The sequence below is a fragment of the Bradyrhizobium sp. CCH5-F6 genome (assembly GCF_001556045.1).
GTDB lineage: Bacteria > Pseudomonadota > Alphaproteobacteria > Rhizobiales > Xanthobacteraceae > Bradyrhizobium.
In genome coordinates this window covers 171,362-228,424 of sequence record NZ_LSIC01000121.1, presented here as the reverse complement: position 1 = coordinate 228,424, position 57,063 = coordinate 171,362, and the positions used below count along the sequence as shown (strand labels likewise).

At 64.3% G+C, this 57,063-nt stretch carries 49 protein-coding genes and 1 pseudogene (2 of these 50 only partly in view); 18 read left to right on the top strand and 32 right to left on the bottom strand.

Features of this window, described 5'->3' with window-relative positions; genetic code table 11:
• Both AX729_RS22035 and AX729_RS22030 read right to left on the bottom strand, forming a co-directional pair.
• Positions 1 to 44: the beginning of an ArsR/SmtB family transcription factor gene (locus tag AX729_RS22035; protein ID WP_061026464.1), read on the bottom strand. It extends 319 nt beyond the left edge of the window; 44 of the gene's 363 nt are visible here — the first part of the coding sequence; its start codon is at positions 42 to 44; its stop codon lies off the left edge, out of view.
• Entirely contained in the window at positions 44 to 706 is a 663-nt protein-coding gene (locus AX729_RS22030) for an SRPBCC family protein (protein WP_061026463.1), read from the bottom strand. The genes AX729_RS22035 and AX729_RS22030 overlap by 1 nt, the downstream gene beginning before the upstream one ends.
• Before the next feature lie 398 nt (positions 707 to 1,104).
• Between AX729_RS22030 and AX729_RS22025 the strand changes: the two genes are divergently transcribed.
• A complete protein-coding gene (locus tag AX729_RS22025) occupies positions 1,105 to 1,506 on the top strand; it encodes a hypothetical protein (protein WP_061026462.1) in 402 nt (133 codons plus the stop codon).
• 146 nt (positions 1,507 to 1,652) lie between these two features.
• Here AX729_RS22025 and AX729_RS22020 read toward each other — a convergent pair whose 3' ends face one another.
• Positions 1,653 to 2,912, bottom strand: a complete 1,260-nt coding sequence (locus AX729_RS22020; protein ID WP_061026461.1) for a serine hydrolase domain-containing protein — start codon at positions 2,910 to 2,912, stop codon at positions 1,653 to 1,655.
• A 451-nt stretch (positions 2,913 to 3,363) separates the two neighbouring features.
• Between AX729_RS22020 and AX729_RS22015 the strand changes: the two genes are divergently transcribed.
• A complete protein-coding gene (locus tag AX729_RS22015; RefSeq protein WP_061026460.1) occupies positions 3,364 to 5,586 on the top strand; it encodes a DUF1565 domain-containing protein in 2,223 nt (740 codons plus the stop codon).
• A gap of 27 nt (positions 5,587 to 5,613) precedes the next feature.
• Here the strand turns inward: AX729_RS22015 and AX729_RS22010 are convergent, their stop codons facing one another.
• From AX729_RS22010 to guaA, 9 genes are all read right to left on the bottom strand, one after another.
• A complete protein-coding gene (locus AX729_RS22010; RefSeq protein ID WP_082770501.1) occupies positions 5,614 to 6,657 on the bottom strand; it encodes a linear amide C-N hydrolase in 1,044 nt (347 codons plus the stop codon).
• Between the two features lie 267 nt (positions 6,658 to 6,924).
• Positions 6,925 to 7,044, bottom strand: coding sequence for a DUF2474 family protein (locus AX729_RS39835; RefSeq protein ID WP_156457141.1), 120 nt, complete (start codon positions 7,042 to 7,044; stop codon positions 6,925 to 6,927).
• Positions 7,044 to 8,054, bottom strand: a complete 1,011-nt coding sequence (cydB, locus tag AX729_RS22005; protein ID WP_061026459.1) for a cytochrome d ubiquinol oxidase subunit II — start codon at positions 8,052 to 8,054, stop codon at positions 7,044 to 7,046. The genes AX729_RS39835 and cydB overlap by 1 nt, the downstream gene beginning before the upstream one ends.
• Positions 8,051 to 9,493 (bottom strand): cytochrome ubiquinol oxidase subunit I, encoded by a 1,443-nt coding sequence (locus tag AX729_RS22000; protein ID WP_061026458.1) that lies wholly within the window; start codon positions 9,491 to 9,493, stop codon positions 8,051 to 8,053. Before AX729_RS22000 ends, cydB begins: the two co-directional genes overlap by 4 nt.
• A 396-nt stretch (positions 9,494 to 9,889) precedes the next feature.
• Positions 9,890 to 11,197 carry a cation:proton antiporter gene (locus AX729_RS21995; RefSeq protein WP_061026457.1) on the bottom strand — a complete coding sequence of 436 codons (1,308 nt, stop codon included), beginning with the start codon at positions 11,195 to 11,197 and terminating at the stop codon, positions 9,890 to 9,892.
• 418 nt (positions 11,198 to 11,615) lie between these two features.
• Positions 11,616 to 12,596 (bottom strand): AraC family transcriptional regulator, encoded by a 981-nt coding sequence (locus tag AX729_RS21990; RefSeq protein WP_349643763.1) that lies wholly within the window; start codon positions 12,594 to 12,596, stop codon positions 11,616 to 11,618.
• Between the two features lie 47 nt (positions 12,597 to 12,643).
• Positions 12,644 to 13,483, bottom strand: coding sequence for an oxidoreductase (locus AX729_RS21985; RefSeq protein WP_061026455.1), 840 nt, complete (start codon positions 13,481 to 13,483; stop codon positions 12,644 to 12,646).
• A 386-nt stretch (positions 13,484 to 13,869) separates the two neighbouring features.
• Entirely contained in the window at positions 13,870 to 14,727 is an 858-nt protein-coding gene (locus tag AX729_RS21980; protein ID WP_156457140.1) for a hypothetical protein, read from the bottom strand.
• Positions 14,728 to 14,731: 4 nt separating this feature from the next.
• Positions 14,732 to 16,330: a glutamine-hydrolyzing GMP synthase gene (gene guaA, locus AX729_RS21975; RefSeq protein ID WP_061026453.1), complete on the bottom strand. Its 1,599-nt coding sequence runs from the start codon at positions 16,328 to 16,330 to the stop codon at positions 14,732 to 14,734.
• A gap of 147 nt (positions 16,331 to 16,477) precedes the next feature.
• Between guaA and AX729_RS21970 the strand changes: the two genes are divergently transcribed.
• From AX729_RS21970 to AX729_RS21960, 3 genes are all read left to right on the top strand, one after another.
• A complete protein-coding gene (locus AX729_RS21970) occupies positions 16,478 to 16,849 on the top strand; it encodes a nuclear transport factor 2 family protein (RefSeq protein ID WP_061026452.1) in 372 nt (123 codons plus the stop codon).
• A 169-nt stretch (positions 16,850 to 17,018) separates the two neighbouring features.
• Positions 17,019 to 17,351: a DHCW motif cupin fold protein gene (locus tag AX729_RS21965; RefSeq protein ID WP_061026451.1), complete on the top strand. Its 333-nt coding sequence runs from the start codon at positions 17,019 to 17,021 to the stop codon at positions 17,349 to 17,351.
• Positions 17,352 to 17,609: 258 nt separating this feature from the next.
• On the top strand, positions 17,610 to 17,819 hold the full coding sequence (locus AX729_RS21960; protein WP_015686739.1) for a cold-shock protein: 210 nt from the start codon (positions 17,610 to 17,612) through the stop codon (positions 17,817 to 17,819).
• Between the two features lie 210 nt (positions 17,820 to 18,029).
• Here the strand turns inward: AX729_RS21960 and AX729_RS21955 are convergent, their stop codons facing one another.
• Together AX729_RS21955 and AX729_RS21950 are read right to left on the bottom strand one after the other, a co-directional pair.
• The gene (locus AX729_RS21955) at positions 18,030 to 19,331 is read right to left on the bottom strand and encodes an RsmB/NOP family class I SAM-dependent RNA methyltransferase (RefSeq protein WP_061026450.1); all 1,302 of its coding nucleotides are present in this window, start codon (positions 19,329 to 19,331) and stop codon (positions 18,030 to 18,032) included.
• Between the two features lie 69 nt (positions 19,332 to 19,400).
• Positions 19,401 to 19,823: an MAPEG family protein gene (locus AX729_RS21950; protein ID WP_061026449.1), complete on the bottom strand. Its 423-nt coding sequence runs from the start codon at positions 19,821 to 19,823 to the stop codon at positions 19,401 to 19,403.
• A gap of 153 nt (positions 19,824 to 19,976) precedes the next feature.
• On the opposite strand from AX729_RS21950, the gene AX729_RS21945 reads away from it, so the two are divergent.
• Together AX729_RS21945 and AX729_RS21940 are read left to right on the top strand one after the other, a co-directional pair.
• Positions 19,977 to 20,591 carry a hypothetical protein gene (locus tag AX729_RS21945; RefSeq protein ID WP_061026448.1) on the top strand — a complete coding sequence of 205 codons (615 nt, stop codon included), beginning with the start codon at positions 19,977 to 19,979 and terminating at the stop codon, positions 20,589 to 20,591.
• Between the two features lie 69 nt (positions 20,592 to 20,660).
• Entirely contained in the window at positions 20,661 to 21,500 is an 840-nt protein-coding gene (locus AX729_RS21940) for a metallophosphoesterase family protein (RefSeq protein WP_061026508.1), read from the top strand.
• A 1-nt stretch (position 21,501) separates the two neighbouring features.
• On the opposite strand, the gene AX729_RS21935 is transcribed toward AX729_RS21940, so the two are convergent.
• The 3 genes from AX729_RS21935 to guaB all read right to left on the bottom strand — a co-directional run bounded on the left by AX729_RS21935 (position 21,502) and on the right by guaB (position 24,739).
• Complete coding sequence (locus AX729_RS21935) at positions 21,502 to 21,801, bottom strand: hypothetical protein (protein ID WP_061026447.1); 300 nt, start codon at positions 21,799 to 21,801, stop codon at positions 21,502 to 21,504.
• Between the two features lie 148 nt (positions 21,802 to 21,949).
• Positions 21,950 to 22,972 (bottom strand): NADPH-dependent curcumin/dihydrocurcumin reductase, encoded by a 1,023-nt coding sequence (gene curA, locus AX729_RS21930; protein ID WP_061026446.1) that lies wholly within the window; start codon positions 22,970 to 22,972, stop codon positions 21,950 to 21,952.
• Positions 22,973 to 23,245: 273 nt separating this feature from the next.
• The gene (gene guaB / locus AX729_RS21925) at positions 23,246 to 24,739 is read right to left on the bottom strand and encodes an IMP dehydrogenase (RefSeq protein ID WP_061026445.1); all 1,494 of its coding nucleotides are present in this window, start codon (positions 24,737 to 24,739) and stop codon (positions 23,246 to 23,248) included.
• Between the two features lie 387 nt (positions 24,740 to 25,126).
• On the opposite strand from guaB, the gene AX729_RS21920 reads away from it, so the two are divergent.
• Together AX729_RS21920 and AX729_RS21915 are read left to right on the top strand one after the other, a co-directional pair.
• On the top strand, positions 25,127 to 26,617 hold the full coding sequence (locus AX729_RS21920) for a DHA2 family efflux MFS transporter permease subunit (RefSeq protein WP_061026444.1): 1,491 nt from the start codon (positions 25,127 to 25,129) through the stop codon (positions 26,615 to 26,617).
• Positions 26,618 to 26,999: 382 nt separating this feature from the next.
• Positions 27,000 to 28,613 (top strand): calcium-binding protein, encoded by a 1,614-nt coding sequence (locus tag AX729_RS21915; RefSeq protein ID WP_156457139.1) that lies wholly within the window; start codon positions 27,000 to 27,002, stop codon positions 28,611 to 28,613.
• Here the strand turns inward: AX729_RS21915 and AX729_RS21910 are convergent.
• Together AX729_RS21910 and AX729_RS21905 are read right to left on the bottom strand one after the other, a co-directional pair.
• Positions 28,610 to 29,314 (bottom strand): RlmE family RNA methyltransferase, encoded by a 705-nt coding sequence (locus tag AX729_RS21910; protein ID WP_061026442.1) that lies wholly within the window; start codon positions 29,312 to 29,314, stop codon positions 28,610 to 28,612. The genes AX729_RS21915 and AX729_RS21910 overlap by 4 nt on opposite strands.
• Before the next feature lies 1 nt (position 29,315).
• A complete protein-coding gene (locus AX729_RS21905; protein WP_061026441.1) occupies positions 29,316 to 30,389 on the bottom strand; it encodes a Ppx/GppA phosphatase family protein in 1,074 nt (357 codons plus the stop codon).
• A gap of 210 nt (positions 30,390 to 30,599) precedes the next feature.
• On the opposite strand from AX729_RS21905, the gene AX729_RS21900 reads away from it, so the two are divergent.
• Positions 30,600 to 32,972: a xanthine dehydrogenase family protein molybdopterin-binding subunit gene (locus AX729_RS21900; RefSeq protein WP_061026440.1), complete on the top strand. Its 2,373-nt coding sequence runs from the start codon at positions 30,600 to 30,602 to the stop codon at positions 32,970 to 32,972.
• 170 nt (positions 32,973 to 33,142) lie between these two features.
• On the opposite strand, the gene AX729_RS21895 is transcribed toward AX729_RS21900, so the two are convergent.
• Positions 33,143 to 33,943 (bottom strand): hypothetical protein, encoded by an 801-nt coding sequence (locus AX729_RS21895; protein ID WP_061026439.1) that lies wholly within the window; start codon positions 33,941 to 33,943, stop codon positions 33,143 to 33,145.
• 104 nt (positions 33,944 to 34,047) lie between these two features.
• On the opposite strand from AX729_RS21895, the gene AX729_RS21890 reads away from it, so the two are divergent.
• The 3 genes from AX729_RS21890 to AX729_RS21880 all read left to right on the top strand — a co-directional run bounded on the left by AX729_RS21890 (position 34,048) and on the right by AX729_RS21880 (position 37,548).
• The gene (locus AX729_RS21890) at positions 34,048 to 34,539 is read left to right on the top strand and encodes a YaiI/YqxD family protein (protein ID WP_061026438.1); all 492 of its coding nucleotides are present in this window, start codon (positions 34,048 to 34,050) and stop codon (positions 34,537 to 34,539) included.
• 2 nt (positions 34,540 to 34,541) lie between these two features.
• A complete protein-coding gene (locus AX729_RS21885; RefSeq protein ID WP_061026437.1) occupies positions 34,542 to 36,356 on the top strand; it encodes an ABC-F family ATP-binding cassette domain-containing protein in 1,815 nt (604 codons plus the stop codon).
• 112 nt (positions 36,357 to 36,468) lie between these two features.
• The gene (locus AX729_RS21880) at positions 36,469 to 37,548 is read left to right on the top strand and encodes a D-TA family PLP-dependent enzyme (RefSeq protein ID WP_061026436.1); all 1,080 of its coding nucleotides are present in this window, start codon (positions 36,469 to 36,471) and stop codon (positions 37,546 to 37,548) included.
• 95 nt (positions 37,549 to 37,643) lie between these two features.
• Here the strand turns inward: AX729_RS21880 and AX729_RS21875 are convergent, their stop codons facing one another.
• The 8 genes and pseudogenes from AX729_RS21875 to AX729_RS21840 all read right to left on the bottom strand — a co-directional run bounded on the left by AX729_RS21875 (position 37,644) and on the right by AX729_RS21840 (position 47,140).
• Entirely contained in the window at positions 37,644 to 38,864 is a 1,221-nt protein-coding gene (locus tag AX729_RS21875) for a BaiN/RdsA family NAD(P)/FAD-dependent oxidoreductase (RefSeq protein WP_082770503.1), read from the bottom strand.
• On the bottom strand, positions 38,861 to 39,778 hold the full coding sequence (locus AX729_RS21870) for an SDR family NAD(P)-dependent oxidoreductase (protein WP_061026434.1): 918 nt from the start codon (positions 39,776 to 39,778) through the stop codon (positions 38,861 to 38,863). Before AX729_RS21870 ends, AX729_RS21875 begins: the two co-directional genes overlap by 4 nt.
• 289 nt (positions 39,779 to 40,067) lie before the next feature.
• Positions 40,068 to 40,547: a MaoC family dehydratase gene (locus AX729_RS21865; RefSeq protein WP_061026433.1), complete on the bottom strand. Its 480-nt coding sequence runs from the start codon at positions 40,545 to 40,547 to the stop codon at positions 40,068 to 40,070.
• 130 nt (positions 40,548 to 40,677) lie between these two features.
• Positions 40,678 to 42,396 carry an AMP-binding protein gene (locus AX729_RS21860; RefSeq protein WP_061026507.1) on the bottom strand — a complete coding sequence of 573 codons (1,719 nt, stop codon included), beginning with the start codon at positions 42,394 to 42,396 and terminating at the stop codon, positions 40,678 to 40,680.
• A pseudogene (mmsB, locus tag AX729_RS21855) lies at positions 42,396 to 43,298 on the bottom strand (3-hydroxyisobutyrate dehydrogenase); the annotation flags it as partial. The pseudogene mmsB and the gene AX729_RS21860, both read right to left, overlap by 1 nt.
• 13 nt (positions 43,299 to 43,311) lie before the next feature.
• Entirely contained in the window at positions 43,312 to 44,379 is a 1,068-nt protein-coding gene (locus tag AX729_RS21850) for an enoyl-CoA hydratase/isomerase family protein (RefSeq protein WP_061026431.1), read from the bottom strand.
• Positions 44,376 to 45,521, bottom strand: coding sequence for an acyl-CoA dehydrogenase family protein (locus AX729_RS21845; RefSeq protein ID WP_061026430.1), 1,146 nt, complete (start codon positions 45,519 to 45,521; stop codon positions 44,376 to 44,378). Before AX729_RS21845 ends, AX729_RS21850 begins: the two co-directional genes overlap by 4 nt.
• A gap of 122 nt (positions 45,522 to 45,643) precedes the next feature.
• Positions 45,644 to 47,140 carry a CoA-acylating methylmalonate-semialdehyde dehydrogenase gene (locus AX729_RS21840; protein ID WP_061026429.1) on the bottom strand — a complete coding sequence of 499 codons (1,497 nt, stop codon included), beginning with the start codon at positions 47,138 to 47,140 and terminating at the stop codon, positions 45,644 to 45,646.
• Between the two features lie 101 nt (positions 47,141 to 47,241).
• Between AX729_RS21840 and AX729_RS21835 the strand changes: the two genes are divergently transcribed.
• Complete coding sequence (locus AX729_RS21835; protein WP_061026428.1) at positions 47,242 to 48,156, top strand: LysR family transcriptional regulator; 915 nt, start codon at positions 47,242 to 47,244, stop codon at positions 48,154 to 48,156.
• An 82-nt stretch (positions 48,157 to 48,238) separates the two neighbouring features.
• Here the strand turns inward: AX729_RS21835 and AX729_RS21830 are convergent, their stop codons facing one another.
• Both AX729_RS21830 and AX729_RS21825 read right to left on the bottom strand, forming a co-directional pair.
• Positions 48,239 to 48,859, bottom strand: coding sequence for a TetR/AcrR family transcriptional regulator (locus AX729_RS21830; RefSeq protein WP_061026427.1), 621 nt, complete (start codon positions 48,857 to 48,859; stop codon positions 48,239 to 48,241).
• A 64-nt stretch (positions 48,860 to 48,923) separates the two neighbouring features.
• Entirely contained in the window at positions 48,924 to 49,457 is a 534-nt protein-coding gene (locus AX729_RS21825; RefSeq protein WP_061026426.1) for a PaaI family thioesterase, read from the bottom strand.
• A 153-nt stretch (positions 49,458 to 49,610) separates the two neighbouring features.
• On the opposite strand from AX729_RS21825, the gene AX729_RS21820 reads away from it, so the two are divergent.
• From AX729_RS21820 to AX729_RS21810, 3 genes are all read left to right on the top strand, one after another.
• Entirely contained in the window at positions 49,611 to 50,381 is a 771-nt protein-coding gene (locus AX729_RS21820; RefSeq protein WP_061026425.1) for an enoyl-CoA hydratase, read from the top strand.
• Positions 50,382 to 50,642: 261 nt separating this feature from the next.
• A complete protein-coding gene (locus tag AX729_RS21815; protein WP_061026424.1) occupies positions 50,643 to 51,839 on the top strand; it encodes an acetyl-CoA C-acyltransferase in 1,197 nt (398 codons plus the stop codon).
• A gap of 114 nt (positions 51,840 to 51,953) precedes the next feature.
• Positions 51,954 to 53,243: an MFS transporter gene (locus tag AX729_RS21810; RefSeq protein ID WP_061026423.1), complete on the top strand. Its 1,290-nt coding sequence runs from the start codon at positions 51,954 to 51,956 to the stop codon at positions 53,241 to 53,243.
• A gap of 73 nt (positions 53,244 to 53,316) precedes the next feature.
• Here the strand turns inward: AX729_RS21810 and AX729_RS21805 are convergent, their stop codons facing one another.
• Positions 53,317 to 53,811, bottom strand: coding sequence for a hypothetical protein (locus AX729_RS21805; protein ID WP_061026422.1), 495 nt, complete (start codon positions 53,809 to 53,811; stop codon positions 53,317 to 53,319).
• A gap of 333 nt (positions 53,812 to 54,144) precedes the next feature.
• Between AX729_RS21805 and AX729_RS21800 the strand changes: the two genes are divergently transcribed.
• Complete coding sequence (locus tag AX729_RS21800) at positions 54,145 to 55,620, top strand: FAD-binding oxidoreductase (protein ID WP_061026421.1); 1,476 nt, start codon at positions 54,145 to 54,147, stop codon at positions 55,618 to 55,620.
• A gap of 853 nt (positions 55,621 to 56,473) precedes the next feature.
• Here AX729_RS21800 and AX729_RS21795 read toward each other — a convergent pair.
• Positions 56,474 to 57,063, bottom strand: the 3' end of a protein-coding gene (locus tag AX729_RS21795; protein ID WP_061026420.1) for a GMC family oxidoreductase. 1,108 nt of this gene lie beyond the right edge of the window; 590 of the gene's 1,698 nt are visible here — the last part of the coding sequence; its start codon lies off the right edge, out of view; it ends in the stop codon at positions 56,474 to 56,476.

Here is a 57,063-nt window from a genome sequence, read left to right as displayed (position 1 = left end):
ATGCGGCGGCGCACGGGATCGGCGAGGACTTCGAAGACGTGCATCAGCTTCCCGTGCCGGGATGAACGATGTCGGGCGGCGTCTCGCCGCGATAGAAGGCGATGGTGCGGTCCGAGCGCTGCTTCGCCTCGTCAGGATCGACCCCGCTTGCGACGTGCGCCGCACGCCAATATTCCCCGCTCGTGGTCATGAAGTCCTTGCCCTCGGGCGAGACCATCCACGCCTCGGCCGTCTCGTGGTCGACCGACGCCCCGGTCGCAAGATATCGTTCGAGTCCTGCAAGCGCGAGGTCCCAGCCGATGCCGACCGCACCGGGGCCGAACTGATTCCAATGATCCTCGATGATCGCGGTGTGCTCAAGCGTCAAACGCGCCTGACTTCGTTCCGCGGTCAGCTTGACGTCGATCCAGCTCACGGCGCCGCCGAATTCCCATGTTGCCGCGAAATGGCTCGGCGGCGTACAGGCTGTGATGGTTCCGCCTGCATTGCCCTTGATCTGGTACCTTCCCCCGAGCCGGAGCTCTCCCTCGACCGGCGCGAACCAGCGCGGAATGCATTCCCGGCTGGTCACCGCGTCCCAGAGATCGTCGACGCCAGTGTCGTAGAGCCGCGTCAGCGTCACCACGCTCGCCGGCTTGCCGTCCTTGTCGAAATTGCGCACTGAACGCGCAACAAGTCCCAGCACCTTGGCCACGTCGATTTCCATGGCATTCCTCCCGAACGTTTCGTTCGATCCCTGAATATCGATTTACACTAATATAAGTCCATACTAATATTCTGACGCAGCATCGAAACGCCCGATTGATCCGCCGCAGCGGCAACGAGGCGGCGGTCTGTCCGGCAACACCGAGGATGTCATACGAGCGACGAGACGGCGTCGAACTGCGGGACTTCGGCAGGCCTTTAGGGAGACTTCATGCTGATCTCCCGCCTCCTCCGACGCGCTGAGCGATACACGTCTTACGCGCCACCTCCCTTCCCTCTACCGAACGGTGTATCATCAGAAGACAGGCCAGCCATACTGCTTTGGAAGTTTTGTCTCACCCGTCCGAACCAGCAGACCGTTCAAGGCTGCGATTACCTTCAGATGAGCGGAGCCGCCAAATGGATAAGTTTGAGCTCAACCACGCCGTCGCGCTTTTTTCTCAGCAAACGACAACCATCAATAATTTGTGGACAGTCTACGTCGTGGCAACCTTCGCCGCTGCGGGGTATGGAACTTCCGCCTCACCCTTGCCGGCCACCGTTGCCCTCGCTGTGACTTGTGGCTTCCTGGCATTCGCAGTCGGACATTGGAGTCTGCTGTATCAGGGACTCACGATCAATCGACAGCTGCAAAGGGACATTTCTGCCTTCATGGAGTCAGCTACCAGCCCGTTCAAATTGTCGATCAAGGAGCTGGTGGCAACGGCCAACCCGCCTTGGATATCCCTGACCATCCATCTTTTGATCGATCTTTGCGTGGTCGTCGCGCTGTGGTGGCGGGTGAAGTGGCCGATATCATAGCCAAACTCTCGGGGCAGGTTCGCGACAACGCCGCCTTCGATCGCCCCTTCTCCGTGGCGACTCCATCTAGTCGCAGACGGCCGTGACGCGATGCCGCGGTCCTGCCAGAGCGTGACAGCGAGTGCGTGGCGCAAGCGCGACTCCTCCTACCCGCCCGCCATCAGTGCCTTCGCCAGCGCCATGTAGGCCGGCAGCGTGACGGGGTCGTTGGCGGCGTTGCCGGCCATTGGATGCGAGGCATAGCGCGCGATCACCATTTCGGCCTTGGGATCGATGTAGATGCCCTGACCGTAGACGCCGCGCGCCATGTAGGCACCGTGGGCGTTGTGCGTGACCCACCATTGATTGCGGTAGGAGGCGCCCGGCAGCGTGGTGTAGCCGGCCGGCTTGAACTTCTCGGGGTCCCCGCCGCTCGCGATGTCCTCGACAACCTGTGACGGCACGATCTGGCGGCCGTTGAAGCGGCCGTGATTGCGCATGGTCTCGCCGAAGCGCGCAAGATCGCGAAGCGTGGTGGAGAGACCGCCGCCGCCGCTCTCGGTGCCGATGCGGTCGACATGGTAATGCGCATCCTCCTCCGCACCCATCGGCTGCCAGATGCGCTCGGACAGAAAATCGGACAGCGTCATGCCGCTGGCGCGCCGGATGATCCAGGCCAGCACGTCGGTATTGACGGTCTTGTAGGCAAAAGCCTTGCCGTGCTCGCCCTGCTTCTTTTGCGAGATGAGGAAATCAAAGATGGTGGTCGGGCCGTCATAGTCGGGCGGAATCGGCGCCATGCCGTTGGCGCGCCGCAGGCCCCACACGTCCGAATTCTTGTCGGTATAGACCTCGGTGTAGGCAAGCCCCGTGGTCATATCCATGACCTCGTGCACGCGCGCGTCGCCGAATGCGCTCGCCTTCAGCTCCGGCACGTAGTCCGCGACCTGTGCCTGCGGATCGATCTTGCCTTCGGCGACCAGAATCCCTGCGAGCACGCCGGTGAACGACTTCGTCACCGACATTCCGATATGCGGCTTGTGCGGCTTCAACGCGCCGTAATAGCGCTCATAGATCAGCCTGCCCCGATGCAGCACGGCGATGCCGTCGGCATACGTCTCCTCCAGCATCTTTGCGAAGGTCATGGGCCGGCCGTCCATCGTGGTCGAGGCGACCGCGCCGATGTCGTGGTCTTCCCGCGGCAGCACCGAGGCAGGCCCTGCCCCGCGCCAGACGTTCACGGTCGGCACCAGCTGGCGGATGTTGCTCCAGGCCCACCGCAACTCGGGGAAGCTGCGGAACGATCCGTCCTGGAAGGTGATGGTGCGATCGGGCGACGGCGGGAAGCCGCGCATCCAGCCGAGGGCTTCGGGATCGGTAGAGGCAGAGGTGGCAGGTAGCCCGGCGGTGTTAGGCACGGAGGACATCAACGGTTGCTCCAGAGAGGCAATGCTGACGTCGTAGCATGGAAGAGCGTAGCAGGCATCTCGCCCGCGCGCTGGGCAGCTACGCGGCGACGAGGGTCGCGGTCAGACTTTTGCTTTGCGCCACGCGCCCGCAGATCGCGTGGACGGCGATGGGCCGCCGCCGTCAACAAACGTGTTTTGCGACAGCCGCCAGCGGCGCGCAGCACCGGATCCACAGACCAGGTCACATCCGAATCGCGCGCATCAGGCGATGACGCTGCATTGACTCACATCAACGCGAACGATCGAGGTCGAGCGCGTGTCGGCGCTACCGCACATTGTGATCCGTCGCAGAATCGTGCAGGCACGAGTCTGCTCAATATGCATCTTACCCGCCAGTCGGCGACGATCTTGCTCCGTCAAGCTGCGCCCCCTGGGCACGCGTCGCGTCAACCATCTGTCAGGAACGACGATGAAGTACATTTTCTCGGCCTTGTTCGCAGTGATCGTCGTGGCTCTTGCTTCGGGCGTGTCACAGGCTGCATCCGGGAAAATCTGGTACGTGAATCACGAAAGCAGGTCTGCGGGAGACGGGCGTGCCTGGAAGACGGCGTTCCGGTCTCTCCAGGATGCGCTGGCGGCGGCCTCCAAGGACGACGAAATCTGGGTGGCGCGCGGCGCCTATCATCCCGATGCGAGCGACCAGACCAAGTCCTTCGTGCTCAAAGAGGACGTGGCCGTCTATGGAGGTTTCGCCGGTACCGAAACGGCGCGGCAGCAAAGAAACTTCCGAAGGAACGTGACCGTTCTCAGCGGCGATATCGGCAAGGGCGACAAGACAAAGAACACGAAAACCATCATCATGGGGGCCGATCGGGCCATTCTGGATGGATTCACGGTCTCGGATGCTTATGGGACCGACGTCCCGCGCATGCACCTCGTACCCGCCGACATCCTCAAGAACGACATGGTGGTCGGCGGCGGCATGAGGAATTTCATGACCAGCCCCGTCGTGCGCAACACCATTTTCAGGAGCAACTATTCTCCGAAGGGTGGCGCCGTTTACAACGTGCATAAGCCCGGCGCCGACCAAGCGACTTTCATCAACGTCGACTTCATCGACAACGTGGCGGAACTGCGCGGCGGCGGCGTGAGCAACGACCTCGGCGCGATGCCGCGCTTCATCAACTGCCGGTTCATCGGCAACCGCAGCAACGACAAGGGCGGCGCCCTCTACAACGACTTTGCCGCCTCGCCTCTCGTCTTCAACGCCTTATTCACGCGCAATTCGGCGGTCAGCGCCGGCGGTGTCGGCAACGATGGCGGCGCGGCGCCACTGCTCGTCAACGTGACGATCGTCGACAACAAGGCAAGCAGCGAACTGGGACCGGGCCTCTACCAGGGGACCGGTGCGAACAGCAATCCGATCCTCATCCGCAGCATCGTCGATAACGTCTACAATTGGCATGAAGACATTGTATCGGAGGTCGGCTCGTCGGTTCCTCCGGGCAAGACGTTGCCGCTGGCCGAATTCATTCCGATCAGCAATCTGAAGGGACAGTTGGCGCCCAGCGAGCTCAAGTCTGCGCCGACATATGGACGTGGCTATCAGCCGGGATTGAACGGCGAGCTCCTGTTGAAGAATGGCTTGATCGAGAAGCTCGTCCAACTCTATGTGAAGAACGACGGAGCGGTCGAGTATCACGGTGAGTACACGCGGCCGAGCGTGACCCGTAAAGCCGTCTCCGCGCCCGTCATCCATGTCACCCCCAACAGGCCCGCCAAAGTTCAGGACGGGCTTTCCTGGGCGACCGCGTTCTCGGATCTGCAGGCGGCCATCGACCTGGCGTCGGTTTCGAATGCGGCGGTCTGGATCAAGGCAGGCACGTATCGGCCCGCCAGGAAGAACGACGGAATTGCAGCTTTCACTCTCTACGACGGCGTCAAGCTGTACGGCGGCTTTGCCGGAACTGAAACCGCTCTGGAGCAGCGGCCCGCCTCGGGCGCGCGGACGATCTTGAGCGCGAAGGCCGCCAAGGATGGCTATCACTATCCCCACGTGCTCTATGGCGCCGACAATACAGTGCTGGACGGTCTGACGCTGCGTGACGGCCGCGCGCTCGGATCGACTTACAACGGCAAGGGCGGAGGATTGCTCGCCTATCACGCCGGCAAGAAATTTCTGCCGCGGCAAGCTGCGATTGGGTTCAAGATGACCCTCCAGAATTGCCGCTTCGAGCACAACGAGGCTCTTGAAGGCGGTGCGATTTACGCCTTCGGCAAGGCCAACCTCACCATTTCGGATACCGTTTTCGAAGGCAACCGGGCGGTCTATGGCGGGGCAAACGTCAACCGCGAGGGTGTCGTCGCCGTCTGCCAGACGTGCTCATTTGTCGGCAACAACGCTCATCAGGATGGCGGCGCAACCTATGAGGACTACGGCTCTCATGTGAGCTACGCCAAAACCCGGTTCACGGGTAACAGGGCTCGCCACCAGGGTGGCGCCATCTACGAGATCAGCCGCGCCTCGCAATTGGAGGCGACGATCCTCGAGGTGAGCCAATCCACCTTCTCGAACAACAAGGCCCGCGATGGGGCCAGCATCTACAACCTCGATGCAAGCACGCTGACGATCACGAGCTCGACGTATCCGGCCAACTCGGTGCACAGCCCGGCGCCGTCAGGAGGAAAATAGCGCCACGGCCCCCCTGCGCTGCGCCTGTCAGGGAGACAGGAACTTGAACGGTTCGGCCACCGAGAACTTGTCCGACACCTCTCCCGCGTAGATCGGTCGGCTCGAAAGATCGAGACGGCGGGGCTTGGAGCCAGCCGCGAGATCGAGCTTGGCGATATCAACCCAGAAGATCGACGGATTGTAGGAAGACTCGAAGTAGTATCGCTTGGCCTGACTGTCGGAGACGGAGCGCCAGATGGTCCCGGCGATGTTCGGCTTGCCTTTCTCCGCGAGCCCGAGCGGGACGGAGATGGCGCGGATCATCGAGAAGGACGTGGCCACCGCCAACCTGCTGTCCTTCTCCTTCGGCGCATACTGGAGCGCCCAGCTCGCGCGAACGAAGCGATCGGAGGAATTGATCGTGCCGGGAAGGAACGAGAGCCGGTCGATGTTTTTCCAATAGGTCGAGATCGCCAGTTGCTGGTCGAAGGTCGGAGAGTTCGTCATGACCGTGTAGGATCGGCCGTGGTGAATGACGAGCTTGCCTTTCACGTACTCGAAGATGGCGCTGTCGCCCGAGGCGTCCGCGAGGGACAGGTGTCCGCCTGCGGCGCTGCCATCGGGAAGCGCCGGCGCGACAATCGCAAAGGGCTCGCGCGCGAGGGCGTCGACGGCCTCGGCGACGGTCGCAAAGTTGTCGAGCGCATATTGAGTCCAGGCCCCGACCGACATCAGCGGCTTGCCGGACGCCTTGGCGTCCCCGTAATCGGTCTCGACGAGATAAAGCGTGTTGGCGACGAGGCCGGCGGAGTTCATGCCCTCGACCGTCGCGAGATTGTAGAAGGATGCGACCACCGATCCGTATTTCGAGGTCCAGGCGACGGAGCCACGGCCGACGCCTCCGTCACGCGCCATGCCCTGGGGGAATGCCCAAAGGTCGGTCTTGGGGTCCTCCATCCAGTCCATCGAGCGGGCAACGATATAGGTCTTGTTGCCGGTCTCGTAGATGAACCGCGTGCAGGCCTCGGCGGCCACGCTCGTCAGTACGAGGGTGGCACACAGCACCCGCCCAAAGATGTGGCCCTTCTTCATGAGTCAACCTGTTGTCTGAATCGATAGGAAACACCTGCCAGATTGAATGATCGTCACAATGAGGTAAGTCAAACGCAAAGGCCTTCGCGCAACATGCCGGCAACGGGACGAATGCCCCTCCGCAATCGATTCAGCGGCGACAAGCCGCGCCGGGGAATGACAGGACGAGCAATTGGCGCACCCCGCTGCGCCGCAGGGGCTGTTGCGCTTTGCGGTGGTTGTTGTGAAGGATGAACCCGCGCTACCGACACTCAGGCATCGCTTGTCTTACGATGCCTTCAGCAGCCATCGAATCGGCATGGCGATCACCAGCAGCGTGATCACGCCTGCCGCCCAGAGCGCGACGAACCACAGCAACCGCTGCCAGGTTCGAGACACACGCAGCATCAGTGATATCCCTCGCCGTGCCGCACCTTGCCGCGGAATATCCAGTACACGTAGCCGGTATAGACAAGGATCACCGGCACCAGCACCGCCGCCCCGACGAGCAGGAACAACTGGCTGCTGGGATGCGTGGCCGCCTGCCAGATCGTGATCGAAGGCGGCACGATCATCGGCCACATGCTGATCCCCAGCCCGATATAGGACAGCAGGAAAAAGCCGAGCGCGCACAGGAAAGGCACCACATCCTCGCCCTTGCCCAGCGCGCGATGAAAGCGCCATGCCAGCAGGGCCAGGAGAATCGGCACGGGTGCTGCGTAGAGCATGTTCGGCAGCGTCAGCCATCGCGCGCGGAACGCCGCGCTTTGGATCACCATCATCAGTGATATGACGGCGATGAATCCGAGCGTCGCAAGGCCGAGAACGCGTGCATAGTTGCGGCAGCGTGCCTGAAGCGCGCCATCCGTCTTCCAAACCAGCCAACACGCGCCCAGCAGGCCGTAGCCGGCAACCAGGGCAACACCGGTCAGAATCGAAAAAGGCGTCAGCCAGTCCCACCAACCGCCGGCGTAAGCCCTCCCCTCCACGCGGATGCCCTGCACGATGGCGCCAAGGCAGACGCCCTGGAGGAACGCAGCCGCAAAGCTGCCCCACGAGAAGGCGCGATCCCACCACATTTCACCCGCGGAAGTCCGCGCGCGAAACCGCATCTCGAACGCCACGCCGCGAAACACCAGCGCGAGCAGCATCAGAATGAGCGGTATGTATAGCGCGGGGAAAATCGTCGCGTAGGCCAATGGAAACACGGCGAACAATCCGCCACCACCGAGGACGAGCCAGGTTTCGTTGCCATCCCAGACCGGTGCCACGGAATTGACCATGACATCGCGGTCCGCTCTCGCCACCTCGGCCGGAAACAGGATGCCCACGCCGAGGTCGAAGCCGTCCATCACCACGTAGAGAAATACGGCTGTGGCGATCAGCAGGGCCCAAATCAATGTGAGGTCGATGCTCATGGCCTGATCCCCGCCGGCCGCGGTTCTGCTCTGCCCGTCTCGCGATCCACCAGCCCTGGCGCCGGCGTGATACCGGCCGTGCGCACCGGCTGGCCTTGCGGCGGTCCGTGCTCGCCGGCTTCAGGCGTCTGGCGGAAGAGGTGAAACAGATAGGCGATGCCTGCGCCGAACACGATGAAGTACACGACAATGAATGCAGCAAGCGATGCGGCCACGGCGGGCGCGGCGATCGGCGAGACGCTATCCGCGGTCCTGAGGAGTCCATAGACGGTGAAAGGCTGTCGGCCGGCCTCTGTGACCGTCCATCCGGCCGTCACCGCAATGAGCCCGGAGGGTCCCATGGCCACGGCAAAGCGGTGCAGCCATGGCGAGTCATACAAGCGGTCGCGCCAACGCAGGATGAGCGAGGTCGCGCCCAAAGCGATCATCAACATTCCGAGACCCACCATGACCCGGAACGCCCAGAAGACGAGTGGAATGTTGGTGGGCCAGGTGTCCTTCGGGAACGCCTTCAGTCCCTTGACCTCTCCATCAAGGCTATGGGTGAGGTAAAGGCTCGCAAAGCCAGGAATGGCAATTTGGCCGCGCGTTACCCCGGCTTCGGCATCCGGCATGCCGAACAGGATCGAGGACGCACGGCGTTCGGTTTCGAAGTGGCCTTCCATGGCCGCGACCTTGGCCGGCTGGTGGTGGTACGAATTCACGCCATGCAGGTCGCCGATCAAAAGCTGAAGCGGCGCCACGATCGTAGCCATCCACATCGCCATCGAAAACATGATGCGGGCGCGTTCGTTCATCCTGTCCCGAAGAAGGTGCCAGCCACCGACCGCCCCCACGATCATCGCGGTCGTCAAGTAAGCCGCTGTCACCGTATGGGCGAATCGATAAGGGAACGACGGATTGAAGATGATCCCGAGCCAGCTCTCGGGAATGAACTGGCCGTCCGCCCCCATGGCATGTCCCGTCGGCGTCTGCATCCAGGAGTTCGCCGCAAGAATCCAGAAGGCCGAAAGCAACGTGCCGCCCGCCACGAAGCATGTCGCGACGAAATGCAGGCGCGGTCCAACGCGGCCAAGGCCAAACAGCATGACGCCCAGAAAGCCGGCCTCGAGAAAGAATGCCGTCAGCACTTCGTAGCCAAGGAGCGGCCCGAGCACCGGAGACGTCTTGTCTGCGAAGACCGACCAATTCGTCCCGAACTGATATGACATCACCAGACCGGACACGACGCCCATGGCGAAGGCGACCGCGAAAATCTTCAGCCAATAGCGATAGGTGTCGAGATAGGCGCCGCGACCTGTCCACAGCCACAGACCTTCGAGCACGGCAAGATAGCTCGCCAGTCCGATTGTGAAGGCCGGAAACAGAAAGTGCCAGACCACCGTGAAGGCAAACTGAAAGCGCGCAAGATCCAAGGCACTGGGCAGTAAGTCGGACATAGCTCCGCCCCCGACATCAATTGCGGCCCGCAGCCACTGCTTTCAACCTGCGCTGGTTCCAGCTGCCTCGATCATCAGATGTCGAGAGTTTTAAGCATTCTGCGGGCACCGTCCTTGGAACGTATCGTTGACACACTACGGTCTCAAGATGCCTGAATGTCCTACCCCCCGCACGGTCTGCAGTCCCGAGCTGAGTTGAAATTGAAGCGCAAATGCATTCTCGCGGCTTCGGAACTGCCGTTGCCGCGCCTCGTTCGATCGCGTGAGGATGCCTGTACCAGCGATAAGGCTCTTCTATCCTGGCAAGCACTGCCAAGAGCGGCCCGTCCCCTCAGGAGCCGACGCTATCGTGTCAGATCCGCGATCTACAACCAACCGAACGCTGATCCGCCCGTCCTACGCTGACGCCGGTTCCCGACGGCTTGGCGGTGGCGCCGCGTCATCGGCGTCTGGATCCCGCCCCTGACTCCTGTCGAGCTGTCGCATGACCGGCGTGACCGTCAGTCCGTGAAGCAGAATCGAAAGCAGCGCTACCAGGCCAACGATCGCCCACAACCGCTCGCCAACGGTCAACTCCATATGGTTGAGTCCATAGGCCAGATAGTAGAACGAGCCCACGCCTCGGATCCCGAAAAAGGCCAGCGTTATCTTCTCCGAAAAGCGAGCCTTGAATCCAGCCAGCGCAATCAACCCGCCGATCGGCCGGATGATGAGCAGGATCGCCGCCGCGGCTGCCACATCCACCAGTTGGAGCGGGCGCAGCAAGCCGTTGACCAGCGCCCCGCCGAACAGCAGCAGCAGGACCATCATGGCCAGCCGCTCGACCTGCTCGGTGATGTCGTGCATTTGCCGGTTGAATTCGTGATCGCGGTGCGACCGGCGTAGCGTCAGTGCGGTGACGAAAACGGCAAGAAAGCCGTAGCAGTGGATCAGTTCGGTCACGCCGTAAGAAACGAACGTGGCAGCGATCGCGATGAGGCCGTCTCCCGTCCTCGATAGCTTCGTGTCGGCGGGAACGTGGAACGTGAGCCAGCCGAACAGCCGACCAATGAGCCAGCCACCGATGAGTCCGGCGCCAATCTCCCACAGCACATTGTGGAGCAGCCACTGCCCAGCCCAGGGTTTCCCCGTTGTCGTCGCCAAGCCGAGGGCGATCGCGAGATGCACGAACGGAAAGGCGAAGCCGTCGTTCAAGCCCGCCTCGGACGTCAGCCCGAAGCGAACCTCATCCTCTTCCCCGGTCTTGGGAGGCCCGACCTGAACGTCGGACGCCAGCACCGGATCGGTCGGTGCAAGGCTTGCCGCCAGCAGCAGAGCCGCGACCCAGGACAGGCCCAGCATCCACCCTCCCAATGCGGTGATTGCGAGGATTCCGATCGGCATCGTGATCGCCAGCAGCCGCCAGGTTACGCTCCACTTTCGCCAACTGAACGGGCGATCGAGCTTTAGGCCGGCCCCCATCAGCGCAATGATAACGACGAACTCGGTGAAACGCTCGGTGAAGTCGGGGTAATCGAGCGGCAGTGGCCGGAGCGTGACGGCCGGCAGCGAAAAGATCGCAGCCCCGATCCCGATGCAGACGATCGGCAGAGACAGCGGCAGCCGCTTGAGGGCGAGCGGCAGCCAAGCGACGAGCGCGATCAGCAGGCCCGCTCCCGTCAGGATCAGGATGTATGGGTCTGGGGCAAAGGAGGAGAGTTGCACCGTCCTTCAACGCCGCAGGGCTGCGAACGGTTCACCCCCGGAGTGTTATTCTGGCCTTTTCCGGGGAAAGGCCGATGCGTACTCATCCGACTGACATCATCTCGGCAATGCTCGAAATGCTCGCCGTTTTCGAGAGTGCGTGCAAGGATGGGCGAGACGCTGCAGCGACTTTCTGCGATGGCCTCAGATCGCGGATCATGGCGAGAGGCTCACGCGCTCTTCCAGCAGATTCGGCAAAAGACCCTCAGGGCGAAAAGCCGCAAGGACGAGCTCGCTCTGCCCAATGTGCCTTCGAGGAGATATGCGTAAGACGCTTTACAAACTCAGTCGAACTCGGGCGAAGACTTGGGTTTACCGAGCCTGCTCAGATTACCTTGCTTCTTAGGATATAGATCGCAGCAGCCAAGATGTGCGTCGTCTAAGTGGCGCCATTGGAGCGGAGCTCCCGCCAACGTCCGGGCGTGACGCCTTCCCACTCGCGAAAGGCGCGATGAAACGAGGTCGCGTCCTGGTAACCGAGCAGGAACGCGATCTCGTCGAGCTCCAGGGCTGCGTCGCCGAGAAGGCGGAGACCGAGCTCCCGCCGGGCCTCGACCAGCAGCTCGCGGAAGCTGCGGCCTTCCTCGGTGATCCGACGTTGCAACGTCCGCTCGCTCATGCCCATCCTGCGGGCGACCTCGCCTACGTCCGGTCGACCGCTTGGCAGGCTGCGCTTGAGTTCGAGGACCACCTGTTCACTCAGCGACCGCGCCTGCATCTCCTCGAGCGCGCTGCCCAGCGCCGGCGTCAGCATGGCGAGCATTTCAGGGTTGTGGCCCGGGAACGGCCGGTCGAGATCGGCGGCGTCGAGCACGAGGAGGTCGCGCGGCGCGCCGAGCCGCACCGGCGCGGCGAAATAGCTCTCGTGGACAGCGCTTCGCTTGCCGGGCCGGGCGAGATCGACGCGCAAGGGGCGCACGTCGGTCCCGGTGCCACGGCGTGCCAGCTCCATCAGCGTGGAAAAGGTTGCGTCCACACTCACCGACGGCTCGGCCTCGCTGGCGTGAAACCATGTCATTCCCACGGTGCAGCTGCGCCGTCCCCCATCCAGACCTTCGGTGACCTCCAGGGTCTCCGGCGTGCAAAGCCGCTTGAACCGTGCCAGCCGTTCGAGCCCGTCGCGCAGATCGCGGGCATAAAAGGCGGCGAGGGTGGAAGGCGGATGGACCGCCGTGTCGGCGCTGCGCACGATCTTGAGGCCAACCGCAGGATCGTCGGACAGCGTCTCCAGCGCCCGCATCAGCGCGAAATACTGCGCAGTCGTGATGCCTTCCCCGGTTTGGGAGAGCGTGACCGGCAGCCGCGCCTGGCGCAGCAGCGCCGAGGGCGGGATGCCGATCGCCTTCACCGCATTCCACAATCCATGCGGCACCTTGCACCGGTCAGCGGGAGCGGGCCGCATGACGCTCAGGCGCCCTTCGGCAGCTGGCTGAGGAGGATGCGATCGAACATGCGGTCGCCCAGCCATGTGCGCATCGCGATCAGCAGCGCGCCGAACTTGCCCCTGACATAGCGGGTGCGTGGACGGGCGGCGGCGACCGCCGTGCCGACGACATCCGCGATCACGCGCGGATGGCTGGTGCGTCCCTTGGCATAGGTGTCGCGGGTTCCGGCCGCGACCGCGCGGGTCAGCCCCGCATAGGGTCCGGTGCCGGAACGCTTGAGCAGGCCATCCGCCACCACGTCGCCAAATCCCGTCTCGATCAGGCCGGGTTCGATCACGACCACCTCGATGCCCAGCGGGGCGAGTTCGAGACGCAGGCAATCGGACCAGCCCTCGAGGGCATGCTTGGTCGCATGGTACCAACTGCCCAGAGGCGTGTAGATCTTGCCGCCCATCGACGTGATGTTGATGATCCGGCCAGCCTTCTTCGCACGCATCGCCGGCAGCAACAGTTGCGTCAGCCGGCCGGGGCCGAAGACGTTCACCTCGAACTGATATCGCGCCTCGTCCAAACCGATCTCCTCCATCGGCCCATAGAGGCCGAAGCCGGCATTGTTGACCAATACGTCCACGCCGCCCGTCTGCGCCGTGATCGCATCGACCGCCGCCACGATATCGGCCTCGCTGGCGATGTCCATGCGGAGCGGATGCGCCCCGAGCGCCTTCAGGTCATCCATTTCGGCCACTCGCCGGGCCGCCACATAGACCTGGTAGCCGTCGGCCATCAGCCGCTTTGCGATCTCCTTGCCCATTCCGGACGACGCCCCCGTGACGAGAGCGGATTTTTTGTTGCGATCGAACATGTGTCACCTTCCTTGCTTGTGCGAGGAAGATAGGCCAGCGCCGGACCAGCGGCATTGACGGAAGGCGCCAAGACTTGGGCAGATTACGCCAACTTTGGGGGCGGACATCCCTTTGAAGATTAGACAGCGGCGGCGCGCAGCCCAAGCCTCGACGTCTGATTATGGGGTACGCCAGTCCTCGAGCCCGAGGCCACCGACGCGACCGAACTCCCGCGCATTGTGCGTCACGATCTTCAGTCCACGCCAAACGAAACCTGTCAAACTCGTCGGCACTCGCGATGGGTTTCGCTGCGCTCTACCATCCTACGGGCTGTGCTCACCAGGCTACGCCACAATATAGATCAGAGCGACTCCAGCTGCTGCCGGAATTCAACGGCCCGCAATTCTCACCATTCCCGCCAATTGCCGATCTCATCAACGAGGCTCTTCTGTTTCGCCACGAAAGCCATCTCTTCTAGTATCGCGCAAATGTCCTCGCGCTCCTCGGTTTCGATTACTCCTCCGGCAGCTTTGTCCGCTTCGTTGAACCATTCAACACAGCGTCGAAGGATCGATCGCACGCTCGCCTTCGGCGGCCTTGTTCCCAATTCACGAAGCTCACGATACGCGTTGCAGATTGTTTCTCGGGCAGCCTCGGTGAATTCCGCCGGCGGGAACGGTGGTGAGCGCACCCATCTTTCGAATGGCGTCTCGGCAAGCAGCTTTTCCCAAGTGAGATTCTTAAGGCGCGTTCGGTATCGTTCTTCCTTTGCAGCGCGTTCGGCAGCGGCCTTCGCCTTGCTCTTCTCGGATTCGGCTATAAGCGCGTCCCGATCGTGCTCCCACCGCCACTCGCCTTCGGCTGCATGGTTGGCATAACGGAGGGTCGAGTAGCTACATCCGATTCCAAACCCAATAATCGTCGCGCCTATCGCCTCTTCCTCAACCGACAATCTCCCGCGTCCCAATAAGGAAACAATGTCGAGTTCGGACGGCGTCCACCAATCAACATTGACACCGAACGTGGCCCTTCGACCCGTATGCGCAAAGCGATGTTCATGAAGAATGAGCGCCTCATTGGCTACGCTCAAGCTGGGAGGCGTCGACCAAATACCCTCCAGCACAGCTATAGCAACATATCTTTCGTTGACGCCCAGAATCTTGAATGCCGCATAGCGACCGGTCTCCGGCGGGGCAAACGCCGACAAAGGCGATGTGCGAAAGCTATAGATATCTCCCGCTACCGGCGCCCCGTCTCCGGCCAATCTCCTACTCCCACTCAATCGTCCCGGGCGGCTTGCTCGTCACGTCGTACACCACCCGGTTCACACCCTTCACCTCGTTGATGATGCGCGTCGCAGTGTCCCCTAAGAACTTCATGTCGAACTGGTAGAAGTCCGCGGTCATGCCGTCGGTGGAGGTGACGGCGCGGAGGCCGACGACGTAATCGTAGGTGCGGCCATCGCCCATGACGCCGACGGTCTTGACCGGGAGCAGCACGGCGAAAGCCTGCCAGATCTCGTCGTAGAGGCCGTGCTTGCGGATCTGGTCGATGTAGACGGCATCCGCCTTGCGCAGGATGTCGAGCTTGTCCCTGGTGATCTCGCCGGGGCAGCGGATGGCGAGGCCGGGGCCCGGGAACGGGTGGCGGCCGACGAAGATTTCGGGCAGGCCGAGCTCGCGGCCGAGCTTGCGCACCTCGTCCTTGAACAGCTCGCGCAGGGGCTCGACGAGCTTCATGTTCATGCGCTCGGGCAAACCGCCGACATTGTGGTGCGACTTGATGGTGACCGAGGGACCGCCGGTGAAGGAGACGCTCTCGATCACGTCGGGGTAGAGCGTACCTTGCGCTAGGAAATCCGCGCCGCCGATCTTCCTGGCCTCGGCTTCGAACACCTCGATGAAGAGGCGGCCGATGGTCTTGCGCTTCGCTTCCGGGTCGGTAACGCCTTCGAGCTCGCCGAGGAACTGCTTGGAGGCATCCACGTGCACGAGCGGGATGTTGTAGTGATGGCGGAAGAGGTCGACGACCTGCTCGGCCTCGTTGAGGCGCATCAATCCGTGATCGACGAAGACGCAGGTGAGCTGGTCGCCGATGGCTTCGTGGATCAGGACGGCCGCGACGGCGGAATCGACGCCGCCGGAGAGTCCGCAGATCACCCTGCCCTTGCCGACCTGCGCGCGGATCTTCGCGATCTCCTCCTCGCGGAAGGCGCGCATGGTCCAGTCGCCGGTGAGCCCTGCGATCTTGCGCACGAAATTGCGGATCAGCTTGGCGCCGTCGGGCGTGTGCACCACTTCGGGGTGGAACATCAGGCCGTAATATTTGCGCTTCTCGTCCTGGATGATCGCGAACGGCGCGTTCGGCGAGGTGCCGGCGACGGAGAAGCCGGGCGGCATCCTCGTGATGCGGTCGCCATGGCTCATCCAGACCTGGTTCTTGCTGCCTGACGACCAGACGTCCTCGAACAGCTTGCTGTCGGCCTTGACCTCGACATCGGCGCGGCCGAATTCGCGGTGATGGCCGCCCTCGACCTCACCGCCGAGCTGGGCCGCCATGGTCATCTGGCCGTAGCAGATGCCCATCACCGGCACGCCGGAATCGAAGATCAATTGGGGGGCGCGGGGCGAGCCGGCCTCATGCACCGATTCCGGGCCGCCGGAGAGGATCACCGCCTTCGGCTTCATCTCGTCGAAGGCCGCTTCGGCCTTGTTGAACGGGACGATCTCGCAATAGACGCCGTCCTCGCGCACGCGACGCGCGATCAGCTGCGTCACCTGGCTGCCGAAGTCGACGATGAGAATCTTGTCGTGCGCCGAGGCCACCGAGGGCGTCGACGCGGAGCGGTCGTTCTGTGCTGCTGTCATGGCCAGCAAATACGCTGGCAGCGGGCGTGCCGCAACCGCGCACGCCGCGCGCCCACATTCTTCTTTGGGCATGGACAAACGCATATAGGTCAGTAATATTGACCTATACGCGCCCATCTTCAGAAGGGACGGCTCCGGGAGAACGCCATGTCACAGCATCATCAGCCATCAACGCTGGCCGCGCTCGGCCGGACCTGGGTCGAGGCCTGGAATGCGCGCGACCTCGACCGCGTGCTCGCGCTCTATGACGAGGCGGCCGTGATGACCTCGGACCGCATCCCCGCGATGGGGTTCGACGCCAGCGGGACCGTGCGCGGCAAGGACGCCTTGCGCGCCTATTGGGGCAAGGCGCTTGGGCTGCTGCCGGAGCTGCACTTCTCGCTGATCGACCTGTTCGTCAGCCCCGACAGCGTGGTGGTGTTTTACGCGAACGAGCGGGGCAAGAAGATCTGCGAGTATCTGCGGGTGAACGAGGCCGGGCTGATCGTGCAGGGCTCGGCGAATCATCTGGTGCAATGAGAGACTCGTCCGCACCCCGCCATTCCCCGCGAAGGCGGGGAATCCAGTACGCCGCGGCCCATCCGTCCTTCGCCAAAGGCTTCGGCGGACAAGTCGCTACGTTCGCCATGACGGAGACTGCGGCGAGACCGTACGCCAACAACACGCTGCTGCCCCGGAGACCCCCACCATGAAACTCCCCACCTCCCCCTTCACCGTCACCGACTGGAGCAAGGTCGCTCCGACCACGCATCCCGGCGAGAGCGGTGAGGCCAAATGGCGCACGCTCAATATCGGCGATCTCCGGGTGCGGATGGTGGAATATTCGCCGGGGTATCTCGCCGACCATTGGTGCGATCGGGGCCACGTGCTCTACGTGCTGAAGGGCGAGCTGGACAGTGAGCTGCGCGACGGGCGCAAATTCAAGCTGACCGCAGGCATGAGCTACCAGGTGTCGGATTTTGGCGACGCCGCGCACCGGTCCTCGACGGCCACCGGCGCCACGCTCTTCATCGTGGACTGATGCGTCCGGCCGGTTCATTGCAGCGCAAAATAGCAAAGAGGCGCGACATCCCGAGCCACGGGTGGTGCCTTGAAGTAGCCCCAAATTCTCGCTATATTGTGATCATCGATACTTGGCCGAACGACTGGGCCGCTTCGCTTCGTTACCGACGGGCGCGCACGCTTCAGATGACTTCTCCAAACATCGACTGAACAGGATCAAGGGCGCAGCGACGCGTACCGGTCCGCGTGCGTACCCTCTCTAACAAAGGAAATTCCCATGGCTATGGGCACCGTGAAGTGGTTCAACACCCAAAAGGGTTATGGTTTCATCCAGCCGGACGACGGCCAAAAGGACGTGTTCGTGCACATCAGCGCGGTCGAGCGCGCCGGCCTCTCCACCCTCAACGAGGGCCAGAAGGTCTCGTTCGACATCGTCGCCGACCGCCGCAGCGGCAAGTCCTCGGCTGACAATCTCCGCGTCGGCTAACCGCCACGCAACGTTCTGACCGCGGACGTACCGGCAGAACGCCAGAAAAGGAGAGCCCCGCGACCGGGATCGGTCTGCGGGGTTTTTGTTTGCCCCGGTCATTCCGGGGCTCGCGAAGCGAGAGCCCGGAATCCATCGAACCGCACACACTGCCGCACGATGGATTCCGGGCTCGCCCTGCGGGCGCCCCGGAATGACGGCGGAGTGAGATCAGGCCGTCCTCCTCAACACCGCCACGAAAAACCCATCCGTCCCGGTCCGCCGCGGTGTCATCAGCCAGCCTTCCGCCGACCGGAGCGCGGCTTCGCCGAAAGCTTCTGTCTTGTTCCAGAGCACGCTCGCGGTCTGCTCGGGCGGGACGACGGCGAATTCGGGATGGCGCCCGACGAACGCCCTCACCTGCTCGCCGTTCTCCTCCGACAGCACCGAGCAGGTGATGTAGGCGATGCGGCCGCCCGGCTTCATCAGCGGAACCGCACGCTCCAGCACCTCGGCCTGGTCGCGCAGGCGAATCTCCAGCGCGCCCGGGCGCATCCGCCATTTGGCGTCGGGGTTGCGGCGCCAGGTGCCGGTTCCGGTGCAGGGGGCGTCGATCACGACGAGGTCGGCCGAGGCGCGAATGTCGGCAAGCGGGTCGGCCTCGCCCTTGGGCGTGCGCACGTCGGCATTGTGGACGCCGGCGCGCGACAGCCGCTCATGGATCGGGGCGAGCTGGCGCTTGTCGCGGTCGGTGGCGATCAGGCGGCCCTTGCCCTGCATCAAGGCGGCGAGCGCCAGCGTCTTGCCGCCCGCGCCGGCGCAGAGATCGATCACCTGCTCGCCGGGTTTTGCCGCGGTGAACTGGGCCGCAAGCTGCGATCCTTCATCCTGCACTTCAATTGCGCCCTTGATGAAATCCTCCTCGGCCTGGATGCCGGGGTTGCGCGCATCGGCCGAAAGCTCGATGCGCAGGCCCGTTACCGACCACGGCGTCGGTTTCGCATGAAGATGAGCAAGCGCACGCAGCGCCTTGTCGCGGTTGGACTTTAGCGTGTTGACGCGCAGGTCGAGCGGGGCCCGGCTCGCCATCGCCGCGGCCTCCGCGGCGCGGTCCTCGCCGAACACTTTCGCAAAGTGCGGATCGAGCCAGTCCGGATAGTCGCCGGCGACGGCAGCAGGCGCGTGCTCGAGCGAGCGCGAGGCGAGCGCGGCCTGCTCGGCCTCGGTCAGCGGCGCCGGCGCGAAGCGGCTGCCGTCGAACAGCGCGGCCATGGTGGCCGTGTCCATGTTGCGCTCGAGGCGGAGCATGCCGATCAGCCGGGCCCGCGCGGTATCTGAATCCATCAGGAACGCGCTCGAGGCGTAGCGGCGCAGCACGTCCCAGACCAGACCGGCAATGGCGGCACGGTCGCCGGAACCGGCGAAACGGTGCGCGGTGCCCCACTCCTTCAGTGCCTTGGCCGCGGGCACGCGGTCCTTCTCGATGGTGTCGATCAGTTCGATGGCTGCGGACAGCCGGGCAGCGGGGGTCATTTAAATCTTTCGGTTTTGCGCATGATCTTCTCGGAAAACCGGGATCCACTTTTCCGGGATCATGCGCGCTCAGATCAGCAGCAAGAGCTTCAGCGCGAAGTAGACCCACATCGCCAGCAGCACCAGCACGCTGGCAAGCCAGACCGTCGAGCGGCGGCCGAGATCGTTCGAGGAGACGAACACGCCGGCATGGGCAAAGCGCGTCACCACGAAAACCCAGGACATCAGCACGATGAAGAGGTCGGCGCGGCGCAAGGGCAATGCCAGCGCGATCAGGACGTAGAACAGCACCGGCAGCTCGAACTGGTTGCGGTAGCAGTTGGCGATTTGTGTGGCGCCCTTCGGCCAGTTCGGCTCGCCCAGCGCAATGTCGCGGATCTTGGTCTCGCCAGAGACCAGCGTCTTGCGGCGCGCCATCACCATGCCGATCAGCAGAGCGAAGGTGAGTGCGACCTGCACGAAGACCGGCAGCAGGACCATTTGAACGGACATCGGAACTTTCCCGGGAGGCGAAATGCCGCCACCGTCATTAGCCGCGACTTTTGCCGCTGACAATGAACGACTTGAACCGGCGTTCCCGATCACGCGACCAAGGCTCGACAATCAAAGCGATTTTGCCCTCCGGGCCTGAGGCGAGATACCGCCATGAACACGCTGTCCAGCCTTCTCGCCGAATCCGCCGACGGGCGACTCGGCATTCTGATGTCGGCCTTGGCCGGTATCGCCGCCGCGCTTGCGGTGGCGCTGGCGATGACGGTCTACTTCCGCCTGAGCTACCGGACCTGGCGCGACGTCGTCAGGCACGGCCTGGCCACCCTGGCCGCCATGGTCCTGTTCGCCTTTGCCGCCTACGACATGCGCCATGCTGCGCTCGCCTATCTCGGCCTCAATCCCTCCAAGCCCGCGGTCGAGTTCGAGATCCGCATGCCGCGGGAGACGTTGACGGGGGTAGCCGACACGCAGATCGAGCTGCACACCGACCGCAACCAGACGCTAGCGCTGGTCGAGGGGGTGCGGGATCTTGCGGATGGACGCGCGCTGCTGCGCGGCGCGGTGGCGCTCAACCACCGCACTGCGGACCGGCTGCTGGTCGTGAACATGCCGGGCAAGGGAACGTTCGAATTCCGCCTCCGCCTGCCGGCCGAGCCGCATCGCTCCGGGCAATTCAGTCCCTGGCATCTCGCCGACCGCATCGCCTCGCCGCTCGCAGGCCCGGTCGCGCCGCAGGACGGCTACACGATCCGCTACCGCGTGCTTTAAACTTTGTTCGCTGCGATCCATGCCCGCGCCGTCATCGTTCCGACGCGCGGCGACGGGTATGATGCTCCCATGTCCGAATTTCGCCTCACGCAGATTTCCGACACTCATCTTGGCCGGCGCTTTCCCGGCCTGATCGCCAACTTTCACCGCATCTGCGAGCACATCGATGCTGGCAGGCCCGATCTCGTCATCAACACCGGCGACGTCTCGTTCGACGGCCCGACCAGCCGCGATGACTTCGAATTCGCGAAAGGCCTGCACGACGCCCTGCCCGTCGCCTGCCGCTATCTTCCCGGAAATCACGACATCGGCGACAATCCGACCGCAATCGGGCCTGCGCCTAAGCCGCCCGTCAGCGAGGCGCACCGCCGACAGTTCTGCGACATCATCGGCGAAGACCATTGGTCGTTCGAGGCCGCGGGCTGGCGCTTCATCGGCCTCAACTCGCTGGTGATGAATTCGGGGCTTGGCTTCGAGGCCGAGCAGTTCGATTGGCTTGCCTCGGAGGTTGCGCGCACGAACGGCAGGCCGGTCGCGCTGTTCCTGCACAAGCCGCTGTTCCTCGGCCTGCCCGACGATCCCGAGACGCCGGAGACCTCGATCCGCTACGTCCCACAACCGGCGCGGGCGCGGCTGATCGAGATGTTCGCGCATGTCGACCTGCGCCTCGTCGCCAGCGGCCACGTGCACCAGCGGCGCGATTTCACTTGGCGTCGCACCCGCCATGTGTGGGCGCCATCCGCGGGCTTCGTGATCAACGATGCGCGCCAGGACCGGATCGCGATCAAGGAAGTCGGCCTGGTCGAATACTGCTTCCAGCCTGACAGTCTCGAAGTCCGCCACGTCAGGGCTGCGGGCCAGCGCGATGTCGATATCGAGGAACTGCTCGCCCAGATGGGCGAGCACTGACTCAGGCGACGCTCTTGAGATCCTGCTGGATCGCGGCGAGCAAGGATTGCAATGCCTCGCTGTTCACCGGCTTGGCCGCCGGATCATTGGCAGGCGGTTGCCTCGCCGTTTGGGCGGCGTGGAGCGCGCGCTTCGGAAATGGCGGCGGTGGCGTCGGCATCGGGGGGCGGGCAAAATCGCCCTCGTCCTCGGTGTGAACGAACTTGCCGTGGATGACGTCGTCACGCCGGCCCATGACGAACATGGTCGTCCAGTAACCGGCGGCAAGCAGGATGACGCAGAAAACACTGATCTCTAACATCGCAACACCCAAAATATGCGCGATGATTCAATGCCTTCGCCGGCCCGTCAATCAACGGGCGTTCACACCTGCGGCTTTTGCCGCAAGGTGTGGCCAATTGGTGACTCTTTCTTAACTATCCCCAGGCCGGAAAGGCCTGGTGCGACGATCAAGCCTTGTCCGGCCCGACCCGGACCAGCTGCTTGCCGAAATTGGCGCCTTTCAGGAGGCCCATGAAGGCGCCGGGCGCGCTCTCCAGGCCCTCGGTCACGAACTCCTTGTACTTGACCTTGCCCTCGCGGACCCAGCTCGACATGTCGCGCAGGAAATCGCCATGACGGGACGCGAAGTCGGAGACGATGAAGCCGCGGAAGGTCAGCCGCTTGGTCAGGGTCGCGCGCATCATGCTGGCGGCCCATTTCGGCGGCTTGGCCTCGGTGTCGTTGTAATGGGCGATCAGGCCGCAGACCGGCACGCGCGCGAACTGATTGAGCAGCGGGAACACCGCCTCGAACACGGCGCCGCCGACATTCTCGAAATAGACGTCGATGCCCTTCGGGCACGCGTCCTTGAGCTTTGCGGCGAGATCGGGATCGCGGTGATCGATGCAGGCATCGAAGCCGAGCTCCTTCACCACATAGTCGCACTTGTCCTTGCCGCCCGCGATGCCGACCGCGCGCGCGCCCTTGATCCTGGCGATCTGGCCCACGGCCGAGCCGACCGCACCGGAGGCACCGGCGACGACGACGGTCTCGCCGGGTTGCGGCTTGCCGATGTCGAGCAGGCCCGTGTAGGCCGTCATCCCGGGCATGCCGAGCACGCCGATCGAGGTCGAGATCGGACCGAGCTTGGGATCGACCTTGATCAGGCCCTTGCCGTTGGAGATGGCATGCGTCTGCCAGCCCGTGCGGGCGCGCACGATGTCGCCGACCGCGAGATCAGGGTTGTTCGACGCTGCGACCTCGCTGACCGCTTCGCCTTCCATCACGCCGTCGATCGGCACGGGCGCCGCGTAGGACGGCCCCTCGCTCATGCGCCCGCGCATATAGGGATCGAGCGAAAGCCAGATCGTGCGCAGCAGGACTTCTCCCTGCCCGGGGGTCGGAACAGCGAATTCCTCCAGGCGAAAATCAGACGGCTTGGGTTCGCCGACGGGACGTGCGGCCAGAACGATGCGTTTGCCTTGGGACATGATCGCTTCCTCCAAATTGCGTTTCGGTGTGGACGGAAGCGGAGGGAGGGAGCTGCGTCAATACAAAAGCGGTGGAGGCAGAGCGATGATGCTGTTGGCGTACGCTCTCGCCCCATTCTCCCTGTCATCGTCCGCGAAGGCGGACGATCCAGTATTCCAGAGGCGGTCGTGATTAAGCCGAGCAGCTGCGGCGTACTGGATGCCCCGCCTTCGCGGGGCATGACACCTTTATTGAGGCGACGCACCGAAACCAGCGCGCGCCGTAACCGGTGACTACCCTCCACCCGGATAGTTCGGGCTCTCGCGCGTGATCGTCACGTCGTGGACGTGGCTTTCGCGCAGGCCGGCGCCGGTGATGCGGACGAACTGGGCCTTCTCGTGCAGCTCCTTCATGTCGCGCGCGCCGACATAGCCCATCGCGGCACGCAAGCCGCCGGCGAGCTGGTGCATGACGTTGCCGACCGGGCCCTTGTAGGGCACCTGCCCCTCGATGCCTTCGGGCACGAGCTTGAGGGTGTCCTTGATGTCCTGCTGGAAGTAGCGATCGGCAGATCCCCGCGCCATCGCACCGACCGAACCCATGCCGCGATAGGCTTTGTAGGAGCGGCCCTGCCACAGAAACACTTCGCCGGGCGTCTCGTCGGTGCCGGCGAGCAGCGAGCCGACCATCGCGATGTCGGCACCGGCGGCGAGCGCCTTGGCGAGATCGCCGGAGAATTTGATGCCGCCGTCGGCGATGACGGGAATGTCCGACTTCTTCGCCGCCTCCACCGCATCCATGATCGCGGTGAGCTGGGGAACGCCGACGCCGGCGACGATGCGGGTGGTGCAGATCGAGCCCGGGCCGATGCCGACCTTGATGCAATCCGCGCCCGCATCGATCAGCGCCTGCGCGCCTTCCGTGGTGGCAACGTTGCCGGCGACGACCTGCACCGAGTTGGACAGGCGCTTGATGCGGTTCACCGCATGCAGCACGTGACGGGAATGGCCATGCGCGGTGTCGACGACGACGAGGTCGACGCCGGCATCGATCAGCCGCTCGGTGCGCTCGAAGCCGCTATCGCCGACCGTGGTGGCGGCGGCAACGCGCAGGCGCCCCTGCGCGTCCTTGCAGGCGAGCGGATGGGCGACCGCCTTTTCCATGTCCTTCACGGTGATGAGGCCGACGCAGCGATATTGATCGTCGACGACGAGCAGCTTCTCGATGCGGTGCTGATGCAGCATCCGACGCGCCTCGTCCTGGCTGACATTCTCACGCACCGTGACGAGATTTTCGTGCGTCATCAGCTCGGAGATCTTCTGCTGACGGTTGGTCGCGAAGCGAACGTCGCGGTTGGTGAGGATGCCGACCAGCTTGCCGGGCGTCGACTTGCCAGCGCCGGTGACGACGGGAATGCCGGAGATGCCGTGATCGCTCATCAGCTTCAGCGCATCGTCGAGCGTGGCGTCGGGGCTGATGGTAAGCGGGTTCACCACCATGCCGGACTCGTAGCGCTTCACCTGCCGGACCTGGGCGGCCTGCCCTTCGGGATCGAAATTGCGATGGATGACGCCGAGGCCGCCGGCCTGCGCCATGGCGATCGCCATGCGGGCCTCGGTGACGGTGTCCATGGCCGAGGCCATGATCGGGATGTTGAGCGGAATGGCGCGGGTGACGCGGGACCGGATATCGACCTCGCCCGGCATGACATCCGACAGGCCCGGCTTCAACAGCACGTCGTCGAACGTGAAGGCTTCGCGAATGCCTTGAAGTTGCACCGTGGCCATCTGCCAACTCCTTCCTGCGGCCCTGCCGCAAATGCTTATGGATGAGCGCCGCCCTCGGCGTACCTTGCGGCAACGCCGGAGAATCGGAGCCCATCGGTGGGGTTGACGCGGGTCGATAGCACGGCTGCGTGACGAATCAAAGCAATTCGGACCGCTGGCCAGCCATGCACAGACTTTTTGCGTTAATCCGGCGGAGACAGCCCATGCGCGACCCAACCGCCGCCATTCCACTCCACGGCGAAGGCGCGAGCCGGAATGCGAGGGGAACGGTCACACCGTTGTTACGCGGGATCTGGGTGCCATGCGTCGATCCGCAGTGGTCCCTGGGGGATGGCGGTGATAAGCCGCGAGTCCGCCCGTTCTTCCGATTTTCATTACCAATCCGTCATGGTCGACAAGCAACGCGTCATTCCGCTGATCGTGGCCACCGCTCTCTTCATGGAGAACATGGATTCCACTGTCATCGCGACCTCGCTGCCCGCGATCGCCGCCGACATCGGCACCAGCCCCCTGACGCTGAAGCTCGCGATCACATCCTACCTGCTGTCGCTGGCGGTGTTCATCCCGGCGAGCGGCTGGACCGCCGACCGCTTCGGCGCGCGCATGGTGTTTGCGATCGCCGTCGGCGTGTTCATGGTAGGCTCCGTCGGCTGCGCGCTCTCGACCTCGGTCACCGATTTCGTGTTCGCGCGCATCCTGCAAGGCATGGGCGGGGCGATGATGACGCCGGTCGGACGCCTCGTGCTGCTGCGCTCGGTCGACAAGAGCGCGCTGGTCAACGCCATGGCCTGGGTGACGGTCCCTGCCCTGATCGGTCCCGTGATCGGCCCGCCGCTCGGCGGCTTCATCACCACCTACGCTTCCTGGCACTGGATCTTCCTGATCAACATTCCGATCGGCCTGCTCGGCATCTTCATGGCGCTGCGCTTCATCGATCCGATCAAGAGCGAGGAACGCGAGCCGTTCGATCTCTACGGCATGGTGCTCGCGGGCATCGGCCTCGCAGGCATCGCATTCGGCCTGTCGGTTGCCGGTCTCAACCTACTTCCGTGGAGCACCGTTGCCGCGTTGATCGCGGGCGGTGCGATCTCGATGACGCTTTATGTCATCCACGCCCGGCGCACGGGGTCTCCGGTGCTTGATTTCTCGCTTCTGAAGCTGCCGACGCTGCGCGCGGCCGTGTTTGGCGGCTTCCTGTTCCGGCTCGGCATCGGCGCGTTGCCGTTCCTGCTGCCGCTGCTGATGCAAATCGGCTTCGGTCTGTCACCGTTCCATTCGGGTCTCGTCACCTTTGCCTCCTCGCTGGGGGCCATGGGCATGAAGACGCTGGCGGCGCGCATCATCCGCACCTTCGGCTTCCGAAACCTGATGACGGTGAACGCGGTCGTCAGCGCCTTCTTCCTCGGCGTCTGCGCCCTGTTCACGGTGACGACGCCGCTGCTCATCATCATGGTGATCCTGGTCGTCGGCGGCTTCTTCCGCTCGCTCGAGTTCACCGCGATCAACACGGTCGCCTATGCCGAAGTCGAGACCGCACAAATGAGCCGTGCGACCACCCTCGTCAGCGTCAACCAGCAACTCGCGGTTTCCGCCGGCGTCGCTGTCGGCGCGGCTTGCGTCGAAACGACGATGTGGTTCAACCATGTCAGCGAGATCGACGCGACCGTGTTCGCCCCTGCATTCCTCGTGGTCGCGCTGACCTCCGCGGCGTCGAGCTGGTTCTTCTGGCAGATGCCAGCCGATGCCGGAAACGAGATCTCCGGCCGCAAGGCGGTGGAGATCGCCAGCCGCAAGGGTGCCGGCAAAGGCGCGGCGAAGGCCGCCGTCAAGGCCGCGAGCGAGGATACGCAGGACGTGCGGGATCAGCGGCTGGGATAGGCCATTGCTTGCGTTTGTAGACGGTCAAGAACACGTTCCCCTACCGTAGCGACCTGTGTGGGGACCAATGTTCCAAGCGCCTATCAGAAGACAAATTAAATACTGCAAGAAAAATTAAATACCGCGATTAAATTTGATTCGACATTAATACAACTTATGATTTAATGACGCCGCCTGCGGAAGGTTCGCGGTGCTGCGGCAACGGAAGCCCTAAGGAAAAGATGATGCAGACCGGCGCCGATAAGGCCCGGCGGCTCGCCCATGCGCTGATGCATGAGGCGGCAGCGCGAAGCGATTGCGCCCTATTGGTCGCGCTTCGCGAAATTTAATCCCGGCGCCGAGTTCTGTTGACCTCATTATTTAATGCTCAAGGGAGGAAAACATGGCGAATACCATTCAAACAAAAAGCCAGGTCGCTCAGCAATTGCTTCGAGCCGACGGAACTCTCGCGGATTCTCACCTGTTCGACTGGATTTCCCTTCTGGACCCCATCAACAGTCTGATCATCGGCAGCAGACACAATGATGTCCTGAGCACGCGCGCCGAGGGCGACATCGTCTTTGGACTTGCCGGCAACGATCATCTGGACAGCGCATTCAACCGGACAGCATTGATCGGCGGCAGCGGCAACGACAATTTGACGACCAATGTCGTCGTCCCGCTGCAGAGCGATACGCCCCTGCACGGACTCGCCATTCAGTTCGGCGGGACAGGCAACGACGATCTCAATGCGACCGTAACCCTTCAAGGTGGGAACGCGCCTCAGAATCCGGAGCAGGTCGCCGATGTGCGGCTCGATGGCGGCAGCGGACACGACACCATCAGCGCCACGGCAAATGTGGCGCTTGCTGTGCTCGCAGATGTGACCGTGCAGACCGATCTGATCGGCGGAAGCGGCAACGATACCATTCACGCCGTCGCCGACGGTCGCAACACCCTCGGAAACAGTATCGCCTTGAACACCGTCGACGCCGGTTCGGGCGATGATCGGGTCACCGCTCATGCCGAAACGGCATTCTCCGCGTTCCACGGCACAGCCAGTAACGTCCTCTTCGGCGGTGCCGGCAACGATGAATTGAATGCCAGCGCCGAGGGCGTATCCAATCAGACCGATCTGGTCACCAATGAGCTGCATGGGGGCCAGGGCGACGACGTCTTGCACGCCTTCAACCTGACCGACTCCAATTCCAGGACTCCGGTGGGCATCAACCAGCTCTGGGGCGATGACGGCAACGACACCCTCGAGGCGATCCACTCCACCGATGGGGAGAACGCCGTCACAGATGTCACGAATTACCTGGATGGCGGGAGAGGCAATGACAATCTGGTCGCAGACTCCACCGCGCTCGGCGGGTTTGTTCACGCACTCAATCAACTCGAGGGAGGCAACGGACGAGACAATCTCACGGCGCACCTCCACGCCGTAGCTCAGGGTGGATTCGGTCCGGAGCAGGCTCTATACGATGTCGCCAACGTTCTGAATGGCGGCGCCGGAGATGACCACCTCACTGCGTTTCTTTGGGCAACTCCTGATCCTGCGGTTACAGACGATTCGACTGCCGAGAACCGCTTGAATGGCGGCGCTGGACACGATGTGCTTGCCGCAACCGTTGCGCCGGGTTCGCTCGGATCGAGCTTCCTTGCTGGCGGTACAGGCAACGATCAACTCACGGTGTTTGGCGGGTCGGGAAACGTCCTCGATGGAGGCGACGGCAACGACACGCTCGTAAGCGGTCTCGGGAACGATGGCATGTTTGGCGGATGTGGCGCGGATACATTCGTCTTTGCCGCCCAGAACGGACATGACACGGCTGTTTTCGAACAGGGCCGGGACAAAATCGATCTGACGGGCCTGGCCGCGAATGACATCCACGGTCTTGACGACTTGAGCATCGAAGTGACCGGGGGAAACACCATCATTCACTTCGATGCAAATAACGACCTCACGATCGCAGCCGTCGTGAATTTCAACGCGCAGGATTTCTTGTTCGCCTAGCCGGTCCTGTCCGACTCGCTCCTCGTAGCGCCACGAAAGCCCGTCGCCAGCACGTAGCGCTCCGAGGAATCCTGCCGGCTCGCCGCCGGCTTGACGTGGCGTACCGTGGCGAAATCGCGCTTGAGCTGCGCCAGAAGCTCGGCATCGGCGCCGCTCTGGAACGTTTTCGCCAGGAACGTGCCGCCGGGCTTGAGCACGTCGCAAGCGAACGCGGCCGCGGTCTCGACCAGGCCGACGATCCGGAGTTGGTCGGTCTTGCGGTGACCGGTGGTATTGGCGGCCATGTCGGACATCACGACGTCGGCCCCGCCGCCCAGCATCGCGGTGAGCTTCGCTGGCGCGTCGTTTTCCATGAAGTCCAGCTGGGCGAAATCGACGCCGGGAATCTCCGGCATTTCCAACAGATCGATCGCAACGACCTTGCCCTTGCCGTCCGCGGAGCCGACGCGCTTGGCCGCGATCTGGCTCCAGCCCCCCGGTGCGGCGCCAAGGTCGACCACCGCCATGCCGGGTTTCAGCAAATGATACTTGTCGTCGATCTCAAGGAGCTTGAACGCCGCGCGCGAGCGATAGCCCGCCGCCTTGGCTTTGGCGACATAGGGATCGTTGAGTTGCCGCTCCAGCCAGAGCTTGGACGAGAGCTTGCGCTTGCCGCCGGTCTTGACCTGGACGTGCAAGCGGCCGGTGGTGTCCTTGGCCATCTCACCAGCTCCTGAGCGCGCCGTCCTCGCGCATCATCTCGACCAGCATGCCTTCGCGCAGGCCCCGGTCGGCGACGCGCAGGCGCGGCAGCGGGAAGGCTCGGCGGATGGCATCGAGGATGGCGCAGCCGGCCAGCACGAGGTCGGCACGCTCGACGCTGATGCAGCTGTTGTTCGCGCGTTCCTCATAGCTCATGCCGAGCAGCTTGTTGATGGTCGCGGTGATGTCGGCATCGTCCAACCAGATGCTGTCGATGCGGCGACGGTCGTAGCGCGCAAGGTTGAGATGGATGCCGGCGAGCGTCGTGACCGTGCCCGACGTGCCGAGCAGATGCATGCCGGCGAGGTCGCTGCCGTGTTCCTCCGCGAACGGCGCGACGTGGCTCGCGACCTCGCGCTCCATCGCCGCATAGATCTCCGGCGTCACGTCGCGGCCGCCGAACTGCTCGGCAAGCGTGACCACGCCGTACGGGATCGACATCCAGGCCTTGATGCGTGGTGCGGGATTTTGCGGATCGCGCTCGATCCGCACCAGCTCGGTCGAGCCGCCGCCGATGTCGAACAGGATCGCACCTCGTCCCCTCGGGTCGACCAGCGGCGAGCAGCCGAGCACGGCGAGCGCCGCCTCGGTCTCACGGTCGATCACCTCGAGCTCGATCCCGGTCTCGGCCGCGACGCGGCTGCGGAAACCTTCCGCATTCGAGGCCGCGCGGCAGGCTTCGGTCGCGATCAGCCGCAGCCGCCGCGCCCTTCGCAGGTTGATCTTGTCGCGGCAGATGCTGAGCGCTGCGATGGCGCGCTCGATCGCGGCGTCGCTGATGCAGCCCGTCGCCGAGACACCCTCACCGAGCCGGATGATGCGCGAGAAGGAATCAACCACGCGAAAGCCGTCGTGAGTCGGACAGGCGATCAGCAGCCGGCAATTATTGGTGCCGAGGTCCAGCGCCGCATAGACGCCGGTTCCCGGCGCCTGTGCGGGGACGGCCGTTCCGGTGGCCAATGCCACCGCCGCCATCGACCCCTCCAGCTCACCGTGCAGCCCATGGCCGTCGCGGAGCCGCGTGTGGTCATTCATACAAACTGTCTTTCCGCGGCCCAATGGGCCGATCTGGAATTGCTTTTTCGCCTCAAACATTAGCAGCGCGGCAGGCCTGCGCAACAACGCATCACATAGGACCATGCCCATTCGTGCGTTGTCGTGAACGGGGCCGTGGGTTATCTGAACAGTGTCCGGTCCTCCGCTGCCGCGAAAATGCGCAAATGCCGGCTTTTCAGGTCATTCTCCATGCAAGAACACGCCAAATCGTCCACGCTCGAAAATGCTATTGCACTGCAAAAATACGGCGTCGGACAGCCCGTCCGCCGCAAGGAGGACGACACGCTGGTGCGCGGCAAGGGCCGCTATACCGACGATTTCAACCTGCCCGGCCAGGCCTATGCCGTGATCGTCCGCTCGACCCATGCCCACGGCATCATCCGCGGCATCGGCATTGATGCCGCCAAGGCGATGCCGGGCGTGCTGGGGGTGTGGACCGGCAAGGATCTCGATGCCGCCGGCTACGGCCCCTTCACCTGCGGCCTGCCGCTGAAGAGCCGCGACGGCTCGCCCCTGCTCCAGACCAACCGCCAGCCGCTCGCGACCGACAAGGTCCGCTTCGTCGGCGATCCCGTCGCCTTCGTGGTCGCACAAACGCTGGCGCAGGCGCGCGACGCTGCCGAAGCGGTCGAACTCGACATCGAACCTCTGCCGGCGGTGACCGATCCCGAGGAAGCCGCCAAGCCCGGTGCGCCGCAGCTTTACGACCACATCCCGAACAACGTCGCGCTCGACTACCACTATGGCGACATGGACAAGGTCGACGCGGCCTTCGCGAACGCCGCTCATGTGACCAAGCTCGACATCGAGAACACCCGCGTCGCCGTGGTCTCGATGGAGCCGCGGGTGGGCCTTGCCTCCTATGACAAGAAGACCGAGCGCTACACGCTTCAGGTGCCGACGCAAGGGGTCGCCGGCAACCGCGCCAACCTCGCCAAGAACCTGAAAGTGCCGAACGAGAAGGTGCGCATCCTCACCGCCAATGTCGGCGGCTCCTTCGGCATGAAGAACATCAACTACCCCGAATACATGTGCATCCTGTACGCGGCGAAAGAACTGGGACGGCCGGTGAAGTGGCTCGACGAGCGCTCCACCAGCTTCCTCTCCGACAGCCACGGCCGTGCGCAGAAGATCCACGCCGAACTCGCGCTGGATGCCGAGGGCCATTTCCTGGCGGCAAAACTGTCCGGCTACGGCAATCTCGGCGCCTACATCACCGGCGTCGCGCCCGGGCCGCTCTCGCTCAACACCGGCAAGAATTTCTCCAGCGTCTATCGCACCCCGTTGATGGGCGTCGACATCAAGGTGGTGCTGACCAACACCACGCTGATGGGCGCCTATCGCGGCGCCGGCCGGCCCGAGGCCAACTACTACATGGAACGGCTGATCGACCGCGCCGCCGACGAGATGGGCATCAATCGCCTCACCTTGCGCAAGCGCAATTTCATCAAGCCGAACCAGATCCCGTTCCAGGCCTCCTCCGGCGTCACCTATGACAGCGGCGACTTCCAGGCCGTGTTCAACAAGGCGCTCGAGATCTCCGACCATGAGAACTTCGCCAAGCGCAAGAAGGAGAGCAAGAAGGCCGGCAAGCTGCGCGGCATCGCGGTGGGCTCCTATCTCGAGGTCACGGCGCCGCCGAGCCCGGAGCTCGGCAAGATCGTGTTCGATCCCGATGGCACCGTGCAGCTGATCACCGGCACGCTCGACTACGGCCAGGGTCATGCGACGCCGTTCGCGCAGGTGCTGTGCGAGCAGCTCGGCGTGCCCTTCGAGAGCGTCAAGCTCGTACAGGGCGACAGCGACATCGTGCACACCGGCAACGGCACCGGCGGATCGCGCTCGATCATGGCGAGCGGCCAGGCCATCGTCGGAGCTGCAAAGCTCGTCATCGAGAAGGGCAAGCGCGCAGCCGCGCATATGCTCGAAGCGTCCGAGGCCGACATCGAGTTCGCCGATGGCAGCTTCACGATCGCCGGCACCGACCGCAGCATCGACATCATGGAGCTCGCGAAGAAGCTGCATGACGGCAAGGTGCCGGACGGCGTGCCCGACTCGCTGGATGTCGATCACACCAGCGAACCGATCGCTTCGGCGTTCCCGAACGGTTGCCATGTCGCCGAGGTCGAGATCGATCCGGAGACCGGCGTGGTGCAGATCGTGCGCTACAGCGCGGTCAACGATTTCGGCACGGTGATCAACCCGATGCTGGTCGCGGGCCAGCTGCATGGCGGCGTCGTGCAGGGCATCGGCCAGGCGCTGATGGAGCACGTCCGCTACGACGAAAGCGGCCAGCCGATCACGGGCTCACTGATGGACTACGCCCTGCCCCGCGCCGAGGACGTGCCGAACATGACCGTCGGCGACCACCCGGTACCGGCCACGACCAATCCGCTCGGCAGCAAGGGCTGCGGCGAAGCCGGCTGTGCCGGCAGCCTGTCGACGGTGGTGAACGCCGTGATCGATGCGCTGTCCGACTACGGCATCAAGCACATCGACATGCCGCTGACCCCGGAGCGCGTGTGGCGCGCGATCCAGGATGCGAAGCAAAAGGCGGCGTAGGTTGTTGTTCACCTCGCCCCGCTTGCGGGGAGAGGTCGAATCCGGAGCGCAGCGAGGCTTCGGGTGAGGGGGACTCTCCGCGAGTCCAGCTTTCACCGTATTTGCGGAAGCTCCCCCTCACCCGGCGCTTCGCGCCGACCTCTCCCCGCAAGCGGGGCGAGGTGAAGAGACTACGCCGCCGCCTGCTCGCGCGGCTGATAGATCGCGGTGTGCTGGCAGTGCGCGATCGGCGTCGTGCCGTTGGCGACGACCAGCGCGTCGAGTTCGACGAAGCGATGGCCCTTCTTCTCGTAATTCGCGGTGACCTTCGCCCGCGCGGTGATCTCGTCGCCGACGCGTGCGGCCGACAACAGCTGCATGCGGCTGCCGACGTGGATCCACGGGCCCAGGATCGTGTTGTCGACCAGCACGCGGTTCATCACGCGCTGGATCAGGCCGGGATGGCCGAGGTCTTCGCGCGTGAAGATCGGGTCGGTCTCCCTGATGTCGGCGAGATAATCCGTTGCGTCCTGCCCGGCCCATCGTCGGGGCGTCGTTCCCAGCCATTTGCCTGTTTCGAACGTCGCAGGGCTGACCGGCTTGCGCTCGGCCACCGCGGGGACCGCGACATAGTCACTCAATGACACGGCGGGCGCCTGCTCCGGCAGCGACGCCGTGCCGGTCGCGCAAAGCTCGGTGCGGCTGAACACCTCGATCGTGAGCAAGCCGTTGTGCTCGGTGGCATCGACATCGGCCGCCTCGCCGTCATAGACCGGCTTGATGAAACGGGCCTCGATCAGTCCCCGGCTGAGGAAATCGCGGCCCCAGCGCGCCACTGGCAAGTGCATCATATAGGCAAAAACGTCGACGCCCGGGACCAGCCCGCCGGAGAAGCCGAAGCGGCGCGCCACATTGTCGTCATGCATCTTGTTTTCGGATTGTTTGGCGGTGTTGTAGGCTTGGACACGGTAGGTTTCGAGCCGGTTCGGCATGGGCCTCTTCCCTGTTTTCTTGTTGTTCAGGAGCGATCGTAGGGCCTGAGGAACCAGGGTCAATCCCCTCGCCTTTAGGGCCCGAATGGGGTACCACGCGGCGAATGACTGACATCCCCACCCGCATCTATGTCGACGCCGACGCCTGTCCGGTGAAGGACGAGATCTACCGTGTCGCGCTCCGGCACGGCGTACCCGTGAGCGTCGTCGCCGGCAATTTCATTCGCGTGCCGCAGGACCCGTTGATCGAGCGGATCGCCGCGGGTGCCGGCATGGACGCAGCGGACGATTGGATCGCGGAGCGCGCCAGGCCCGGCGACGTCGTCGTGACATCGGACATTCCGCTGGCGAGCCGCTGCGTGAAGGCGGGCGCCGATGTGATCGCGCCGAACGGAAAGCCGTTCACGGAAGAGTCGATCGGGATGACGCTGGCGGTGCGCAACCTCATGACGGATCTGCGCTCGGCCGGCGAGGTCACCGGCGGGCCGCGATCGTTCGCGCCGCGCGACCGCTCCGCCTTCCTCTCGGCGCTCGACCAGACGCTGCGCCGGATCCAGCGCCGCCGCGCCGATCAGGCCGCAACAAGTCAGGGCTGATCATGGCGCCGCCGCTGATCCAACTGAAAGACATCAGGCTGACCTTTGGCGGCACGCCGCTCCTGAACGGCGTCGAGCTCAACGTCGCGCCCGGCGAGCGCGTCTGCCTGATCGGCCGCAACGGCTCGGGCAAGTCGACGCTGCTGAGGATCGCCGCCGGCATTGTCGAACCCGACGGCGGCACCCGCTTCGTGCAGCCGGGCGCTACGTTACGCTACCTGCCACAGGAACCGGACTTCGGCGAGCACAAGACCACGCTCGCCTACGTCGAGGCGGGTCTCGCGCCCGGCGACGACCAGCACCAGGCGCGCTACCTCCTGGAGCAGCTTGGCCTCACCGGCGAGGAAAACCCGCAGAATCTCTCCGGCGGCGAAGCGCGCCGCGCGGCGCTTGCCTGCGTGCTGGCCCCCTCGCCCGACATTCTGCTGCTGGACGAGCCGACCAACCATCTCGATCTCTCCACCATCGAGTGGCTGGAGAAGGAGCTCGACAGCCGCCGCAGCGCGCTGGTGCTGATCAGCCACGACCGCCGCTTCCTCACCAATCTCTCGCGCTCCACCGCCTGGCTCGACCGCGGCAGGATCAAGCAGATCGACCGTGGCTTTGCCTCGTTCGAGAGCTGGCGCGACGAGGTGCTGGCCGAGGAAGAGCGCGACCAGCACAAGCTCGACCGCAAGATCGTCGACGAGGAGCACTGGCTGCGCCACGGCGTGTCCGGTCGGCGCAAGCGCAACGTCAAGCGGCTCGCCAATCTGCATGCCTTGCGCGACCAGCGCCGCGATTATCGCGGCACCGCCGGCAATGCCAATCTCGCAGCCGCGGAAGCCGAGCAGTCCGGCAAGCTGGTGATCGAGGCGAAGGGCATCACCAAGGCCTATGGCGAGCGCAAGATCGTCGAGAACTTCTCCACCCGCATCCAGCGCGGCGACCGGCTCGGCATCATCGGCCCCAACGGCGCCGGCAAGACCACGCTGGTCAATTTGCTCACTGGTGGCATGCAGCCGGATTCCGGAACGATACGTCTCGGCGCCAATCTGGAGACGGCGACGCTCGACCAGCACCGCGAAAGCCTCGATCCGAAGTCGACGCTGGCGGAAGCCCTCACCGGCGGCCGCGGCGACCAGATCATGGTCGGCGGCAAGCCGAAGCATGTCGTCGGCTACATGAAGGACTTCCTGTTCGCACAGGAGCAGCGCGGCACGCCGGTGGAGGTACTCTCCGGCGGCGAGCGCGGCCGGCTGATGCTGGCACGCGCACTGGCAAAGCCGTCGAACCTGCTGGTGCTGGACGAGCCGACCAACGATCTCGACCTCGAGACCCTCGACGTGCTCGAAGACATGCTCGGCGACTACGAGGGCACGGTCATCCTGATCAGCCACGACCGCGATTTCCTCGACCGCGTCGTCACCTCCGTGATCGCGCCGGAGGGCAACGGCAAATGGGTCGAATATGCCGGCGGCTACAGCGACATGCTGGCGCAACGCGGCGCCGACCTGAAGCGCGAGACGGCAAAGGTGCAAGCCCCGGCGGAGAAGAAAGAAGAGCGCTCCGCTGCTGCGGCCGCGTCCGCGCCGAAACGGAAGCTGAGCTTCAACGAGAAGCACGCGCTGGAGACGCTGCCGAAGAAGATGGAAACGCTGCAGGCCGACATCGCCAGGCTGCAACGCGTGCTGGACGATCCCAACCTCTACGCCAAGGATCGCAAGAAGTTCGACGATACGTCGGCCGCGATCGCCAAGGCGCACGAAGAACTGTCCGCTGCCGAAGAGCGCTGGCTCGAACTCGAAATGCTCCGTGAAGAGATAGAACAGGCTTGAACCGTAGGATGGGTAGAGCGCAGCGAAACCCATCGACACCTGCCGGGTTGCCGCAAATGATGGGTTTCGCTGCGCTCTACCCATCCTACAGGACCGAACATAGAGACATCTCATGACCACGCCCCTCGCCGCAAAAATCGCCCGTGAATACGGCACGCCCTGCGCCGTCATCGACATGGATAGAGTCGAGCGCAACATCGCGCGGATCCAGAAGGCTTGCGACGACGCCGGGGTCGCCAACCGTCCCCACATCAAGACGCACAAGAACCCGACCATCGCCAAGATGCAGGTCGCGGCCGGCGCCAAGGGCATCACCTGCCAGAAGCTCGGCGAAGCCGAGATCATGGCCAACGCCGGCATCGACGACATCCTGATCAGCTACAATCTGCTCGGCGAGGAGAAGATGGCGCGGCTCGGGGCGCTGCAGGCGAAAGCCAACATGACGGTCGCCGCCGACAATTCGACCGTCGTTGCGGGGCTGCCCAAGGCCGCGGCCGCATCGGGGCGCCCGCTCTCGGTCGTGGTGGAATGCGACACGGGCCGCAAGCGAGCCGGCGTCGAGACGCCGGCCGAGGCGGTTGCGCTGGCGCGTGAGATCGCGGCCTCGAAGGGACTCGAGTTCGCAGGATTCATGATGTACCCGACCGAAACCGGCTGGGCCGACGCGCAGAAATTTTACGACGAGGCACTGGCCGGCGTACGCGCGCACGGTCTGGATGCGAAGATCGTCTCGACCGGCGGCACGCCGAACCTGAAGAATCTCGGCAAGCTCAAGGGAGGCACCGAGCATCGATTCGGCACCTATATCTACAACGACCGCATGCAGGTCGCCGCCGGCGTTGCCAGCTGGGACGATTGCGCGCTGCACATCTATTCGACTGTGGTGAGCCGAGCCGCGCCCGAGCGCGGTATCCTCGACGCCGGCTCGAAGACGCTGACGTCAGATACCGGCGGCCTCGATGGCCACGGCCTGATCCTCGAGCACCCCGAAGCCAAGATCGCGAAATTCGCCGAGGAGCACGGCTTCCTCGACCTCTCACGCAGCAACACCCGGCCCAATGTCGGCGACGTCGTCCGCATCGTGCCGAACCATGTCTGCGTCGTCGTCAACATGATGGACGAAGTGGTGATGGTGCGCGGCGAGGAGATCATCGGCACGCTGCCGGTGGCGGCGCGGGGGAAGTTGCGGTAGGCATCGCTCTGGCAGGGTGGGTTAGCCGAAGGCGTAACCCACCACTTCTCTCGATGCAGATACAGACGTGTTGGGTTACGCTTCGCTAACCCACCCTACGACCTGGCGAGCCACGCCAGCACCCCCCTGCCCGCAGCAGCGCCCGTGGCGAACGAGGCCTGCAGCAGGTAGCCGCCGGTCGGGGCTTCCCAGTCCAGCATCTCCCCGGCGGCGAACACGCCCGGCAGCTTGCGCAGCATGAAGCGGTCGTCCAGCTCGTCGAAAGCTATCCCGCCCGCGGTCGAGATCGCCCGCTCGATCGCAGCGACGCCGGTTAGCTGAACCGGAATGGCGTTGATCAGGCGTGCGAGCTCGGCCGGCGAGAACGACGCCAGCGGCCGGCCCGATGCGATGGCGGCCTCCTGCATCAGGCCGATGCCGACGGGCGACAATTGCGCCGCCTTGCGCAGGAAGTTGGCGAGCGACTGCTTGCCGCGCGTCCCCGATAGCCGCGTGGCGAGCGCAGTAGTGTCGAGTTCGGGCCGCAGCGCGATCATCAGCGTCGCCATCCCGAGATCCAGCACCGCCTCACGCAATTCCGCCGACAGCGCATAGATCGCGCCACCTTCGATACCGCAGCGGGTGATCATCGCCTCACCGCGCACCGTGTGTGCTCCGATCGTCAGCGCCACGCCCTTGAGCGGCTGGCCCTCAAAGCGCTCCCGGAAGACGTCGGACCATGCAACCGTGAAGCCGGAATTGGCGGGCCTCAGCCTCGAGATGGCAATGCCCTTTGCCGCGAGCATATCGACCCAGCCGCCGTCGGATCCGAGCCGCGGCCAGCTTGCGCCGCCGAGGGCGAGCACCACTGCCCTGGCCTCGGTGGAACGTTGGCCGCCGCTGGTGCGAAACAGCAATCGGCCGTGCTCGCCCGAGCCAATCCAGCGATGACGAAACGCGAAGCGCACGCCGCTGGCATCAAGCCGCCGCAGCCACGCGCGCAGCAAGGGCGAAGCCTTGAATGCCTTTGGAAACACGCGCCCGCTGGTGCCGACGAAGGTCGGCTCGCCCAGCGCCTCGCTCCAGGCGCGCAACGCGTCCGGCGGAAACGCGTCGATGGCGGCTTTCAGATTGGGCGCGGCCTCGCGGTAGCGCGTCATGAATTGCGGCAGCGGTTCGCTGTGGGTGAGATTGAGCCCGCCGCGGCCGGCCATCAGGAACTTGCGGCCCGCGGACGGCATCGCGTCGTAGACGGTGACGCGGGCGCCACTCTGCGCCAGCACCTCCGCCGCCATCAGCCCGGCGGGGCCGGCGCCGATGACGGCGACGGCCGTCAGAGCTTGATCCCCGCCCGTGCCGCGGCTTGCGCCACGTATTTCTGCGTCTGCTCGAACGCACCCGTTAGCGCCTTCGCCTTCGACATGTCGCTGATCTCGGCGAAATGCGCGGCGACCGCGTCCGGCGTCCACTCGGACTCCGGCAGGTTGATGCCTTCGCTCTCCAGAATCTTGATCACCGCGAAGGAGCCGGCCCCGGCGCCCATGATGGTGCGTGTGGGCGCGTCCTCGCTCAGCATGTACTCGACCGCCGGAGTGATCGCGTTCGGCTTCATCAGCTGCAATGCCTGCGGCGGCAGCAGCTCTTCCGTCATGCGGGTCGCCGCGGTCGGCGAGATGATGTTGACGCGGATGTTGTTCTTGCGGCCTTCTTCGGCGAGCACGTTCATCAGGCCGACCATGCCCGACTTCGCCGCACCGTAATTGGCCTGACCGAAATTGCCGTAGAGACCGGAGGACGAGGTGGTCAGAACGATGCGGCCGTAATTGCGGTCGCGCATGCCGGCCCAGGCCGCCTTGCAGCAATAGAAGGTGCCGACGAGATGCACGTCGAGCACCTTCTGGAAATCGGCGGCTTCCATCTTGCCGAACGACTTGTCGCGCAGGATGCCGGCATTGGCGCACATCAGGTCGACGCTACCCCATTCCTTGGTGGCGCGCTCGACCATGGCGGTGACCTGCTCGAAATTCGAGACGTCGGCGCCGTCGGCCATCGCGGTGCCGCCGGCCTTTCGAATCTCCTCGACCACGGCTTCGGCCGGCGACAGCGAGCCGCCGGTGCCGTCGCGCGCGCCGCCGAAATCGTTGACCACGACCTTGGCGCCGCGGCTGGCCAATCCCAGCGCATGCGCACGTCCCAGACCATTGCCCGCGCCGGTGACGATGGCGACGCGTCCGTCGAACCTGATTGCCATGAGTGCGATCCTGCTTCTTCTTCCTTCTCCCCTTGCGGGAGAAGGTGGCATAGGCGGCCTACGGCCGCCGTACCCAAAATGGACGCCGACGCGTAGCGTCGGCTACGGCGCCGGATGAGGGGTATCTCGCGGCAGCCGAGTTCGTGGATGGATACCCCTCACCCGGCTTCGCGTTCCGCGAAGCCACCCTCTCCCACAAGGGGAGAGGGCGAGAGCGCTCCGCGCGAGACTTGGACGACTTTTGACCAGCGATGGGTTGCCGGGTCAAGCCCGGCAACGACGGTTGGCCTCAGGCAAAATAGATCAACCCCAGCCACTCCGCGACCAGCGCGGGCTTGTCCTCGCCTTCGATCTCGACCGTGACGTTGGTGCGGGACTGCAACTCGTTGGGCTTGCGGAGCTTGGCTTCGGCCAGCACGAAGCGGCCGCGGACGCGCTTGCCAGAGCGCACCGGCGAGATGAAACGCAGCTTGTCGAAGCCGTAGTTCACACCCATCGTGGTGCCCGCGATCACGGGCATCACCTCATAGGACATGATCGACATCAGCGACATCGTCAGGAAGCCGTGCGCAATCGTCGTGCCGAACGCGGTCTCTTTCTTCGCCCTTTCAGGATCGACGTGAATGAATTGGTGGTCCTCGATCACGTCGGCATAGGTGTCGATGCGGGGTTGGTCGATCAGGTGCCATGAGGACACGCCGATCTCCTTGCCGACCATAGCCTGATAGGCCTGAAGCGTAATCGGCGGCTTCTTCCAGACTTCGTTCATTGATAGCTCCTGGTGCCGTCATTCCGGGGCGATGCGGAACATCGAGCCCGGAATCCATCGCGCCGCCGAGCGTGTTGCGAAATGGATTCCGGGCTCGCGCTTCGCGCGCCCCGGAATGACGAGATCTTTCTTAACTTTCCCCCCTGGCTTTCGGCAACTCCGGAAACTCCTCCTCACGGAATTCCCGGCCGCGCAGCGGATCGTCGCGATCGCCGTCGCGTTCCAGCCGTCGTAGCTGGACGCGACGAATTTTTCCAGAGATCGTCTTTGGCAGCTCGGTGACGATTTCGAGACGGCGGATGCGCTTGAATGGCGCGAGGCGCGCGTGCAGATGCTTGAAGATGGAGAGCGCGGTCTCGGGTGAACGCTCCGCACCCGACGTCAGCAGCACGAAGGCCTTGGGAATGGCGAGCCGGATCGGGTCCGGGCTCGGCACCACGGCGGCCTCCGCAACCAGCTCATGTTCGAGCAGCACGCTCTCCAGTTCGAACGGGCTTATGCGGTAATCCGACGATTTGAACACGTCGTCGGAGCGGCCGACGAAGGTGAGATAGCCCTCGTCGTCTTCGAAGACGACGTCGCCGCTGCGGTAGAGCTCGCCTTCCGCGCCGGACAGTTTGCCATCGTCGCTTTGATAACCCTGCATCAGGCCCGCCGGGCGCTCAGTCCCGAGCACCAGCGTCACCTCGCCTTCCTTCGCCGGGTTCCCGTCGGCGTCGCTGATCTGGACGCGATAGCCCGGCAGCGGCCGGCCCATCGAGCCGACCTTGATCTTCTGGCCCGGCGAGTTGCCGGCGAGCGCGGTGGTCTCCGTCTGGCCGTATCCGTCACGGATGGTGAGGCCCCAGGCCGCCCGCACCTGGTCGATCACTTCGGGGTTCAGTGGTTCGCCGGCGCCGCAGACCTCGCGCAAGGCCACCTTGAACGATGCAAGGTTCTCCTGGATGAACAGCCGCCATACCGTCGGCGGCGCGCACAACGTGGTGACGCCGCAGCGGCCGATGGTGGCGAGCAGCGCCTTGGCATCGAAGCGCGGCTGGTTGACCACGAACACGGTCGCGCCCGCGTTCCACGGCGCGAAAAAACAGCTCCAGGCGTGCTTGGCCCAACCGGGTGAAGAGATGTTGAGATGGATGTCACCGGGCTTCAGCCCGATCCAGTACATGGTCGAGAGATGGCCGACCGGATAGCTGCGCTGGCTGTGGCGGACGAGTTTAGGCTTCGCCGTCGTGCCCGAGGTGAAATAAAGCAGCATCGGATCGTCGGCGTTGGTCAGGCCATCCGGCGTGAAGCCCTCCGGCATTTTGGCCGCCTCGTCATAGGCAAGCCAGCCGTTGGAAGCCGCGCCGACCACGATGCGCACGACATTCTCGGTGCCAAGGCTCGCGAATTTAGCGACCTGATCCTCGGCGGCCACCACCGCTTTCGCCTTGCCGCGATCGAGCCGGTCCCGAAGTTCGTCAGCGGTGAGCAGCGTGGTCGCGGGAATGACGACGACGCCGAGCTTCATCGCCGCCAGCATGGTCTCCCACAGCGGAACGACGTTGCCGAGCAGCAGCAGGAGATGATCGCCACGCTTCAAGCCCTGCGCGCGAAGGAAGTTGGCGACCTGGTTCGAGCGCTTCGAAAGGGCCGAGAAGGTAAGCTTGGTCTGCCGGTCCTGCGCGGCATCGACGATCCAGAGCGCAGGCCGGTCCTTGGCTTCCGCACTCGCGGCCAGCTCGGCGTCGAACCAGTCGAGCGCCCAGTTGAAGGGCACAGGATCAGGCCAGCGGAATCCTTTGACCGCTGCCTCGTAGTCCGTGCGGTGCTCTAGTAATAACGCGCGCGCTTCCTGGAATGTCGTCATCAAGCTTTCCCGGCCAGACCCCTAACGTGCTTGATAATTCCGGAAAAATCCACCCCGCCCTGGCCGGCTGCGTCGAACGATTGATAGATCTCCTGCGCATGTTTGCCGAGCGGCGTCGCCGCGCCTGCGGCCTTCGCCGCATCCTGCGCCAGCGTCAGATCCTTTACCATCAGCGCCGAGGCGAAGCCCGGCTTGTAGTCGTTGTTCGCCGGCGAGGTCGGCACCGGGCCCGGCACCGGGCAATAGGTCGTCAGGGACCAGCACTGGCCCGACGAGGTCGAGGCGACGTCGAACAGCGCCTGGTGCGAGAGGCCAAGCTTCTCACCGAGCGCGAAGGCTTCGCTCACCGCAATCATGGAGATGCCGAGGATCATGTTGTTGCAGATCTTGGCAGCCTGCCCCGCGCCGGCGCCGCCGCAATGCACGATCTTCTTGCCCATGCTTTCGAGGACCGGCTTGGCGGCTGCGAACGCCTTCTCCTCGCCGCCGCACATGAAGGTGAGCGTCGCGCCCTTGGCGCCGCCGGTCCCGCCGGAGACCGGCGCATCGACCGAGAGCACGCCGTGCTCGGCGGCCAGCGCGTGCGCCTGCCGCGCGCTCTCGACATCGATGGTGGAGCTATCGATGATCAGCGCGCCCTTGGTCATGGCTGGAACGACTTCGTTCCAGACGCCGAGCACGTGCTTGCCGGCCGGCAGCATGGTGACGACGACATCGGCGCCCTTCACCGCGCCCGCGGCGCTCTCGGCGATGCTGGCGCCATCGGCCCTGGCCTGATTGCGGGAGGCGTCCACGAGGTCGAACGCCACCACCTTGTGGCCGGCCTTGACCAGGTTGGCGGCCATCGGGCCGCCCATGTTGCCGAGACCGATGAATGCGATCGTGGCCATTTTCGTTTCCTCCGCTGTAGCGTTGTTAGTTGAACTTCAATTCTTCGGCGCCGATCTCCGCGAGATACCGCGCAAGCATCTCCGGCGTCACATCCTCGATCCGCGGCGGCGACCAGATCGGATTGCGGTCCTTGTCGATCACGGCGGCACGGACGCCCTCGCGGAAATCGTCGCTGCGGAAGACTTCCAGCGCGGCGCGGTATTCGCGCACCAGGCACTCTTCCAGACTCGATGCGCTGCGCGCCAGCCGCAACAGTTTCAGCGTCACCACCATGCCGCGCGGCGACTTTTCGTTGAGCGTCTTGAGCGTGGCCAGCGCAAATTCTGAACCGTCGCGCTGGAGCGCAGCGAAGATGTCTTCCATGCGGTCGAAACCGAACAGCGCGTCGATCGCCGCCTGCCTCGCGGCGACCGGTCCTGCAGCCTCGCCGGTGCTAAAGCCATTGATGAGCTTGCTGACATCGGCGGCGGTCACGCCCTTCGGAACCTTTGTCAGCGCCTCGCGCAATTCCGGCCATTTGGCCGCCGGTACCACGGCGTCCGCGAACTTCGCGTGGATCGCGTCCGGGCCGTTCATGGTCTGGCCGGTCAGGCCGAAATAAGTGCCGATCTCGCCGGGGGAGCGCGACAACAACCAGGTGCCGCCGACATCAGGGAAGAAGCCAAGCCCGACTTCGGGCATCGCCAGCTTGGTGCGGTCTGTTACAACACGATGGCTGGCGTGGCCTGAGAGACCAACGCCGCCGCCCATCACGAGACCATCCATGAACGCGACATATGGCTTCGGATACTTCGCGATCCGCGCATTCATGATGTATTCTTGGCGCCAGAACCGCGCGCCGAGATCGCCGCCCTCGCGCGAGCTCTCCCAGAGGCCGCGGATGTCGCCGCCGGCGCAGAGACCGCGTTCGCCCGCGCCTTCCAGGATGATCACCGCGACTTCGGGATCGGTCTCGAACCGGTCCAGCGCCGCGTCGATGCCGATGGACATTTCCAGCGTCATGGCGTTGAGCGCCTTCGGCCGGTTGAGCCGGATCACGCCCGCCGCGCCCTCGCGGCGAACGATCAGATCGCCCTCTTCCACCGAACTCATCGCGCGCCCTCGATCAGTTTGCGCGCCACGATGAGCCGCATGATTTCATTGGTGCCTTCGAGGATCTGATGCACGCGCAGATCGCGCACGATCTTCTCGATTCCGTATTCGCTGAGATAGCCGTAGCCGCCGTGAAGCTGGAGCGCATGATTGGCGACCTCGAAACCGACATCGGTGCCGAAGCGTTTTGCCATCGCGCACAGCATGGTGGCGTCGGGGTCTTTCCGGTCGAGCGCCGCCGCAGCACGCCACAGAAAGGTGCGCGCGGCCTCCAACTCGATCGCCATGTCGGCGAGACGGAATTGCAGCGCCTGGAATTCGTCGAGCCGCTTTCCGAACGCCTTGCGCTCCTTCATGTAGCTGCGCGCCTTGTCGAGCGCGGTCTGCGCACCCCCGAGCGAGCAGGCCGTGATGTTGAGGCGGCCTCCGTCGAGGCCGGCCATCGCGATCTTGAAGCCGACGCCCTCCTCGCCGAGGCGATTGGCCACCGGCACGCGGGCGTTCTCGAACATCACCGCGCGGGTCGGCTGTGCGTTCCAGCCCATCTTGCGCTCATTGGCGCCGAAGGAGACGCCCGGCGTCTTGCCGTCAATGACGAGGGTCGAGATGCCGCCGGGGCCGTCGCCACCGGTGCGCACCATCGCAACCAGCAGATCGGTGCCCCCCGCGCCCGAGATGAACTGCTTCTGGCCGTTGAGAACGTAGTGGTCGCCCTCGCGCGCCGCGCGGGTGCGCAGCGCCGCCGCGTCCGAGCCGGCGCCCGGCTCAGTCAGGCAATAGCTCGCGATCAGCTCCATGGTGCAGAGCTTCGGCAGCCATGTGTGGCGCTGGGTGTCGCTGCCGAAGGCATCGATCATCCAGCTCGCCATGTTGTGGATGGATATGAAGGCCGACGTGGTCGGGCAGCCCGTCGCCAGTGCCTCGAAGATCAACGCCGCGTCGAACCGCGACATCGCGGATCCCCCGACATCGTCGCGGATATAGATGCCGCCCATGCCGAGCGTGGCGGCCTCACGCATGACGTCGACGGGGAAATGCTTCTCCTCGTCCCAGCGCAGCGCATGCGGCGCGATCTTCTCCGCAGCGAACGCCAGCGCCATGTCGCGGATTGCGATCTGATCCTCGTTCAGAACGAACTGCATGTCGTCGCCTATCGCTGTTGTCCCTTCGTCATTGCGAGCGCAGCGAAGCAATCCAGCATCCCTCCGCAGAGACAGTCTGGATTGCTTCGTCGCAAGAGCTCCTCGCAATGACGTTTAGGAGGTCACTTCATCAGCGGGATCGAGAACTCCGCACCTTCCTTGACGCCGGACGGCCAGCGCGAGGTCACCGTCTTGGTCTTGGTGTAGAAGCGGATCGAGTCCGGGCCGTGCTGGTTGAGATCGCCGAAGCCCGACTTCTTCCAGCCGCCGAAGGTGTAATAGGCGATCGGCACCGGGATCGGCACGTTGATGCCGACCATGCCGACGTTCACCTTGGCTGCGAAGTCGCGCGCAGCGTCGCCGTCGCGGGTGAAGATGGCCACGCCGTTGCCGTAGTCGTGGTCCGACGGCAGAGCGAGCGCTTCCTTGTAATCATGCGCGCGCACGACCGAGAGCACGGGGCCGAAGATCTCTTCCTTGTAGATCCGCATGTCCTTGGTGACGTTGTCGAACAGCGAACCGCCGAGATAGAAGCCATTCTCGTAGCCCTGCATCTTGAAGCCGCGGCCATCGACGGCGAGCGTTGCGCCTTCCTTGATGCCGATGTCGATGTAGCCCTTGACCTTCTCGACCGCCTCGCGCGTTACCAGCGGACCGTAATCGGCCGACGGATCGATCGAGGTGCCGATCTTGAGCGACTCGACGCGCGGGATCAGCTTCTCCATCAGGCGGTCGGCGGTCGACTTGCCGACAGGCACCGCGACCGAGACGGCCATGCAGCGTTCGCCGGCCGAGCCGTAGCCTGCGCCGATCAACGCGTCGACGGCTTGGTCCATGTCGGCGTCGGGCATGATGATGGCGTGGTTCTTGGCGCCACCGAAGCACTGGCAGCGCTTGCCGGTCTGCGCGGCGCGCTCATAGATGTACTGCGCGATCGGCGTGGAGCCGACGAAGCCGATGGCCTTGATGTCGGGATCGTCGAGGATGGCGTCGACCGCCTCCTTGTCGCCATTGACGACGTTGAGGATGCCGGCCGGAAGGCCCGCTTCCATCATGAGTTCAGCGAGCAGCATCGGAACGCCGGGATCGCGCTCCGACGGCTTCAGGATGAAAGCGTTGCCGCAGGCGATCGCGGGCGCGAACTTCCACATCGGGATCATCGCCGGGAAGTTGAACGGCGTGATGCCGGCGACGACACCGAGCGGCTGACGCATCGAATAGATGTCGATGCCGGGGCCGGCGCCTTCGGTGTACTCGCCCTTCATCAGATGCGGAATGCCGCAGGCGAACTCCGCGACCTCGAGGCCGCGCTGGATGTCGCCCTTGGCGTCGGGCACGGTCTTGCCGTGCTCGCGCGCGAGCAGTTCGGCGAGCTTGTCGTAATCGCGCTGAACCAGCTCGACGAATTTCATCATAACGCGGGCGCGGCGCTGCGGGTTGGTCGCGGCCCACTCCGGCTGCGCGGCGCGGGCATTCTCCACAGCGGCACGGACTTCGGCCTTGGAGGCCAGCGCGACCTTGGCCTGGACGTCACCGGTCATCGGCTCGAAGACGTCGGCAGTGCGGCCAGAGGTGCCCTTGACCTCCTTGCCACCGATGAAATGTCCGATTGAACGCATGGGATGATCTCCTTAGGCCGAGCATGGTCGCTTTGACAAATCCTATCGACCTGCATTTTATAGGATTCAAGTCTGAGATATTGCACCATAGATGTGCGAAAATGCTGGATCAAGGCGCTATCGATTGGGACGACTTTCGCTTCGTGCTGGCCATCGTGCGGGGCGGCTCGGTCTCGGCTGCTGCAAAACAGCTCGGCGTCGACCATGCCACGGTGATCCGCCGCGTCGACCGGCTGGAAAAGCACCTGTCAGCCAAGCTGTTCGACCGGCGCAAGACCGGCTATCTCCTCACCGAGGCCGGCCAGCGCGTCGCCGACAGCGCGGAAGCCATGGAATCGACCATCGTCGCCAACCAGGAGCAGGTCGGCGGCTCGGTGGTGCGGCTGACCGGCACGGTACGGATCGGGGCACCCGACGGGTTCGGCACCGCCTTCCTGGCGCCGCGGCTCGCCCCTTTCGCCGACCGCTATCCCGATCTCGACCTGCAACTTGTGGCTACCGCGCGGCTGTTCAGCCTCTCCAAGCGCGAGGCCGATATCGCCATCAGCCTGACCATGCCGAAGGAAGGCCGCATCGTCGGCCGCAAGCTGCTCGACTATCGCCTCGGGCTCTACGCCGCGCCCGGATATCTCGACCGCTTCCCTGAGATCACTTCGCGGCAGGACCTGCCGCAGCACCGTTTCGTCGGCTATATCGAAGAGCTGCTGTTCACGCCGGAGCTCGACTACCTGCCGCAGGTGTCGCCGAAGATTTCCGCGCGCTTCCGCAGCGCCAATCTGATCGCACAGCTCAACGCCACGCTCTCGGGCTTCGGCATCGCGGTGCTGCCGCATTTCATGGCGAGCGACTATCCGCAGCTCAAGGCGGTGCTGCCCGACGACATCTCGATCACGCGGACCTTCTGGATGCTGATGCACGCCGACAGCAAGGATCTTGCGCGGATCAGGGCGGTGGCCGATTACATCAGCGAGATCGTCGAGCGCGAGCGGGCGTTGTTTGGGGGAAGGCCCCCGTAGGCGGGCGAAGCGAAGCGTGCCCACCACGTCTGCCGCGATCTCAGGTAGATGGTGGGCACGGCGCTTTGCGCCTTTGCCCACGCTACGGCTGCTTCGCCTTTTTCGCCGCTGCCACCTTCGGCTCGCGCTTCGCGCCATCCAGCACGCTGTCCCTGCCCGCCTTCAGCACCTCGTCCGACAACTCGCTGGAGCCGGCAATGCGCGCCAGCAGCATGGAACCAGCCATGGTTGCCAGCGTCGCTATGGCCTGCTTGCGGGCGGCTTTGCGCGGCATGTTTGGGATGTAGTCTGTCATCATCTCGATCATCTGGTCGAGCTTGCCGGCAAAGGCCTTTCGCGTCTTCGGGCTCTCGCGGGCGATCTCGGCGCCAAGTGCAGGAATCGAACAACCGTGGCCGGGATTGTCGCGATGCAGCGTCGAGAGATAGCTTTCCGCGACCAGCGCCAGCCGCTTTTCGGGAGCAGCTTCGCCCGTGAGCTTGGCCCAGTGCTCCATCGAGCGGTCCATGGCATAGCCAAAGGCCTCGATCACCAGCGCCTCGCGGGAATCGAAATGCGCGTAGAAGCCGCCATGGGTCAGGCCTGCCTCCTTCATCAGGTCGGCGACGCCGACGCCATGGGCACCCTTTTCGCGCAGCCGCACGGAGGCTTTCTTCACGATCCGGTCGTGAGTTTCCTGCTTGTGTTCCCGGGAATAGCGCATGCGGATCTCATTGGATGTCGGAGATCATTTCATACCACGAAAGCAATCGGAACGGTGCATTAATTCATGTTGAGTTGTTGCCGATCATGGAAAAGGTCGCCGTCGCGTGCACCGCAAGGGCGCCCTTCCCGTCGCGGACGAAGCCTTCGGTGTAGCTGGTCTGGCGTCCCAGCTTGATCACTTTGCCTTCGGCCGAGATCAGGCCGGAGCGAACCGAGAGCGGCCGCAGGAAGGTCAGCTTCAGGTCGAGGGTCACCGAGCCCTGCCCAGGCTCCAACCGCGTCGAGATCGCGCATCCCATGGCGGTATCGAGCAGCGCCGCCGCGGTCGCCCCGTGCAGGAGGCCCATGGTATTCTCAAGATCCTCGCGCGGCTCCAGTTCCATGACGATCCGGCCCGGCTCGACAACCGCCATCGTGAACCCGATCAGCTTTGCAAAGGGCGGCGGCGGCAGACGGCCGTCGCGAATGCCCAGCATGGCGTCCATGCCCGAGAGCCCCATGGCCGCTCTCGCGACCGGCGCCGGCACCTGCCAATCCACCACGCGCTCACGCCGCTGCGCCGGCGAAAACAGGTCGAGTTGATCGATGTCGGTCATGGCTGCCTCTTTGAATGATATACATCATACTATGTCGCGGACTTCGCGCTGGCAACTCAATCTCGCCGCATGCTTGACAAGCCGGGCGTTTCGGCCCGGAAGTGATCCCGACCAGTGCGCCTCGCACGCGTCCACGAAACCCGAGATGCCAAGATGGAAATGCTCAACGATCACTGCGGCGTGACGCGCGATGAGCGCGGCGTCGTCCACGTCGCGATCTGCAACGCCGGTCCGCTCAACATTCTCGGCTCGCCGGTGACCGATGCCGTGCGCGAGGGCTTGCAGCAGCTCAGCTCCGACCGCAGCATCCGCGCCGTTGTGCTGCGCGGCCAGAGCGAGAAGAGCCTGATCGGCGGCGCCGACATCAAGGAGATGGCAAAGCTCGACCAGAAATCCGCCGAAGCCTTCATCAGTCGCCTGCGCGATCTCTGCGAGGCGGTGCGCGCCTTCCCAGCCCCGGTGATCGCGCGCATGCCCGGCTGGTGCCTCGGCGGCGGGCTGGAAGTGGCGGCGGCCTGCGACTTCCGGATCGCGGCGCATGATGCGCATTTCGGCATGCCGGAGGTCCGAGTCGGCATCCCCTCGGTGATCCATGCCGCGCTCCTGCCGCGCCTGATCGGCTGGGCCCGCGCCCGCTGGCTGGTGATGACTGCGGAGAACATCGACGCCCCGACCGCGCTGGCCTGGGGCCTGGTCGACAAGGTCGCCGCGCCGGGCGAACTGGATGCCGCGGTCGAGCAAGTCGTGAAGGCGCTGCTCGAATGCGGCCCCGAGGCGCTGCGATCGCAAAAGGCGCTGCTGCGGCAATGGGAGGAATTGCCGCTGACGGAGTCGGTGAATCTGAGCGTGAAGGTGTTCGGGGAGTCGTTCCTGACCGACGAGCCGACGCGGCTGATGCAGGCATTTGTCAACCGGAAGCGGTAGACCTGCTCCAGGAACGGCGTCATGCCCCGCGAAGGCGGGGCATGACGCACGCCGGCTTCTCCGAATCCAACTACGGCCTCTGGAATACTGGATCACCCGCCTTCGCGGGTGATGACAGCGTGCCGCGAAGACGAATCTCTTCGATCGAACGACCAAATCTCATCTGAACCACGACAATTTATCATCCCTAGCGCGGTTGCATTTTTTGCGTCGCATCATATGATGATCATAATCTTACCCAACATCGCAGGGAGTTCCGTCATGGCCGAAGCCGCCGATCCCGTCGTCATCGTCTCCGCCGCCCGTACCCCGCTCGGCCGCTTCATGGGCGAGTTGTCGCCGCTCCCCGGGCACAAGCTCGGATCACACGTCATCGGCGCGGCGCTGGAGCGCGCCGGGCTCGCGCCCGAGAAGGTCGACGAGGTCTTCATGGGCTGCGTGCTGCCGGCCGGCCAGGGCCAGGCACCGGCGCGGCAGGCGGCGCGCGCGGCCGGCCTGCCCGACGCCACCGGAGCGACCACCGTGAACAAGGTCTGCGGCTCCGGCATGAAGGCGACCATGCTGGCGCACGACATCATCCGAGCCGGCTCGGCCGAGATCGTCGTCTCCGGCGGCATGGAGAGCATGAGCAATGCGCCGTATCTGCTCGCCAAGGCGCGCGGCGGATATCGCGTCGGCCATGACCGCGTCATCGACCACATGATGATGGACGGGCTCGAAGACGCCTACGAGACCGGCCGTTCAATGGGCGATTTCGGTGAGGCGACGGCTGAAGCCTATCAGTTCACCCGCAAGGATCAGGATGCCTATGCGATGGAGACGCTCAGCCGCGCGCGCAAGGCGGTCGAGGGCGGCGCGTTCAAGGCCGAGATCGCGCCGATCACGCTGACCGAGAAGGCCGGCCCGCGCGTCATCGCCAATGACGAGCATCCGCTGAAGGTCGACCCCGCCAAGATTCCCGGACTGAAGCCGGCCTTTCGCGCCAACGGCACCATCACGCCGGCGGCCTCCTCCGCCAATGCCGACGGCGCCGCTGCACTCGTGCTGACCAAGCGCTCGCTCGCCGATCGGAGCGGCCTGCCAGTTCTGGCCGAGATCAAGGGGCACGCCACCCATAGCCAGGAACCGCAATGGTTCACCACGGCGCCGATCCCGGCAATCCGCAAGCTGCTCGACAAGGTCGGCTGGAGCGCCGGCGATGTCGACCTGTTCGAGATCAACGAGGCCTTCGCCGTGGTGGCGATGGCGGCGCAACGCGATCTCGGCATCCCTCGCGAGAAGCTGAACATCAACGGCGGCGCCTGCGCGCTCGGCCACCCGATCGGCGCCACCGGCGCGCGGCTGATCGTGACGCTGCTGCACGCACTCGAGGCGCAGAACCTCAAACGCGGTATCGCCGCGCTCTGCATCGGCGGCGGCGAAGCCACCGCGATCGCGGTGGAGCGGCTGGGGCGCTGAGGGCGAAAGTCAGAAAACGAGGGAACTCTGTCATTTCAGACAGACCCGTCTCGTGTCATCCTGCAGACTGACGCAGGTCTCTTGCGACCTGCCCATCAATAATCCCGAGGCCCAATGATTTCGAATTGGCTCGCGGCAGCCCTTGCCCGCCGCAACATCCATTACGGCTGGGTGATGGTCGGAGTGACCTTTCTGGCCGCGCTGATCAGCGCCGGCACGGTCGGCGCGCCCGGTGTATTCATCGTCCCGCTTCAGAAGGAGTTCGGCTGGAGCACGGCGCAAATCTCCTCAGCGCTGTCGATCCGCTTCATCCTGTTCGGACTGATGGCGCCGTTCGCCGCCGCCCTGCTCAACCGCTACGGCCTGCGCAACGTGACGCTGGTCGCGCAGCTGATCGTGGTCTCGGCGCTCGTGCTCTCCCTCGGCATGACCGAGGTCTGGCAGCTCATCGCCCTCTGGGGCGTGGTGATCGGGATCGGCACGGGCATGACCGCGCTGGTGCTCGGCGCGACCATTGCCACGCGCTGGTTCGCGGCAAGACGCGGCCTCGTCATCGGCATCATGACCGCGAGCGTCGCCACCGGCCAGCTCGTGTTCCTGCCGCTGCTGGCAAGCCTCACCGACCGCTACGGCTGGCGGCTCGCCCTCGGCCTCGTCTGCATCATGCTCTGCGTGTCGGCGCTGGCGGTGCTGCTCGCGATGCGCGACCGGCCGAGCGATGTCGGCCTGCGCCCCTTCGGCGACGAAGGCACCGCGCCGCTGCCCGCCCCGCCCATGAGCCACGGATCGATCACGGGCGTTGCGCTGGGCACCCTGCGCGACGTCTCCAGATCGGGAACGTTCTGGATCCTGTTTGCGACCTTCTTCATCTGTGGTGCCTCGACCAACGGTCTCGTGCAGGTGCACCTGATCCCGATGTGTCTCGATTTCGGCATCCCTCAGGTGCAGGCGGCGAGCCTGCTCGCTGCGATGGGCATATTCGACTTCGTCGGCACCATTCTGTCGGGCTGGCTGTCGGACCGCTATGACAACCGCTGGCTGCTGTTCTGGTATTACGGGCTGCGCGGGCTCTCGCTGATCTTCCTGCCCTTCAGCGACTTCTCGTTCTACGGCCTCTCGGTGTTCGCGATGTTCTACGGGCTCGACTGGATCGCCACGGTGCCGCCGACCGTACGGCTCACCGCGCAGAAGTTCGGTCCGGAGCGCGCCAATCTGGTGTTCGGCTGGATCTTTGCCGGCCATCAGCTCGGCGCAGGCGCCGCCGCCTTCGGCGCCGGGCTGTCGCGCACCGTCTATGAGAGCTATCTGCCTGCGTTCTTCATTGCCGGCGCGCTGTGCGTGTTCGCCGCGCTGATCGTGCTGGCGCTGTCGCGGCAGCCGATGCGGCAGACGGCAGCGGCCTGAAGTAGGCCGAATTGCTGACCGTGGTGACGCCGAACAGACGGCGTCACCAAATCCGCTCGGCGCGAGAATCGCCTCACTTCGAGTCCTTGTTCAATTCGATCGCGACCTCCGACATCCAGGACCCCGGCGCTTCCATCAGAAAGGATTGACGATTGCTCTTGGTCTGGATGGTCACCAGCGCCGCCACCGTGTTTCCCTCAATTCGCGCCTCGATCAGGCCATCCTTGTTCGTGCCGTAGACCTTGCCGCCCTGTCGGTATTCGCTCTCGAACCAGTTGCCGGAAAGCTCAGTCCCGCTCTGCTCGATGTTCGCCGACAGGACCATTTTGTACGCATCGCTTGCGCAGCGCAGATCGAGCGTCAACGACCGTCCCGGCCTGGTGACGTTGTAGGCCACTTTGCAGCGGACCTTCTCAAGTGGACCATCGGACGGCTTCATCGTGCCGACGCCCGACCATGCGCCGGCCAAACCGTCGAACACCGGCTCTGCGCATAACGGGCTGATGCCGACGAGCACGAGGCAGGCCGCGCCAATGCCTGTGCGCGCCGCCGAAATCTTCAGTGGCATTCTTCCGATCCTTATCCCCAAAGTCTGGGCGTCCTACGCGCGAACAGCCACGGAATGTTGGCGAAGATGTTTGGGAATGTTGCACGGAATGCCTGAACGTTGCCGGGATCGGGAAAAGTCGCAGGCAAAAGCAACACCCGGATCTGGCCGCGATGGCCGATGCGCCGGATTCTGTCGTCGCTGCGGTCCTGTCCTGCCCGGGGCGTTGGTGACGCTCCCCTGGAGGCTCACCGGTTTGGGCCACATCCCGTTAGACTCCGCGGCCCAAACGTGGACAATAGCCTCCGCACGTTACGTGCGCAGTGCACACCAAGATGCGCCAGAGGAAACAAGATGCCCGCTGCCTTCCTATCCTCCGATCCCATCATTCCGACCACTCCTCTGACCTCTGAACTCCGCGATGCCTTGCGCGCGATCGTCGGCGAGAAGGGGCTGATCGAGGACGACCACGGCAAGCAACCGTTCGTGACGGACTGGCGTGGGCTGCTGGTTGGCGGCGCCGGAGCCGTCGTTCGTCCTGGCAGCACCGAGGAAGTTTCGAAAGTTGTCCGGCTCTGCCATGAGCACGGCATCGCGATCGTGCCGCAGGGCGGCAACACCGGCCTGATGGGCGGGGCGACGCCCTGGCCCGCGCACACCGGCATCGTGCTGTCGCTCGGCCGCATGAACCGCGTGCTGGACGTCGACCCCGTCGGCTATTCGATGACGGTCGAAGCCGGCTGCGTGCTGCAGACGCTTCAGGAGACGGCAAGCCAACACGACAGGTTCCTGCCGCTCAGCCTTGGCGCCCAGGGCTCGTGCATGATCGGCGGCAACCTCTCGACCAACGCCGGCGGCGTGCAGGTGCTGCGCTATGGCAATGCCCGCAATCTCGTGCTCGGGCTCGAGGTCGTCTTGCCCAACGGCGAGGTCTGGGACGGGTTGCGCGCGCTCAAGAAGGACAACACCGGCTACGACCTCAAGCACCTCTTCATGGGCGCCGAAGGCACGCTGGGCGTCATCACCAAGGCCGTGCTCAAGCTATGGCCTGCGCCGAAAGACGTCTGCACCGCATGGCTGGCGATCGGCGATCCACGCGCGGCCCTGGAGATCCTGTCCGAAGCCCATGCAGCGTCCGAAGACAATGTCGGCTCCTGCGAGCTGATGAGCCGCAGCGCCATCGACATGGTGCTGCGCCACATTCCCGGCACCCAGGATCCGCTGAGGGCGGACACACCATGGTATCTCCTGCTCGAATGGTCGTCGGCGCGGGCACGCCGTGATGGGACCGAGGGCATGTCCGAGAAGCTGGAGCAGTTTCTCGGCGATCAACTCGAGGCCGGTCGTGTGCTCGATGCCGCGATCGCTCAGACGGTCGGCCAGTCGCGCAACATGTGGCGTATCCGGGAGGGTGTCGCCGAGGCCTCGCGGGCCGAAGGACCTGGGCTGAGCTTCGACGTGTCGGTGGCGATCTCCCGGATACCGGAGTTCATCGACAAGGGCACCAAGGCCGTGCTCGACATTCTCCCGAGCATCAGGCCCTATCCGCTCGGACACATCGGCGACGGTAACCTGCATTTCTCGTTCATGGGGCCGGTCGGCATGGATCAGCCGACGCTGGCCCAATACAAGGGCGCCATCACACGGGCCGTGAACGACCTCATCACCTCCATGGGCGGCTCGATCTCGGCGGAGCACGGCATCGGCATCGACAAGCTCGATGAGCTCAGCCACTACCGGACGAAGACCGAGCTCGACATCATGCGCGCCATCAAGCGCGCGCTCGATCCGCAAAACATCATGAATCCCGGCAAGGTGCTGCGGCTGTGATCGAGGCTTGGCCCGGCGCCCACGATCGATTCAGCGTGGAAGGGTCGCAAGGATGTTGCGACCCTTCCGTGATCTTGTCGAGCGTGGTGCTCGCTGTCCTCAAGCTACCGAGCCGGCGCGGGGGTTGACGATCGTATACCCTCGCAACGAACGTGCGTGGATCCGCGTCGCGCGCCCGCCCGAGTTGGCATCATAGGCCATCCAGACATCGCCACCGACGTGCTGCTCCAGGACGAAAACGTGTCCTCGTCGCGCAGCGACCATTCCTGGTGCGGGTGATGTCCGCGGAAAGCGCAGCCAGTTGGACGCAAGATTCAATTCCGGCACAATACGGCCAAACACGCGCAGGGCCGCACCGCAGCCGCAGAAGGACGAAGGGCAGCCCGCCGGGCGACCGCCGACAACGCGAGCGCCGGAGACATTCGCCGTCGTGGCGGTGCCGCCTGCATCAGTCACCGTCAGTTGCGTCGAGCGGTAGGCTTGCAGCGGCGACCTGGAAACTACGGAAGACCTTGCAACCGAAGACCTGGAAACCGAAGACCTGGAAACTGAGGACCTGGAGTTCCGCTCGCTACGCGTCTGCGAAAACGAGAAGTCGCAGGGCATGGTGACATTGCATTCAGGGGCTTGGTGAATGCGATAAGGCCGTGCTTCAGAAGCGACAGAACCCAGGACAAAGAAGACGCACGCAGAAAATACTCGCTTGAACATTGCAGGACTCCAATGAGAGACCCTGCCCCGGACAGCGAGAAATCAATAACAGTTTGGCTGAAATGGGCCTAAAGAGCGGCCAAAAATGGCTGCATTGCTGCTGTTCGCTGCGCTGCAGCGGATCGCCGGAAGCGGCTGCCCCTCATTGCATGATCGCGGCCGCGATCTTCTCCGCCGACATGAGGACCGGGAAGTTGGTGTTGGCGCACGGCACCACCGGAAAGATCGAGGCGTCGACCACGCGCAGGCCCTGCACGCCCCTGACTCGGCCCTGATTGTCGACCACCGCCATCGGATCGTCGGCGCGGCCCATGCGGCATGAGCACGAGGCATGCCACACGCCGATCGTCGCCTTGCGCACGAAGGCTTCCAACGCCTCGTCGTCGTTCATCACCTGATCGAAGGTAAAACCTTCGACCACAAAATTGTCGATCATGTAGTGACGTAGCGCCGCTGGCCCGTCCATCAGCGTTGCGGCGATCCTGGTGAGGATTTTGTTCCTGGTGTTGACCACGCCGATCTTGCGGACCTTGTCGGTATAGGCGGCCGGGAATGGCTTGTCCGTCACCTTTTTCACGATGTCGCTCATTTGAATCGCCGCCATCTTGCGGAAGCCGCTCATCAGGCGATCGAGGTCGCGCCGGTCGGACAACAGGTTGAACTCGACGACCGGTTCTGCCGAGGGATCGCGCGAGGCAAGCTTGACCTGTCCGGTCTCAGAATAGGTCTTGT

What these genes read in the sequence shown, in the direction of transcription:
- AX729_RS21830 (WP_061026427.1), bottom strand. Translation starts at nt 48,859, where the DNA reads ATGCGCTATTCCCGGGAACACAAGCAGGAAACTCACGACCGGATCGTG.
- curA (WP_061026446.1), bottom strand. Translation starts at nt 22,972, where the DNA reads ATGTCCCAAGGCAAACGCATCGTTCTGGCCGCACGTCCCGTCGGCGAA.
- AX729_RS21805 (WP_061026422.1), bottom strand. Translation starts at nt 53,811, where the DNA reads ATGCCACTGAAGATTTCGGCGGCGCGCACAGGCATTGGCGCGGCCTGC.
- AX729_RS21885 (WP_061026437.1), top strand. Translation starts at nt 34,542, where the DNA reads ATGGCGCCGCCGCTGATCCAACTGAAAGACATCAGGCTGACCTTTGGC.
- guaA (WP_061026453.1), bottom strand. Translation starts at nt 16,330, where the DNA reads ATGACAGCAGCACAGAACGACCGCTCCGCGTCGACGCCCTCGGTGGCC.
- AX729_RS22010 (WP_082770501.1), bottom strand. Translation starts at nt 6,657, where the DNA reads ATGAAGAAGGGCCACATCTTTGGGCGGGTGCTGTGTGCCACCCTCGTA.
- AX729_RS22020 (WP_061026461.1), bottom strand. Translation starts at nt 2,912, where the DNA reads ATGTCCTCCGTGCCTAACACCGCCGGGCTACCTGCCACCTCTGCCTCT.
- AX729_RS21940 (WP_061026508.1), top strand. Translation starts at nt 20,661, where the DNA reads ATGTCCGAATTTCGCCTCACGCAGATTTCCGACACTCATCTTGGCCGG.
- AX729_RS21820 (WP_061026425.1), top strand. Translation starts at nt 49,611, where the DNA reads ATGGAAATGCTCAACGATCACTGCGGCGTGACGCGCGATGAGCGCGGC.
- AX729_RS21950 (WP_061026449.1), bottom strand. Translation starts at nt 19,823, where the DNA reads ATGTCCGTTCAAATGGTCCTGCTGCCGGTCTTCGTGCAGGTCGCACTC.
- AX729_RS21915 (WP_156457139.1), top strand. Translation starts at nt 27,000, where the DNA reads ATGGCGAATACCATTCAAACAAAAAGCCAGGTCGCTCAGCAATTGCTT.
- AX729_RS21945 (WP_061026448.1), top strand. Translation starts at nt 19,977, where the DNA reads ATGAACACGCTGTCCAGCCTTCTCGCCGAATCCGCCGACGGGCGACTC.
- AX729_RS21910 (WP_061026442.1), bottom strand. Translation starts at nt 29,314, where the DNA reads ATGGCCAAGGACACCACCGGCCGCTTGCACGTCCAGGTCAAGACCGGC.
- AX729_RS22015 (WP_061026460.1), top strand. Translation starts at nt 3,364, where the DNA reads ATGAAGTACATTTTCTCGGCCTTGTTCGCAGTGATCGTCGTGGCTCTT.
- AX729_RS21850 (WP_061026431.1), bottom strand. Translation starts at nt 44,379, where the DNA reads ATGAGTTCGGTGGAAGAGGGCGATCTGATCGTTCGCCGCGAGGGCGCG.
- AX729_RS21845 (WP_061026430.1), bottom strand. Translation starts at nt 45,521, where the DNA reads ATGCAGTTCGTTCTGAACGAGGATCAGATCGCAATCCGCGACATGGCG.
- AX729_RS21955 (WP_061026450.1), bottom strand. Translation starts at nt 19,331, where the DNA reads ATGACCCCCGCTGCCCGGCTGTCCGCAGCCATCGAACTGATCGACACC.
- AX729_RS21835 (WP_061026428.1), top strand. Translation starts at nt 47,242, where the DNA reads ATGCTGGATCAAGGCGCTATCGATTGGGACGACTTTCGCTTCGTGCTG.
- AX729_RS22000 (WP_061026458.1), bottom strand. Translation starts at nt 9,493, where the DNA reads ATGTCCGACTTACTGCCCAGTGCCTTGGATCTTGCGCGCTTTCAGTTT.
- AX729_RS22030 (WP_061026463.1), bottom strand. Translation starts at nt 706, where the DNA reads ATGGAAATCGACGTGGCCAAGGTGCTGGGACTTGTTGCGCGTTCAGTG.
- AX729_RS21900 (WP_061026440.1), top strand. Translation starts at nt 30,600, where the DNA reads ATGCAAGAACACGCCAAATCGTCCACGCTCGAAAATGCTATTGCACTG.
- AX729_RS21800 (WP_061026421.1), top strand. Translation starts at nt 54,145, where the DNA reads ATGCCCGCTGCCTTCCTATCCTCCGATCCCATCATTCCGACCACTCCT.
- AX729_RS21825 (WP_061026426.1), bottom strand. Translation starts at nt 49,457, where the DNA reads ATGACCGACATCGATCAACTCGACCTGTTTTCGCCGGCGCAGCGGCGT.
- AX729_RS21815 (WP_061026424.1), top strand. Translation starts at nt 50,643, where the DNA reads ATGGCCGAAGCCGCCGATCCCGTCGTCATCGTCTCCGCCGCCCGTACC.
- AX729_RS21970 (WP_061026452.1), top strand. Translation starts at nt 16,478, where the DNA reads ATGTCACAGCATCATCAGCCATCAACGCTGGCCGCGCTCGGCCGGACC.
- AX729_RS21865 (WP_061026433.1), bottom strand. Translation starts at nt 40,547, where the DNA reads ATGAACGAAGTCTGGAAGAAGCCGCCGATTACGCTTCAGGCCTATCAG.
- AX729_RS21895 (WP_061026439.1), bottom strand. Translation starts at nt 33,943, where the DNA reads ATGCCGAACCGGCTCGAAACCTACCGTGTCCAAGCCTACAACACCGCC.
- AX729_RS21810 (WP_061026423.1), top strand. Translation starts at nt 51,954, where the DNA reads ATGATTTCGAATTGGCTCGCGGCAGCCCTTGCCCGCCGCAACATCCAT.
- AX729_RS21960 (WP_015686739.1), top strand. Translation starts at nt 17,610, where the DNA reads ATGGCTATGGGCACCGTGAAGTGGTTCAACACCCAAAAGGGTTATGGT.
- AX729_RS21860 (WP_061026507.1), bottom strand. Translation starts at nt 42,396, where the DNA reads ATGACGACATTCCAGGAAGCGCGCGCGTTATTACTAGAGCACCGCACG.
- AX729_RS21870 (WP_061026434.1), bottom strand. Translation starts at nt 39,778, where the DNA reads ATGGCAATCAGGTTCGACGGACGCGTCGCCATCGTCACCGGCGCGGGC.
- cydB (WP_061026459.1), bottom strand. Translation starts at nt 8,054, where the DNA reads ATGAGCATCGACCTCACATTGATTTGGGCCCTGCTGATCGCCACAGCC.
- AX729_RS21890 (WP_061026438.1), top strand. Translation starts at nt 34,048, where the DNA reads ATGACTGACATCCCCACCCGCATCTATGTCGACGCCGACGCCTGTCCG.
- AX729_RS21840 (WP_061026429.1), bottom strand. Translation starts at nt 47,140, where the DNA reads ATGCGTTCAATCGGACATTTCATCGGTGGCAAGGAGGTCAAGGGCACC.
- AX729_RS39835 (WP_156457141.1), bottom strand. Translation starts at nt 7,044, where the DNA reads ATGCTGCGTGTGTCTCGAACCTGGCAGCGGTTGCTGTGGTTCGTCGCG.
- AX729_RS21880 (WP_061026436.1), top strand. Translation starts at nt 36,469, where the DNA reads ATGACCACGCCCCTCGCCGCAAAAATCGCCCGTGAATACGGCACGCCC.
- AX729_RS22025 (WP_061026462.1), top strand. Translation starts at nt 1,105, where the DNA reads ATGGATAAGTTTGAGCTCAACCACGCCGTCGCGCTTTTTTCTCAGCAA.
- AX729_RS21935 (WP_061026447.1), bottom strand. Translation starts at nt 21,801, where the DNA reads ATGTTAGAGATCAGTGTTTTCTGCGTCATCCTGCTTGCCGCCGGTTAC.
- guaB (WP_061026445.1), bottom strand. Translation starts at nt 24,739, where the DNA reads ATGGCCACGGTGCAACTTCAAGGCATTCGCGAAGCCTTCACGTTCGAC.
- AX729_RS21905 (WP_061026441.1), bottom strand. Translation starts at nt 30,389, where the DNA reads ATGAATGACCACACGCGGCTCCGCGACGGCCATGGGCTGCACGGTGAG.
- AX729_RS21965 (WP_061026451.1), top strand. Translation starts at nt 17,019, where the DNA reads ATGAAACTCCCCACCTCCCCCTTCACCGTCACCGACTGGAGCAAGGTC.
- AX729_RS21920 (WP_061026444.1), top strand. Translation starts at nt 25,127, where the DNA reads ATGGTCGACAAGCAACGCGTCATTCCGCTGATCGTGGCCACCGCTCTC.
- AX729_RS21985 (WP_061026455.1), bottom strand. Translation starts at nt 13,483, where the DNA reads ATGTTCGATCGCAACAAAAAATCCGCTCTCGTCACGGGGGCGTCGTCC.